The organism is Rhodobacteraceae bacterium M385 (genome assembly GCA_025141835.1).
Taxonomy (GTDB): Bacteria; Pseudomonadota; Alphaproteobacteria; order Rhodobacterales; family Rhodobacteraceae; genus Gymnodinialimonas.
The window spans coordinates 2046870-2102819 of sequence record CP081102.1 but is presented as its reverse complement, the minus strand read 5'-3'; the positions used below and the strand labels follow the sequence as shown (position 1 = coordinate 2102819).

The following is a 55950-nucleotide window of genomic DNA, read 5'->3' as shown; positions in this document are numbered from 1 at the left end:
CCAGTTTGAGTGATTGAGGAGAGGGCAGCGAAGGACAGGTGTGAGCGCATAGTGTTGGATGCTGCGCATTGCAGGAAGGCTGGCAAAGGGGCGGGGAGGGGTTGTTCGCTGCGCCCTCTAGCAGCGGCAGCTTTGCGCAGGCAGAGGTGCTTATAAAGCTTTGCCTGTTTCCCGGCTGCGAACCTTCATTCAACATGCGACGAAAGCCTATTTCCACGCCACAGCGGACGGTAACTTCGGCAGATTAATTATTTGAAGATCATAAATCACAGATGAGGATTTCTCGGCGTTACGCCCGATGAAATCAGCTCATTTAGAACTGAATGCTTCCACACTCTAGCCAATTGAAAACCTTCGCTTTCACTTGCCTCCCGTCCCGCATAAACGCCAATGAATTTCGTCCAGTAACCTAAGATACTTGAGGATCCTCCGATACTAAGTTGTGCGCCTTCTTGACCCCAAAGGCCCGGCACTCGTGCAAACACCGGTGATCCAGACATCCCTTTACGAGTAAGAGAATCGGCCAAAAACAAAGGTTTATTGTCGTAGTCTAGCTCAGGCTCTGTCGCAATCGAGGCTCGCTTCCATATCGGCGTGCCTGAAGGTCCCGACAACCCTTCAGGATAACCGACGATAAAGCAGTCATCGCCACACATTGGGTGGAAATCCGACAACTGTTGCTTTTGATTAACGGTGTAAATTTTCTTTCGAAAATCATAGTCTTCTATCGGAATGGCAACGATATCGACCTGACTACCCAGATGGTGTTCAAGCCAAACAGGCACATCAGAACTGTCGAATAGGGCGATCTCTTTGCCAGCAAAAATGACGCGCCGCCCCTCCTCTACTACTTGATCAGCCATCTCATTGAACCAAACGTGCATATGAGTAGGCGTAAAACTCCCAACTGGGTTTCCTGTAGTCGGGTCCAAACCAGTCACATTGTGCCGATTTGTGATCAAATATAATTTTCCCCCAAATGACCAATGGAAACCTGTCGCACTTGCAGCGCCACACCGTGCGCCATCTGGAAACTTACGAAACAATTGAATGTAACAAACAGCTCTGCTTTCAAATGAGACACTAATAAGCTTCAATCGTTCTTCGTGCATCATTTGAACCTAATAATTTAATACTCTATTGAGAGTCAAAGTTGGTCGCCCCTAAGTGGAAAGGTCAAGAGTTTGGTTCAACGCATTTTGGAGCGGCCACGACCGCTCCTGTCCGCACTTGTGGCGCTCCTACCAACAAAGCACGAAGGTCCGCTCCGGCCCGTAAGCGCGCAAATCGGTTGATTATTTAGCGACTATTTCGTCTGGGGCAGACTCGCACCCCATCGCCCCCAGTCAATCCTTGCCGCGATACGGCTCCACGTATTGCAGGGCCATGTCCCACGGGAAGAAGATCCAGGTGTCTTGGCTCACGCCCGTAATAAACGTGTCCACCATCGGCTCGCCTTCCGGCTTGGCGTAGACCGTTGCGAAATGCGCCTTGGGGTAGAGCGAGCGGACCAGTTCCAGCGTTTTGCCGCTGTCCACCAGATCATCGACGATCAAGATGCCTTCGCCGTCGCCCATGATCTCGGCGTCGGGGGATTTCAGCACCTTCGCCTCGCGGCGCTGGTCGGCTTTGCCGCCGCCGGAATGGTAAGACACGACAGAGATCGTATCGACCGTGCGGATGTCCAACTCTCGCGCCACGATCATCGCGGGTGCCATGCCGCCGCGTGTGATCGCCACCACCGCGCGCCATGCGCCGTCATCGGGGCCTTTGCCATCCAAGCGCCACGCCAACGCTCGGCTGTCGCGGTGGATTTGGTCCCAAGAGATGTGGAAGCCTTTTTCGTGGGGCAGCTGCGTTGTCATCTTACTCGCCCTTCTTCTCGATGCTCATGTCGGGCGCCTCTGGGTTCTTCATTCCGATGACGTGGTAGCCCGCATCAACGTGGTGAACCTCTCCGGTGACGGCACTGCCCATGTCGGACAGCAAATACAGCGCGGACTTGCCGACCTCATCCTGGGTCACGGTACGGCGCAGGGGCGAATTATTCTCGTTCCACTTCAGGATGTAGCGGAAATCACCGATGCCCGACGCGGCGAGGGTCTTGATCGTGCCGGCGGAAATCGCGTTGACGCGGATGCCGTCGCGGCCCAGATCCTCGGCCAGATACATGACCGACGCCTCAAGCGCGGCTTTAGCCACGCCCATGACGTTGTAGTGGGGCATCACACGTTCGGCACCGTAATAGGTGAGCGTCAGCAACGAGCCGCCGTTGTTCATCATCTTCTCGGCCCGTTGGCACACGGCGGTGAATGAATAGACAGAGATGTTCATCGTCATCTCGAAGTTCGAAGGGGAGGTTTCGACGTAGCGCCCGCGCAGCTCATTTTTGTCCGAGAAACCAATGGCGTGGACGACGAAGTCCAGGTTGTCCCATTCCTTGCCCAATGTCTCGAACAGGCTGTCCAAGGACGCCTCGTCGCCAACATCGCAGGGGATGACCAGCGACGATCCCAGCTGTTCGGCCAATGGCCCCACGCGCTTGAGCAATGCATCGCCCTGATACGAGAAGGCCAGTTCAGCCCCTTCCGCAGCGAGCGCCTTGGCGATCCCCCATGCGATGGATTTATCGTTGGCCAGGCCCATAATCAGACCGCGCTTACCGTCCATCATACCCATCGTGTGTCCCATTCTCTTAATCGTTTGTTGACACTCTCGTAGGCCATCACATGCAGGGCTTCAAGAACTAGGCTGCGGGTCGGTGCCTCTTGTCGGGGCGGCTGTTGCCCGCTAGCTCAGTAAACAACGAGGATCAGGAGGCATCAGATGAGTGAGCGAAACGGCATTTTTGCGGGCGATGATCCCTTTGCGCTGGCGCAGACTTGGCTGGAAGAGGCCGAAGCGACCGAGCCCAATGACCCAAATGCCATCGCGCTATCCACCGTCGATGCGTCGGGCATGCCGAACGCGCGGATGGTCTTGTTGAAAGAGATCGAGGCACCGGGGGCAGGGCAGGGTGGTTTTGTCTTCTATACCAACTACGGCTCGGCCAAGGGGCAAGAGATAGACGCGACACAAAAAGCCGCCTTTGTGATGCATTGGAAAAGCCTGCGTCGTCAAATTCGCGTGAGGGGGACGACCGAGAAAGTCGCCGGACCGCAGGCCGATGCCTACTATAAGTCGCGTTCCCTCAAAAGCCGTCTGGGGGCCTGGGCGTCGGATCAGTCGAAACCTTTGGACAGTCGCGCGTCACTGATGGCCGATGTAGCACGGGTCACGGCTGCGAAGGGACCCAACCCTGATCGGCCGCCATTCTGGGGCGGGTTTAGGATCGTGCCGACGGAAATCGAGTTTTGGGCCGACGGCGCGTTCCGCCTTCACGACCGGTTTCAGTGGCGTCGAAACGGGCCGGAATCGCCTTGGTCGGTTCAGCGCCTGAACCCTTAGGTGACGCCAACGTCACCTGACTTGGGTGTTGCCGATATACAATTTCACGCTACGCGAAATTGCAACCCATTGATAAATAGCAGTTCTTTAGCCTTGTGTACGCGTGCAACGGTGCCACCATGGGCTATGGCATGTGATGTAGGAGATATGGGTTTGGGACGCGCAGAAAATGGTGCTGCCGGCGCTATGGTCGCGGGTCAGGTAAAATGGTTCGACACGACCAAGGGCTTTGGGTTTGTGCTCGCCGAAGATGGCGGGCCTGACATCTTGTTGCACGCAAATGTGCTGCGCAGCTTTGGACGCGGGTCGATCGCGGAAGGGGCCCGCGTGATGTTGCGCGCGCAGACTACTGGGCGGGGGCTTCAGGCAACCGAAGTGATCGCTATTGAAGCCTCAGATCACGATGCCCCGGACGAGCCGCGCCCGTTTCCCGACCTTCCCGATGTCACGGACGTGCCCCTTGTCGCGGCGCGTGTGAAGTGGTTTGACAAGGTTAAGGGCTTTGGCTTCGCCAATGTCTTTGGCGATGCCACGGATGTTTTTGTGCATGTCGAAGTTTTGCGCAATTCCGGTTTCGCGGAGTTGCAACCCGGTGAGGCGATTGCCGTTAAGGTTGTCGATGGCCCACGGGGCAAGATGGCCGCCGAAGTGCGGACCTGGGATACGATGTAGGCACATTCCTCTGGGTTCGGGGCTCTGTGCCGCGACAAAGAGAAGTGAGACCTTATCTATGCGACGTAATCTTCTTGGATGCCTGATCCTGGCGGCGATGCCTTTGGTCGCCGCGCCAGCCTTTGCAAATTGCAACGAGAACCAGGTCGAGCTGCGTGGCGACTGGGGAAGCGCCCGATTCCGTGTGGCCATTGCCGATGAAGTGCACGAACGCGCCCAAGGATTGATGCATGTGCCCGAGCTACCGCGCCTTGGCGGGATGCTCTTTATATATGACCATCCGCAGCGGGTCAGCTTCTGGATGGAGAACACGCTGATTCCCCTCGACATGATCTTCGCCGATGAAACAGGGCAGGTGGTGAACGTCCACACCGATGCCATACCCATGGACCGAACGCCGATTCCCGGCGGCAGCGACGACATTCTATATGTGCTCGAGGTGAACGCGGGCACGGCGGAAACTTTTGGGATCGGGCCAGGAACCCAGTTGCGCCACGCCTCTGTGGCGCAAGAAATCGCTGTTTGGCCCTGTTCGGAATAAAGAAGTGCAACTGGGGGCTTGCACACCCCTCCCGTCTCTGGATATGACCCCCGCACGGTCGGGGCGTGGCGCAGTCTGGTAGCGCACCTGTTTTGGGTACAGGGGGTCGTGAGTTCGAATCTCGCCGCCCCGACCACTTTTTCAGCACAATCTAAATATTGGGGCCGATTTGGCCGTTCCCACGCAATATCGGGTTGTCTGTGACTTTTCTGTCATGAACCCACTATATGTAGTGCGCGGGGGACCCGTGCTGAATTGGGCGGGCGTTGCATGGAAACGGTGGCGTGAATCACGCGGCTTTATATGTACCACGTCTGCTATCCCGCCCGATTTAAAGGAAAACCCTTACATTGTTGAAAGATGATGCCTCTGTGCAGGAATCACCTAGCAAAAAGAGCCCCCGCTGATCGGTCTCGATTGCAAGGTATATTTCCCTGTGGATTATCCAAAAAAGTGATTGACCCGATTGGTCCAGATACGCCACTTAGTGTTTGTCGGATCAAGCGCTACCACATATAGCGCAGCGCCGGCAGGGGCAGGGGGCAACCTCAGCAGTAACGATACGAGTGCATTCTTGGATAGCCGACCGCGAGCAATCTGCGGCCGACACGAAAGATGTGCGCGACGCATTTGTTAACGCGCTCCTAAGATTAGAACGGTCAGAGGGCAGAAGACCCTGGCAGACCGCTTGGATGGGACATGGGCCGCAGGCTCTGGTGAGAATTTAAAGAGGCAGATTCATGAAGATTGAACGGCGATTTACCCGCGACGGCGCGGATGTGTATGCGGATCAGACTTTCACGACGACAACGTCGGAGATTCGTAACCCCGACGGGACGATCGTGTTCAAGCTCGACAACGTCGAAGTGCCGACCGGCTGGAGCCAGGTTGCCTCGGACGTGATCGCCCAGAAATACTTCCGCAAAGCAGGCGTGCCCGCGGCAACGAAACCAGTGAAAGAAAAGGGCGTCCCCGCATTCCTTCAGCGCCACGTGGCCGACGAAAAGGCACTGGAGGCTATGCCGGAAGACCAGCGTTATGGCGGCGAAACGTCCGCCAAGCAGGTCTTCCGGCGCCTTGCGGGCGCTTGGGCCTACTGGGGCTGGAAGGGCGGCTACTTCACCTCTGAAGCGGACGCGCAGGCCTATTTCGACGAAATGCAGCTGATGCTGGCGCGCCAGATGGCAGCGCCCAACAGCCCGCAGTGGTTCAACACGGGCCTGCATTGGGCCTATGGCATCGACGGCCCCGCGCAGGGCCACCATTATGTGGACTACAAGACCGGCAAGCTGACGAAATCCACCTCTTCCTATGAGCATCCACAGCCCCACGCCTGCTTCATTCAAGGCGTACAGGACGATTTGGTGAACGACGGCGGGATCATGGACCTTTGGGTGCGTGAAGCGCGTCTGTTCAAATACGGCTCTGGCACCGGCACCAACTTCTCTCACCTGCGCGGTGAGGGCGAGAAACTGTCGGGCGGCGGTAAATCGAGCGGTTTGATGGGCTTCCTGAAGATCGGTGACCGCGCGGCCGGCGCGATCAAGTCCGGCGGCACCACGCGCCGCGCGGCCAAAATGGTTATCGTCGATGCCGACCACCCCGATGTGGAAGAATTCATCGAATGGAAAGTGCTGGAGGAGCAGAAAGTTGCTTCCATCGTGGCCGGTTCCAAGATGCACGAAAAGATGCTTAACGGTATCTTCGGCGCAATCAAGACATGGGACGGCTCCCTGGATGATGCGGTTGACCCGGCCAAGAACGACGCTCTGAAAGGCGCGATCCGCGAAGCCAAAAAGGTCATGATCCCCGAGACTTATGTCAAGCGCGTACTGGATTACGCCAAGCAGGGCCACACCAGCATTGAGTTCCCGACATACGACACCGATTGGGACAGCGAGGCGTATAACTCGGTCTCTGGCCAGAACTCCAACAACTCCATCCGCGTCACCGATGCCTTCCTCAAGGCCGTTGAAAACGACGACGACTGGAGCTTGATGAACCGCCGCGACGGCGAGGTTGCCAAGACGATCAAAGCCCGCGACCTGTGGGAAAAAGTCGGCCACGCCGCTTGGGCCTGTGCCGATCCCGGCATCCAGTACCACGACACGGTCAACGCATGGCACACATGCCCCGAGGACGGCGAAATTCGCGGCTCCAACCCGTGCTCTGAATACATGTTCCTTGACGACACCGCTTGTAACCTGGCGTCGATGAACCTGCTGACCTTCTACAATGGCGGTACTTTTGACGCGGAAAGCTACATCCACGCCTGCCGTCTTTGGACGCTGACGCTGGAAATCTCGGTGATGATGGCGCAGTTCCCCTCCAAGGAAATCGCCCAACGCTCCTACGACTTCCGCACCCTTGGCCTTGGCTTCGCCAACATCGGCGGCTTGCTGATGAACATGGGGCATTCCTATGACAGCGCCGAAGGCCGCGCCTTGTGCGGCTCGCTCACCGCGATCATGACCGGTGTGGCTTATGCGACCTCCGCCGAGATCGCTTCCGAGCTTGGGCCCTTCGCAGGCTACAAGAAGAACCGCGAGCACATGCTGCGGGTGATCCGCAACCACCGCAACGCGGCCTACGGCAAGACCGACGGCTATGAGGCGGTGAACGTGAACCCCGTTGCCCTCGACCACGCCAACTGCCCCGACCAAACGCTGGTCAGCCTTGCCAAGCAAGCATGGGACGAAGCGTTGACCCTGGGCGAGCAGCACGGCTACCGCAACGCGCAAGCAACCGTTGTGGCGCCCACGGGCACCATCGGCCTTGTGATGGACTGCGACACCACCGGCATCGAGCCGGACTTCGCCCTGGTGAAGTTCAAGAAGCTGGCCGGTGGCGGTTACTTCAAGATCATCAACCAGTCTGTGCCTGCCGCGCTGGAGACACTGGGCTATTCCTCCAGCCAGATCGAAGAGATCATCGCCTATGCGGTTGGACACGGCACCATCGGTCAGGCGCCCGGCATCAACCACACCAGCCTGATCGGGCATGGTTTCGGCCCCGCTGAAATCACCAAGATCGAAGAGGCCTTGCCACAAGCCTTCGATATCCGCTTCGTGTTTAACCAGTGGACTCTCGGCGCAGACTTCTGCACCGAAACCCTTGGTATCCCTGCGGAAAAACTGAACGATCCCACGTTCGACCTGCTGCGTCACCTCGGCTTCTCCAAAGCTGATATTGAAGCCGCAAACGATCACGTCTGTGGGACCATGACCTTGGAAGGCGCACCGTTCCTGAAGGACGAGCACCTTAGCGTGTTCGACTGCGCGAACCCCTGCGGGAAAAAAGGCAAACGCTACCTCAGCGTGGATAGCCACATCCACATGATGGCCGCGTCCCAGTCCTTTATCTCGGGTGCGATTTCCAAGACGATCAACATGGCCAACCACGCCTCTATCGAGGATTGCCAGAAAGCCTACGAGCTGTCTTGGTCCTTGGGGGTGAAAGCCAACGCTCTGTATCGTGACGGCTCCAAACTGTCGCAACCTCTGGCCGCTGCCTTGGTCGAGGACGACGACGATGCCGCGGAAATCCTGGAAACGGGCACACCGCAGCAGAAAGCCAACGTGCTGGCGGAGAAGGTCGTCGAGAAGATTATCGTTAAAGAAATCTCCCGCGCTCGGGAAAAGATGCCTCAGCGCCGCAAGGGCTACACTCAGAAAGCCATCGTGGGCGGCCACAAGGTCTACCTGCGCACCGGTGAATATGAAGACGGCAATCTGGGCGAGATCTTCATCGACATGCACAAGGAAGGCGCTGGCTTCCGCGCGATGATGAACAACTTCGCCATCGCCGTGTCCGTGGGCCTGCAATACGGCGTGCCACTGGAAGAGTTTGTGGACGCCTTCACCTTCACCAAGTTCGAGCCATCGGGCATGGTCCAGGGCAACGAGACGATTAAGAACGCGACCTCGATCCTCGACTACATCTTCCGCGAGTTGGCCGTGTCCTATCTGGACCGCACCGATTTGGCCCATGTGGCTCCAAAAGGCGACACGTTTGACGATGTGGGCCGTGGGCAGGAAGAGGGCGTGCGCAACTTCGAGGAAGTGCCGGGCTCCCGTGCTACCTCCGCCGTTGATGTGCTCAAGCAAGTGGCCTCCACCGGTTACCTGCGCAACCGCGCCCCACAAGAGCTGCACGTTCTGCAAGGCGGCATGGCCGCTGACCCGGTCGCCACGCTGGAAACGCTGGTGCCTGAAACCAAGGGCGGCGGCACCATGGCGGCGGCAACCTCCACCACGGCCGTCTCCACCGGCTCTGTCGCCGTTGACGCCCGCACAAAGGCGAAGATGCAGGGCTATGAGGGCGAGGCCTGCGGCGAATGCGGTAACTACACGCTGGTGCGCAACGGCACCTGCATGAAGTGCAACACCTGCGGCGGGACGTCCGGGTGTAGCTGAACAGAGGATACCGGGGCCAAATTCCTTGCAAGGAATTTGTAAAACTCTTGAAAGAGTTTTGGTCCCGCCAACCATTCGGGTGCCAAGGTCCTCACCAGACTTGGTACCTGAGTTCCGGGGCGGGTGCGCTCGCCCCAGACGCCGATCAGGCCGCAGGCAGAACACGACGGGCAGTCAAATATCAGAGCCTGATCAGCGAACCTAGGGAGGGCCAAGTGCCCTCCCTTTTTTCTGCCTGACACACGGCTTCGCGGGTTAATTTTTCCCTAATTTCAATGCGTTCCCCAACGACGTTTACCTGACGCCCAAACACCATCCCCGCTTGCCCAACCCCGCAAGGCAGGCGATAGTCTTCGCCATGCGTTCACTATTTCTTAGCTGTTTGATCTCTATCCTTCTGACGCTGCCGGCACGGGCAGAGAATATACTTGTGTTTGCCGCCGCCAGCTTGGCAGGGCCGCTCGACCGTGTTGCCGCGGCATGGGAAGAAGAGACAGGCCATTCTGTCACCCTCGCCTACGCGGGGTCCTCTGCATTGGCGCGGCAGGTGCAAGCGGGCGCTCCGGCGGATGTGGTGTTTCTGGCCAATGCCGACTGGATGGATGTGCTGGAAGAAAGCGGCGTCCTGCAAGATGACAGCCGCCGCGATATCCTTGGCAACACGATGGCCTTGGTGATCAATACCGAGGCTTATGAAGCCCTGAACCTCAACACGATCCCGGAACCCTATGAGGGTCGCTTCGCCATGGCCCTGACAGATTCCGTGCCTGCGGGCATCTATGGCCGTGCGGTATTGGAGGCGATGGGCCTCTGGGAGGAGCTGCAAGATCAGGTGGTGGAGGCCGATAACGTCCGCGCCGCAACGCTTCTGGTGGCCACCGGCGCGGTGGGGCGGGGCATCGTTTACCAAACGGAAGCACTCGCAGACCCGCGCGTTTCGATCCTTACCCTTGCGCCAGATCGGTGGCACCCGCCAATCCGCTACCCAGCCGCGTTAACCTTGAATGCCGCGCCGCAAGCGATTGAATTTGTTGAGTTCCTGCAAGGGGAAACCGCGCGGGTTATCTTCAGTCAGGCTGGCTTTAGGGCCGCGCCGCAATGAATGGGTTTCTCGGCCCCGCCGAATGGGAGGCCTTGACTCTATCCCTCCGCGTGGCCCTGACCGCGACGCTGGCATCGCTGCCATTTGGCATCGCGGTGGCCTACGTCTTGGCCCGCAAACGCTTCCCCGGTCACAGCCTTCTTAACGGTTTCGTCCACTTGCCGCTGATCCTGCCGCCCGTCGTCACAGGCTACCTTTTGTTGGTTATCTTCGGTCCCCAAGCCCCCTTGGGCGCGGCGTTAGAGGCGCTTGGCCTCGGCGTTGCCTTCCGCTGGACAGGCGCGGCATTGGCCGCGGCGATCATGGCGTTTCCGCTGATGGTGCGGGCCATTCGCCTATCTCTGGAGGCCGTGGACCCCAAGTTGGAAGAGGCCGCCAGCACTCTGGGCGCGTCAAGGTTAAGGGTGTTTACCACGATCACGCTGCCCCTGATGGCGCCGGGCATATTGACCGGAACCGTGCTGGCGTTTGCCAAGGCGATGGGCGAATTCGGCGCGACCATTACGTTCGTTTCCAACATCCCCGGCCACACGCGCACCGTGCCCTCGGCCATCTACGCCTTCCTGCAAATGCCCGGCGGCGAGGGCGCGGCGTGGCGCTTGGTCATCGTGTCTGTCGTTGTTGCCATGGGGGCGCTTCTGGTGTCCGAGATGCTCGCGCGGCGGGTCAGGATCCGGATCGGGGGCGCCGATGCTTGAAGTTCGGGTAAAGCACGATTTTCCGGGCTTCGCGTTGGACGTTGCGTTTTCGGCTCCCTTGGGGGTGACGGCTCTGTTTGGGCGATCGGGCGCGGGAAAAACGAGTGTTGTCAGGGCTGTGGCTGGGGTTCTTAAAGCAGACGCGGCGCAGGTCTCGGTAGGCGGCATGGCGCTGGATGGTCTGCCAGTTCCCCAACGACGCATCGGCTATGTATTCCAAGAACCACGCCTATTTCCCCACATGTCGGTCCGCGCGAACCTGTCCTACGGGATGCGCGGCGCAGAGATGGGCCCGGTGGTGGAGATGCTGGGGATCGGCGACTTGCTCGGCCGCCGCCCCGGTGCCTTGTCAGGTGGCGAGGCCCAAAGGGTGGCCATTGGGCGCGCACTGTTGAGCGCCCCACGGTTGCTACTGCTCGATGAACCCTTGGCCGCGCTGGATGAGTCCCGGAAAGCGGAAATCCTGCCTTATCTGGAGCGCTTGCGCGATGAAGTTGGGATACCGATCCTTTACGTGTCCCATTCCGTGCCGGAGATCGCGCGATTGGCCACAACGGTCGTGGCGCTGGAGGGGGGCCGTGTGGTGCGGGCGGGGCCTGCGGCGGAGGTTTTGGCAGACCCCGATGTGGTGCCAGTGTTCGGGGTGCGAGAGGCGGGGGCTTTGCTGAACGCTACCATCGCGGCCCATCACGACGACGGGTTAACGGCATTAACCTGGTCCGGCGGTGAGTTGTTGTTGCCCCATGTGTCGCAACCAATCGGTGCGCAGGTCCGGGTTCGGGTGGAGGCGCAAGATATCATGCTGGCCAGCACGCGACCCGAGGGGATATCGGCCCTGAATATCGTCCCTGTGAGCGTTATTTCCCTACGCGAAGGGGCCGGGCCGGGGGTGATCGTGCAGCTTTGTTCCGGTGATGACGTCTTGCTGGCGAGGGTGACCGGGCGCTCGGCCAAGGCGATGGACTTATCCGAGGGGTGGCAGGGCTTTGCGGTGCTGAAATCCGTTGCCGTCGCGGCTGGAAACATTAGCCGCGCAGGCTAGGGCACGGCGGCCTTCAAGCCCCCCACCGCACGCGGCGGGGAGCCGCTCAGGCCAGCCGTCGCCGCATGGAGCGGCGGGCGCATGGGGCCAGTGGCCCGTGTCGCTTATTCAGGTCGCCTATTCCGCCGCGATCTTAATCACCGGGTCCATCCGCGCCAGGATATCTTCCGCCAGATGACACTTGATCTGGTGCCCATCAGCCAAGGTCCGCATCGGAGGCACGTCGCGATCACATAGGCCACCGGGCACTTCGGATTTCCAGTTGCACCGGGTCTGGAACGGACAGCCCGAGGGCGGGTTCATGGCCGAGGGAATGTCGCCTTCCAACACGATATGCTTCTTCTCAACGGAGGTGTCGGCGATGGGAACAGCGGACAACAGTGCCTCGGTATAGGGGTGGTAGGGTGGGCTAAACACTTGTTGTGTATCGCCAATTTCCACCACATGTCCCAGATACATCACCATCACGCGGTCCGACAGGTAGCGTACAATCGACAGGTCATGAGAGATGAACAGAAGCGTTGTCTTTTCGCGGCGCTGGATCTCCATCAACAGGTCGGTGACTGCGGCTTGCACCGACACATCCAGCGCCGAGACAGGCTCATCCGCGACCACGATCTTGGCATCGCCCGCAAAAGCGCGCGCGATGCCGACGCGTTGTTTCTGGCCGCCTGAAAGCTGGCGCGGCATCCGGTCCGCAAAGGCGCGGGGTAGCTTCACCAGGTCGAGCAGTTCCAGCATTCGGTTGCGCCGATCCGCGTCGCTGTTGCCGATTTTGAAGACCTCCAGCGCGCGAATAATTTGGCGGCCAACGGTCATTGAGGGGTTGAGGGTGTCGAAGGGGTTTTGGAACACCATCTGGACGTTCGAGACAGTTTTTGTGTCCCGATCCTCGATCGCGGTGTTCTGAATTTCCTGACTGCCCATGACGATGGAGCCGTCGGTCGCGGTCTCTAGGCCCATGAGCACTTTGGCGAGGGTGGACTTGCCGCAGCCCGACTCCCCCACGATGGCCAAAGTCTCGGACTCGCGGGCCTCAAAGCTCAATGTTTCATTGGCTTTAACCACCTTTTTGTCGCCACCGCCGAAGAGCGCGTTGGCGGCGACTTCGTAGTATTTCTTCAGGTTTTCGACCTTCAGGACCACATCGCCGATGGGCGCTTTCTCGGTGGTTGCGGCCAGCTCGATCGGGGCGTTCCAGTCGATTTCCTTGAACTTCACACAGCGCGAGGCGTGGCGGTCATTGCCGGGGACGCGTTCCATCGGCACCGGCGCGGCGTCGCAGCGGCCGCTTTCAAAATAATCGCAGCGGGGCCCGAAATTACACCCCGGAGGCCGCTCATGGGGCAGGGGGAAGTTGCCCGGGATCGCCACAAGCGGGCGGGCGTTCTTGTCGGCACCCGGCAGCGGGATGGAGCGGAACAGCGCCTGCGTATAGGGGTGCTGCATCTCGTCAAACACATCTTCGATAGAGCCGGTTTCCACCGCCTCACCCGAGTACATCACGCAGAGGCGGTCACAGGTTTCCAGCACCAGCCCAAGGTTGTGAGAGATGAACAGCATGGAGGTGCCGTACTTCTCGCCCAGACCCTTCACAAGGTCCACGATGCCTGCCTCCACCGTCACATCAAGGGCCGTGGTTGGTTCATCCAGGATCAGCAAAGAAGGCTTTGACATCAAGGCCATAGCAATCACGATGCGCTGCTGTTGGCCGCCCGACAATTGGTGAGGATAGCTTTTCAGCATCCGCTCCGGGTCCGGCAGGCGCACGTCTGTGACGACGTCCAGCGCCATCTTATACGCCTCTTTCTCGGACACGCCTTCGTGGATCATCGGCACTTCCATCAGCTGTTTGCCGATCTTCATGGCCGGGTTCAGGGACGCCATGGGTTCCTGATAAATCATCGCAATCTCGGACCCGCGCAGGTCACGCAGTTCCTCTTGCGACATCGCATTCAGATCGCGTCCTTTGAACTTGATCGTGCCGCCGACGATCCGCCCGTTCACGCCCAGATCCTGCATCACGCCAAGGGCCACGGTGGATTTGCCGCAGCCCGACTCGCCCACCAGCCCCATCGCCTCGCCCGGCATCACGGTGCAAGAGAAATCCATCACGGCGGGGATTTCGCGCAGGCGGGTGAAGAAGGAGATCGAAAGGTTTTCGATTTCGAGGATCGGGCCATCGTAGGGCGCGCGGTCGGACGTTCGGGAAGATGTTGCCATGTTAGTATTCCTTAACTGACCGGCCCGCCAGGGGCTGTGACATTCGTACACCGGGGCGTACACAGGCTGTGCATACAGGTGACATACCCATCAATCCTTCAAACTCTCTTCGCGCAGGCCGTCGGCCAGCAGGTTGAGGCCAAGCACCAGCGTCATGAGCGCCAGCGCGGGGGGCAGGGCCGGGTGGGGGTAGATCGTCAGAAGGCGGCGGCCTTCGTTGATGGTCGATCCCCAGTCGGGCGATTCAGGGGAAACGCCAAGTCCGAAGAAACCCAAGGTGCCGAGCAAGATCGTGGTGTAGCCGATGCGCAGGCAGAAATCGACGATCAGCGGCCCGCGCGCGTTGGGCAGGATTTCCCACAGCATGATGTACCACGGGCCTTCGCCGCGGGTTTGGGCGGCGGCCACGTAGTCGCGGGTTTTCACGTCCAAGGTGATGCCGCGCACGATGCGGAAGACAGTGGGGGAGTTCACGAAGACCACCGACACAAACACGATCAACAGGTTGCCCGTGATGTCGAAGAGGTCCAGCGCCTCGGGCCAGAAACGGATTGGCGCATCGGGGTCAGAGGCGTTGGAGATCAACGAGAAATACGCCCAGAAGCCCACCGCAGCGGCAAGGCCCACGTAGATGTTCCGGCGCATCGGGTCCGTGTGATAGCGAGAGTTGAACAGCACGATCAGGAACATGATCGGGAACAGGAACAGCACCATCGACATATATTGCGGCACGCCCGCGGCGACGATTTCCGGCGTGACCAGCAGGAAGAACAGCAGAATGACCGGGAAGGCCAGCGCGAGGTTGGCGATGAAGGTCAGCACCGTGTCCAGTTTGCCGCCGAAATAGCCCGCAGGCAGGCCAAGGGTGATGCCCACCATAAAGGCAAAGAGCGTGGCCACAGGCGTAATGGACAGAACGTCTGCCGCCCCGAAGAACACGCGGGAGAACACGTCACGGCCCAGATTGTCGCCGCCCAAAAGGTAATAGGGGTAGGCGCCTTCGTTGATCTCGCCTTGGGGCAATGGGGTGCCGGGAAGCTCGTTTCGCATGGACGACACAAGGTCGATCGCGCCGTGGGTTGGCACCAAGGGAAAGAGGCCCGAAAAGATTGCCGCGAAGACCCAGAACATCACAAGGAAGAACCCGGCCATGCCGATGGGGCTATCGAACAGTTTGCCATAAAGCCCCAGCTTGCGCTTGAAGGTGATCGAGAGGACGAAGGTCACGATCAGCGCGATCCAGACCGGAAGAAGCCGTAGGGCCATGGCCCCAAGGATGCCCTTTTGTTCGATCGTGGGCAGAACGATGCCGCCAATGATGAAGCCGAAACAGCACAGCACAAACAGCAGCACGCCGTATTTCATCGTGGACAGTGCGTAGTCGATGGGCGTGTAGCGCACGGACATGGTGCCGTCGCCGTTGAACTCCAGCTCTCCGGCGCGGGTGCCAGCAAGGGTCAGGAGGATGTTGACCACGAAACCTACGGTGAAGATCACCAAAGCGGCGACGAGCAGCGGGTTGAGGAAAGCTCCGAGGGAGCCGGACCAGGTGAGAGGTTCCATTGCTCTGGCTCCTTAAGAGATGCGAATGCGAGGGTTGAGGAAGACGTAGCCGATGTCCGAGATCAGCTGCGTCAGCAGGACCACGAAGACGGCAACGATGGAGCAGGCCAGAAGCAGTTCGATATCGTTGTTGGACGCCGCTTGAACCATGGTCCAGCCAAAGCCGTTGTAATTGAACAGCGTCTCGACGATCACCACGCCGGTCAGGAGCCACGGGAATTGCAGCATGATGACGGTGAAGGGCGCGATCAGGGCGTTGCGCAGGGCGTGTTTCATCACGATGTTGCGGAAGCTGACGCCCTTGAGGCGGGCCGTGCGGATGTATTGCGCGGTCATCACCTCGGCCATGGAAGCGCGGGTCATTCGCGCGATGTAGCCCATGCCGTAGAGGGCAATGGTGGTGACGGGCAGGGCGAAATTCCAGAAGGTGATGTCTTCCATCGCGGAGCGGGCCGAGCCGAGGAACAGGGTGCGGCGGTCGCCAAGCCAGCCGTCCCCGCCGAGCCAGCCCCATTCCGTCAGCGTGCCAGACACGCCCGCGGTGGTGGAGGCAAAGAGCACGATGAAGATCACGCCCGACACATATTCCGGCGTCGCGGTGGAGCCGATGGAGAAGGTCGATAGCGTCCGATCCAGCCGGGAGCCTTCGCGCATCCCCGCCAGAACCCCGACCAAAAGGGCGGCGGGCACCATCAGGCCAAAGGCCCATCCCATCAGTTTCAGGGTCAGCAGAAGGCGGCCGGGAAGGACATTGCCGACCTCTTCGTCAGAAACGGTGGAGAAGCCCAGATCCCCTTGCAGCAACCCACAGCGGGTGGGCGCATCGGCGGGATCGATGCCGAAATCAATGCAGCGTCCGGTGATTTCACCGGTCTCGGGGTCTTCCAGCGTCCAGCCGGGCATCACACCCAACCATTCGCCGTAGCGTATCAACATGGGGCCGCCGTAGCCGTTGTTGTCGAGCCAGCGCACGACCTCTTCGTCGGTCATGCGCGCGTTGCCTTGGGTTTTCGCCAGTTTCTCCAGGTTGGGAAACAGGTTGGTCAGGAAAAACACAACAAGCGTCAGGCAGAGTGCGGTCAGGATCATCACGCCGGTCCGGCGCAGGATGAAAGCCCCCATGAAAGTATCCCCTGTGTCTGGGTATACGCAGCAATTGCGCAAACCTGGATGGCGCGTTCCCAACCTCGGCCCCTAAGGGCGGATCGGGTTTGGCCGCGACGCGCAGGTTTGTTCAAATCACCCACGTCGCCAAGAAAGAAGAAACCGGCGCCCGCCTATGGGGCGGGCGCCGGTGATGCGAAGCGCTTAGGCTTCGAAACCAACGTAGTGGGGGTTGATTTCGAACTTGGCATGCATGGAGGCGTTCACCACACCGGGGCGGGCGTGGTTATAGAGAGAGCGCCAATAGGGCTGAAGCGTCACACCCTCTTCCTGCATGATGGTTTCCAGACGAACCATGACCTCGCGACGTGCATCGGCGTCCTGAATGCCGTTGGCTTCCGTCAGAAGCGTGTCAAACTCTTCGTTGGAGAAGCCCGACTCGTTCCATGGCACACCGGTCCGGTACGCGAGATTAAGGATCATCACGCCCAATTCACGGTGGTTCCAGTTGGTCGACGAGAACGGATAGGTCGTCCAATCGTTCCAGAAGGTGGAACCGGGAATGATTGTCCGCGTGACATTGAATCCGGCGTCGCGCAGCTGAGCGGCAACGGCGTCGGTCGTATTCTTGCGGTAATCATCGTCGATGGAGACCAGTTCGAACTCGGTATCGGCGTGGCCGGATTCTTCCAGCAACGCGCGTGCGCCTTCGGGATCAAACACCTGAGGCGGAAGCTCCGCATACTCAGGGTGGATCGGGCAGACGTGGTGATTTTCGGCCACAACACCCTGACCGTTCACACCCAGATCGAGGCAGACCTGGTTGTTCACCGCCATCTGGATGGCGTTACGCACGCGCACATCGTCGTAGGGCGCGTTGTTCTGGTTGGGACGGATTACAACGGTGGCCGCAGTGGTCACTTCGCCTTTGTTCCAACCGATGGCATCGAACAAGTCGATGAATTCGCCGACCGTCTCGTAGGTCATGTCGAATTCGTCAGCTTCCGCACCTGCAAACCAAGCGGCCGGGTCTTGGCCGAGGTCAACGAACTGGATTTCGTCCAGATAGGTGTCACGCCAGTAGGTGTGGCCTTCTTTGCGCGACAGCGTGGCAGAGACGCCCACTTCGTAGTTGGTGATCTCGTAGGCGCCGGTGCCCACGCCGTGGTCGGCCGGGTTGGTGCCGATCAGGTCACGGTGCTGGATCGCCGAGGGGTAATCAGCGACGCCGGGCACGAAAGTAATGTCGGGCGCGGGGTAGGTGACGCGCACGGTGTATTCGTCCACGACCTCGATCGCGCCTTCACGGGCAACGCCGGTGTCGGGGTCCACAAGACCGCCCATACGGGTGGCCATGGAGTTACCTTCAACGGTGCTGTCACAGAAGCCGATCAGGTTGGCGGCAACATCTTCGGCGGTGAAGGCATCGCCGTTGTTCCACATCACGCCTTGGCGCACGTTCAACGTGTACACGGTGGCGTCTTCATTGGCTTCCCAGCTTTCCAGCAGAACGCCCTCGAACGAGCCATCGTTATTGTACTGGATCAGATACTCAACAAAGCCACGGGTAACGTTGCCCATTTGCGACCAATCATAGGTACGCGGGTCTTTGAGGGCGCGGACTTCTTGCTGAATGCGCAATGTGCCGCCTTGGGCGGGCACGGCGCGGTGGCCGTCGGCGCGGGCCGGTGTGGCGCCGATCAGCGAATAGGCTGCTGTGGCAGTCAGACCCAAAGCGGTGGAGCGCACGAGGAATTCGCGACGGTCCAGTTTGCCGGCCTTATGCTCGGCGGCATACATCTCGGCGACGGGGTGGGTCGAAAGACCTGCCTCTGCGCGCGTGTGAGTGAAATCTTTCATGTGTCGTCGTCTCCCTGTGACGTCGTTATGTTGTTTTCGTGTCGCCCGTTAGACCGACCCCTTCGGGCGTACTACGCGCCCAAAGGGGTTCAGCTCAAAGCCAACTAACTTCATTAGCATCCGGATCAAGGGCCTGCGTCAATCGTTAGTTACGCCATCAAATGGTCTATTTGCGACATCCAACTTGATCAGAACCGACATCGACGTCGGATGCAACCAATAAGAAGTATACAGGTATGTCGTAATTTCAGGGACCGGTACCCTGGGCACCGGAGCCGGGAATCAGGCGCGCAGGGGTGGCTTGCGGAACTCGGACGGAGTACGGCCCACAGATTGGCTGAAGGCACGGGTGAAATAGGCCGGCGAGGAGAACCCCAACTGCTGCGCGACTTCACGGGCCGGAAGGTCGGTTTCCTGCAACAGCCGCCGGGCCTCGTACATGGTGCGTTCCGTCAGAAGCGCGAGCGCCGGACGGCCCGAAGCTTCCCGGCAGACTCGGCTGAGGTGGGTGGGGGTCACTTGCAGAAGCTTGGCGTAATCTGAGACGCCGATGCCGCTGCGAAAGTTCTCTTCCAGTTTGGCGGCGAACATCTCGACCAGACGATGGGCGTTTTCACGGGCGATGGGGCCTTCTTGCCGCGCCAGCTCTCGGGCCATCCATGTGGACACCAAGAGAGAATAGGCGGTGAGAGCCTGATCCAGGGCGGGTGCCTGGGCGGCCAATTCACCTTCGATCTTCTCAATATGAGAGGTGATCGTGGCCTGGCTTTCGATGTTGGAGACCCGCAGGTGGAAGGGGTCTTTGGGGAGGGCCAAATTCTCATCGGTGGGAATGCAAAGCTCCAACCCTTGGGTTTGAGAGGCAAGCTCCAGCGCCATCGGAACGTGGGCGGGCACGAAGACCGCCGTATTGGGGCCGTAGCCCCGTGTCACGCAATTAACCGTGACGCGACCCTGACCGCGGGTGATCCAATAGAGGCGATTGCGCGGAGAGGCGTGCAAAAGCTCCACCCGCCAAGCGCCTTGCATACGCAGTTTGCCCAAAGAGGCAACGGCGTGAACAATGGGTTTTTTCGACATCTCAAACATTGGTCTAAGCTAGCGTTGGGGCGAGGTGGTGCAAAGGGGAGATGTTGGCGTTTTGCGTCAGATGCGGCGATTGATTCTTTTGTTAAGAATTAGGGGGCGCTGCCCCCACTGCACGGCAGGGCCGCGCAGCTCCCCCGGGATATTTCAAGAACGAGGAATTTCTTAGGGGAGCGAGACTTGAGTCCAGTGCTTTGTGTTGGAGCGCAGCCAAGAGCGTTGGCGTTTGGCGTATTGGCGCGTGGCAATGATCGCAGCCTCGCGCGCCGCGTCGAGGGAGAGGGTGCCTTGCAGGTACGCGATGAGTTCGGGCGCGCCGATGGCTTTGGCGGCACCGCCCGCTTGGGGCCAGCGGGCCAGGTTTTGTTGGGCCTCATCGAGGGCGCCTTGGGCGATCATCTGGTCGAAGCGTCGGGCAATGCGGGTGTTGAGCCAGTCACGATCGGGCATCAGGGCAAGCGCGGTGGTGGCCGGGAGCGGAAGGAGGGGCGGCGCGGTATCGTCTTGCCATTGGGAGAGGGGGCGACCGGTGGCGCGGAGCACCTCCCACCCGCGCTGGACGCGCATACGGTTGTGGCAATCGATGCGGGCGGTGAGCGCCGGGTCGCCCGCGTGCAGCTCGGCGAGAAGTTGCTCAGAGGGGAGAGCGTCGGCCTTGGCACGGACGTCGGCGGGGACGGGGGGGATATCGGCGAGGCCCTGGGTGAGGGCGCGAAAGTACAGGCCCGTGCCACCGACGATCACGGGGTTTTGGGGCAGGAAGGGCGTAACATCCTTGAGCCATTGGCCCACGTCGTAATGCGCGGTGAAGGGGACATGGCCGAAGAGGTGGTGGGGGGCGGCGGATGTTTCCTCGGGCGAGGGGCGGGCGGTGAGCACGCGCCAACCGTCATAGACCTGCAACGCATCGGCGTTCACGATGACCCGCGACTGCGCCTGAGCGATGGAAATCGCCAGCGCGGTCTTGCCCGACGCCGTTGGCCCGGCGATCAGGACCGGTTTGTCGGAGGGGAGGGACGCGATATCAATCAAAGCATGGCCACTTGTGCATCAGGGGGCGGAAATCGGCCACTTTCGGGCGTTGAACCGCCGCGCCATTTAGATCATTGTGCGCGGCAATATCAAACAAGGATCAGCTCCATGCCAAATGATGTCACCTCTGACGCAAATTCCGGGGACGACGTGCGCTACAAGCGCGTCATGTTGAAAATCTCAGGCGAGGCGCTGATGGGCGATCAGGGGTTCGGGTTGCACCCGCCCACGGTGGAGCGGATCGCCAAGGAAATCCAATCGGTTCATGAGCTCGGCGTGGAAATCTGCCTGGTGATCGGCGGCGGCAACATCTTTCGGGGTCTGCAAGGCAGCGCCCAAGGGATGGAGCGGACGACGGCCGATTACATGGGCATGTTGGCCACAGTGATGAACGCGCTGGCGATGCAGGGCGCGTTGGAAAGCCTGAACGTCTATACCCGCGTCATTTCGGCCATTACGATGAACGAGGTGGCAGAGCCCTACATTCGCCGCCGCGCCATTCGTCACCTAGAGAAGAAGCGCGTTTGCATCTTTGCGGCGGGCACCGGGAACCCCTATTTCACCACCGATACGGCGGCGACACTGCGAGCCTCGGAGATGGATTGCGAGGCGATCTTCAAGGGCACCAAGGTGGACGGCGTTTACGATAAAGACCCCGCCAAGCACGCCGATGCCAAGCGCTACGAATCCGTGACCTATGACGAGGTTCTGGCGCAGCATCTGGGCGTCATGGACGCCAGCGCCATCGCATTGGCCCGCGAAAACGACCTGCCGATCATGGTCTTTTCCCTTGATGAACCGGGCGGGTTCCGCACGATTTTGTCGGGGCAGGGCACGTTCACGCGCGTCCACGACTAGGCAGGGCTGTGGCGGGTCTTTGGGCCTGCCACGCCCGCAAATTGGCAATGTGGCGCTGTGCCAGCCGCTTCTGGCGTTTGGGCGCGGGCACCGGGCGCGCGTGGGTTCGGGTGAGTTGTTCAAGATCGTCCAGGCTGTCCACTGCAAAGATCGACAGGATTTCTGCGACCGCCGCCGCGCCAATGGATTTCACCGCCTCTGGCCCCAGAAACAGCGATTCTGCCCATATGCCGTTGGCGCAGACGACTTCATGCCTATCAAATAGCATGTGCCAATACCGCGTCGGCGTGTCGCCGGGGGCTTGGGCCACGCCGGGATGATCCAGCAGGCGCAGGGCGGGTACAAGAACCTCGGTCACGCCGAACATGCGCTGCACGATGGGCGATTGCACCAAGATGCGGTGTTGTGGAGAGACCGCCAGGGGCTGGTTTGGCAATCCATTGCCCAACGCGCCCGTCGAAATCTTGATCGGGGCATGGAGGCCGGGGTGGGGCAGCCGTTGCCCGCCAATCCATCGCAGGGTCTGGGGGCCGTGATCGGCGGTAAGCACCTGATCGCCGGGGCGCAGCGTTTCCACCCGCACCGGGCCGTTTGGCGTATCGATCAAGGTGCCAGAACAAAAGCACACCACTGAATTCTCGACCGAGTAGCGCTCGGCGGCCCCGACGTAATTTGTAGAGGCCGGCGAGACAAGCTGGATGCTTGTGATCTTGATATTGTCGAGGCTGCCCCCTTCCGGATCGACAACAAACGTGTCGCCGTTTTGCATTTGCTTTACGATAAGAGAGGTCGAAAACTGGGTGCCATCCCGTGCCGTGACGACTGCGTTATATAGGATGGAGGCGTCCACGGGCTGCGTATAGCTGCCATCGCTGGTGGTGTAGCTTATTGTATCGCCGCTTCCATGTTCGTCATCATGGATAATACCGTCCCCTTCAGGGTCGTTCTGGGTGACTTCGACAATCTCCAGATCCCCGTGACCATAGGTGCCTTGGATGGCCTGAGCATTATCAGTGTCATAATCGGCTTCGTTATTGTCGATGATCGTCAATTTGCCGATGTATAGATGGTTTACCGTCGTTGTCGCCATGGTCAGCCTCCTTACGCCGAAGACCTGTCTCCTAGGGACAAAGGGTAAATAAGCCGTTCAGAGCCGCGAGAAAGTACCACCCAAAGATGGAGTGTTGTCGAACCTCCCCGTGGCAGGTTACAAGCATCGACAGTAAAGAAACAAAAGCAGGCCGATACGATATGTCCGACGATTTCATGCTCGACACTGATGATCTGGAGCGGCGGATGGAGGGGGCGATTGCATCGCTTCGCACCGAATTCGCCTCGCTTCGCACCGGGCGCGCCAGTGCTTCCATGCTGGAGCCCGTGATGGTGGACGCCTACGGCGCGATGACGCCGATCAACCAAGTGGGCACAGTGAACGTCCCCGAGCCGCGCATGGTGACGGTGAATGTTTGGGACAAGGGCCTTGTAAACAAGGTCGAGAAAGCCATTCGTGAAAGTGGCCTTGGCATCAACCCACAGTTGAACGGCACGATCATCATGCTGCCGATCCCCGAGTTGAACGAGGAACGGCGCCGGGAATTGACCAAGGTTGCCGGCACCTACGCCGAAAACGCCCGGGTCGCGGTGCGCAACGTGCGCCGGGATGGCATGGATCAGGTGAAGAAAGCCAAAGCCGACGGTCTTGGCGAAGACGACCAGAAATTCTGGGAAGGCGCGGTGCAAGAGCTGACCGATACGTTCATCAAGCGCGTGGACGATCAGTTGGAGATCAAACAAGAAGAGATCATGCAAGTTTAAGGTTTATATGATCTGGATGAGGGAAAGGGCGCCGTTTTGGCCCCAGCCCTCGCCGGATTGGATGTAGAATTCATAGACCTGCACCCGTTTTCTGGTCGCCCCCCGAAAGGACGCCCCGCCATGCCAAGCCCGTCTGACAAGACAAAGGCCCCCAAGCACGTTGCGATCATTATGGATGGCAACGGGCGATGGGCGCAGATGCGGCACCGGCCTCGGTTGGTGGGGCATCATGCGGGGGCCAAAAGGGTGCAGGAGATCGTGCGGGCGGCCCCTGATCTTGGGGTGAAATACCTGACGATCTTTGCCTTCTCGACCGAGAACTGGAAGCGAACCCAGACGGAAGTGGCGGGGCTGATGAAGCTGTTCAAGCGCTACATCCGGCGCGAGGCACAAAACCTTCTCGACGAAGGGGTGCGCGTGCGTTTCATCGGTGACCGGGTCAAGTTGGAGCCTGCCTTGGTCGATCTGATGGACGGGCTGGAGCTGTTGACCGCCGATAACGACCACGTTCACCTGACAATCGCGCTGAACTATGGTGGCCGCGATGAGGTGGCGCGGGCCGCTAAACGCATGGCCTACGATGTTTCCATGGGCAAACTGCATCCGCGCGATGTTTGCGATGAGACGTTTCCGAAATACCTCGACACTCACGTCTTGCCAGACCCTGATCTGGTGATCCGTACCTCGGGAGAGGCGCGGATTTCCAACTTCTTGCTGTGGCAGTCGGCCTATGCGGAGTATGAATTTATCGACACGCTGTGGCCGGATTTCACGGCAGACGTCTTTGCGACCGTTGTGGGCCGCTTCGGCGCCCGTGACCGCCGCTTTGGCGCGGTAAAGGCCTGACGACAGTCATGGCGGAGGCACCCAAATCGGCTTCGGGCCCCAAGTTCGCGGATCTATTGCCCCGCATCGCCTCGGCCGCTGTTTTGTTGACGGTTGCGGGCCTTGGTCTGTGGCTTGGCGGCTTGGTCCTGGCCCTGTTGCTGTCGATTTTCGGGGCCGTGATGGTGTGGGAGTACTTCCGCCTCATCATCCGCCTTACACGGCCCTTCGCCATGGTCTGCACGGTGCTCAGCTCGGCACTGCTGGCGTTGTCGCTGCTTCTTGAACATGCGTTGGTGACCGAGGCTGATGGCTTTTTGGCGGTGTCGCCGATGGCCGCAACAGTCATGATCGGGGCGATGATCATCACCGCGATCCCGGTGCGCAAATCGCGGCTCGAGACATTGTTCGGCGCGATGATCCCGCTGGCGACGTTCCTGTTTTTCTACCTGCACCAATCCATCCCCTTCGCCATGTGGCTGGTGGTGGCCGTGGTCATCACCACCGATGTGTCGGGCTATTTCTTTGGTAAGCTGATCGGCGGGCCGAAGTTCTGGCCCTCTCTCAGCCCGAATAAAACATGGTCGGGCACGGTATCTGGCTGGATCATGGCGGGGCTGATTGCGCTGGCGGTGAGCTGGCAGGCCGATGATCCGCTGTCCACGATCGCGATTGCGGTGGCTTTCGCCGTGCTTGTGGCGTTCGCCGCGCAGATGGCCGATATCGCGGAATCGGCGTTGAAACGCAGGGCAGGGGTCAAGGACAGCTCTAACCTGTTGCCGGGCCATGGCGGCGCATTGGATCGCTTTGACGGCATGTTGGGGGCCTTCACCGTTGCCGGGCTGGCCTTTGTGCTGCTTGGCTTTGCGATTGGGGCGCCCGTCGCTCCATGAAGCGGGTGAGTATCTTCGGGGCGACAGGCTCCATCGGGCAAAACACCCTTGATCTGATCGCCCGTGATCTGGGCGCCTATGATGTCGTGGCCCTGACCGGGGCGCGCAACATCGCCCAACTCGCCGCAGATGCGAGGAGGGTTTCGGCGAGCATCGCCGTAACAGCCGAGGAGGATCTGCTGCCCGACCTGCGCGCAGCGCTGGAGGGATCGGGCATCGAGGCCGCCGCTGGCCCCAAAGCCCTGCTGGAGGCCGCCGACCGCCCCGCCGATTGGATCATGTCCGCCATCGTTGGCGCAGCCGGTCTTGCGCCGGGGTTTCGTGCCCTGCGCCATGGCACCACGCTGGCGCTCGCCAACAAAGAAAGCCTCGTGACCGCGGGCCCGCTTCTGCTGGCCGAGGCTGCCAAACATGGGGCCACGATCCTGCCCGTCGATTCCGAGCATTCCGCCGTTTTCCAAGCCCTTGTGGGCGAGGACATGGCCGCCGTGGAACGCATCATCATCACCGCGTCCGGCGGCGGTTTGCGTGATTGGCCCGAAAGCGCCTTGGCTAATGCCACCCCCGCAGATGCGGGCGCGCATCCCAATTGGGACATGGGGCAGCGGATCACGATCGACAGCGCCTCCATGTTCAACAAGGCGATGGAGCTTATTGAAACGAAAGAGTTTTTCGGCGTCGAACCTTCGCAGATCGAGACCGTGATTCACCCGCAATCCTTGATCCATGCCCTTGTTGGCTTCAACGACGGGGCGCTGATGGCGCACCTTGGTCCGCCCGATATGCGCCACGCCATCGGCTATGCGCTCAACTATCCCGATCGCGCCCATTTGCCGGTTTCCCGGCTGGATCTTGCCCAGATATCCGCGTTGGAATTCCACGCCCCGTCGCCCACCCGATACCCCGCGCTGGCCCTTGCCGCGCAGGTGATGGAGACCGGTGGCACCAGCGGCTGCATCTTCAACGCCGCCAAGGAAATCGCCTTGGATGGATTCCTTGCTGGCCAGATCGGTTTCATGGATATGGCAGGCATCGTGGCGGACACCCTTGACGCGATGTCGTCACAAGGCAGCCTTTCAATTGCCCCAGAAAACCTTGAGGACGTCCTCAAGACTGACCAAATAGCCAGAGACATGGCTAAACGCATAATCACGTCCCGGTTCGAGCAAAAAGAGAACGCTTAATGGAATTCCTCCCCGCCTTCGGCAACTTCGGTTTCACCCTTCTGGCCTTTGTTGCGGCCCTGTCGATCATCGTGGCGATCCACGAATACGGTCACTACATCGTGGGGCGCTGGTCGGGCATCCATGCCGAGGTGTTCTCGATCGGGTTCGGCCCTGTGCTGTGGTCGGGCGTGGACCAGCACGGCACGCGCTGGCAGTTGGCGGCGCTGCCCTTTGGCGGCTACGTGAAGTTTCTGGGCGATGCCAATGCGGCGTCAGCCGGGGCCGATGGGGAGGCATTGGGCGAGATGGACGCGGCAGAGCGTCGCCGCACCATGCCCGGCGCGCCGCTTTGGGCGCGGGCGGCCACCGTGGCGGCGGGGCCGATCTTCAACTTTATCCTGTCGATTCTGATCTTTGCGGGCGTGCTTTTGGTCAATGGTCGCGCCGCCGATGAGGCGATTGTCGGCGGTTTGATCCCGGTGCCAGAGCAGATTGCTGTGCTGGAGCAGGGCGATTTGATTACCGCGATTGAAGGGGAGCCTGTTGCCTCTTTAACCGATGTCTATGAGCTGAGCCGCTCTCTCGATCCGCAGCAGACGGTGACCTACGATATCGTTCGCGATGACGCCCCGATGCAGGTAGAGGCCGCGTTCCCGCTTCTGCCCATCGTCGGATCTGTGGCGCCGCAATCGGCGGCCATCGCGGCGGGGATTGCCGAGGGCGATGTCATCATGTCCGTGGACGGGGCGCCAATTTATGGATTCTCGCAACTGCGCGAAGCGGTGGATGCCTCTGAAGGGGCGGAGCTGGACCTGAGCGTTTGGCGCGAAGGCGAGATGCTGGAGTTGACCCTTGCGCCACGCTCCACCGATCTGCCTACCTCCGAGGGCACGTTCGAGACCCGCTGGCTGATCGGCATTACCGGCGGCCTGATTTTTGAGCCTGAAACAGTGTCCGTCGGCCCGTGGGATGCGCTTACCTCTGGCGCGCGTCAGACGTGGTTTGTGGTAAATTCGTCTTTGTCGGGCCTGAAGCACATCATCACCGGCGCGATTTCGACCTGTAACTTGCAAGGCCCCTTGGGGATTGCGGAAACTTCTGGGGCGGCGGCGTCCCAAGGTCTGGACAACTTCATTTGGTTCATTGCCGTTTTGTCCACTGCCGTGGGCTTGCTGAACCTGTTCCCGATCCCGGTGCTGGATGGCGGCCACCTTGTTTTCCACGCCTATGAGGCGGTGGCGGGCAAGCCGCCTTCGGAAAAGGTGCTGAAGGTCTTCATGATGGTGGGCCTTGCGCTGTTGCTGTCGCTGATGGCGTTTGCGCTGACCAACGACATCTTCTGCCCCTAAGGCGCTGATTGCCCTGTGTTTCCTGCCTGTTGCGCCTTTGGCGGGGCAGGGAGGATGGGGTTTCGTAACCTTCAAAACTCCCTGCGAGGAACAAGGTATAGCCACATTTGGCCCGGATATTGAGGGCAACGAAATCAAACGGAATTGGTTGCCATGCGTTACCTCACAGACAGCACCCGCGGAATGACTCAGCTTTTGTCGCTGAACACGGACCGTTTCCTTGCGCCGCTTCTGATTGTGGCCGCGCTGACCCTTGCAGGCTGGCTCCTCCGGATCACTGGCCCGTTCTAAAACGGTCAAAACCAAAAAGTTAACGGCGTTAAGGCGGCGGCATTTTATTGCCGACCGCCTTTTTTGATGGGCATTTCCCGTGTCGAGAGGGCCACAGATTGTGACAAACCTTTGAAATGACACAACCCATACCCCATCAGGGGTTTGACTACCTGACGGGCGCAGGATACCCACGTCCTGTCTGCTATTTTGACCAAAGGGTGGGATACCATGGTCCTTCGTGCTTTTGCGCACTTCACGTCACACGTGGGGCGGCTGCTTGCCCCTGTATTTTTCGTGCTTTCGCTTGTCGCTGTCGCCGCTCCGGCTGACGCGCAATCGTTCCGATTCAACAGCTTCGACGTGCAGGGGAATATCCGCACCAACGATGCTTCCGTGCTTCAGGTCGCGGGCATCGAGCCCGGTTCGACCGTTTCTGCGGGGCAGGTGAACGACGCGCTGCAACGCTTGCAGAACTCGGGCCTGTTTGAAGAGGTCGAGGTTTCGCCCCGTGGCAACACGCTGGTGATCTCGGTCGTGGAATACCCGACGATCAACCGCATCGCTGTGGAGGGGAACCGCCGCCTGGATGATGATGAGCTTTTGGCTATCCTCGAATCCACCCCGCGCCGCGTGTTCTCTCCGATCACCGCAGAGCGTGACGCCGCCGCCATCACAGAAGCCTACCGTGTGACGGGCCGCCTGACGGCCACCGCCACCCCGCAGATTATCCGCCGCGACGATAACCGCGTTGATCTGGTGTTTGAGGTCTCTGAGGGGTCCGTTGTGGAAACCCAGCGCATCGCCTTTGTCGGCAACCGTGACTACTCGGACCGTCGCCTGCGCCAAATTCTGGAGTCGACCCAAGCGGGCCTGTTCCACGCGCTGATCCGTTCGGACACATTCATTCAAGATCGCATCGCGCTGGACCGTCAGTTGCTGACCGACTTCTACCAAGATCGCGGCTACATCGACTTTGCCATTCAATCGGTTACGCCAGAGCTTAGCCGGGACCGGGGCGCGTACTTCGTAACTTTCAACATCCGCGAAGGCCAAAGCTACCGCATCGGCAACCTTTCGGTTGTGTCGCAAATGCCCGGTGCCAATGCCGCGGACTTCCAAGACGTCATCAACGTGCGCCAAGGGGTGCGGTACAGCCCGCGCGTCATCGACAACGTGATTACGCGGATGGAGAATCTTGCGTCGGATCAGGGCTTGCGGTTCGTCCGCGTGGAACCACGCCTTGTGCGCGACGACGCAAACCTGATCGTGAACGTGGAATTCGTGATTTCGCGCGGCGAACGTGTGTTCGTGGAGCGCATCGACATTGAGGGCAACCAGACCACCCTGGACCGGGTGATCCGCCGTCAGTTTGACGTGGTAGAAGGCGACCCGATGGACGCCCGCCAGGTTCGCGCCGCGGCCGAGCGTATTCGCGCCACGGGCTTCTTCGCTGACGTGCAAGTGGCCGGTCGCCAAGGCACCTCGTCCGAGCAGGTTATCGTGGATGTGGACGTGGAAGAGCAGCCCACCGGCTCGCTCGGGTTCTCGGCCAGCTACTCGACAGATTCGGGCGCGGGCCTTGCGGTGAACTTCTCGGAAACGAACTTCCTCGGCCGGGGCCAGGCCCTTGCCTTGGGCTTCAACACCACCGATGGATCGCAGTCGTTCAACTTCTCCTTCACGGAGCCTGCGTTCATGCGCCGCGACCTAGCCCTTGGGTTATCAGCCTATTACGGGATCACGGAAGACGACGATTCCAGTGCGGAATTCACTCGCTATGGCGTTGGCACAAGCCTGGCCTTCCCCCTGAGCGAGAACAGCCGTTTGGCCTTGTTCTACAACTACGACCACGATGAAACGTCGGGTTACGACGGCGACGACTCGGACATTCTGGTTCGGGAGGCCGATGAGGCCGACACTTCGCGCGTGGGCTTCACCTATAGCTTCGACAACCGCGACACGGGCCTGAACCCCAACGCGGGCGTCTTCCTGTCCTTCACTGGCGAATATGCTGGTTTGGGTGGCGATACCGAGTTCCTGCGCTCGCAAGTGCGTGCTCAGGCGGAAACGCGGGTCGCTCGGGAAGAAGTCACCCTGCGCGCCACGTTTGAAGGCGGCGCGATCAACGCGCTGGACGGCGGCACGCGTTTGGCCAACCGTTTCACGCTGAACTCTCGTCAGATGCGCGGCTTTGAAAGCGGTGGCATTGGGCCTCGGGACACCAACCCTGCTGCCGTTAACCAAAACGCCCTTGGCGGTAACTACTTCGCCGTTGCTCGGTTTGAGGCGGCATTCCCCCTCGGCTTGCCAGAGGAATACGGGATTTCCGGCGGCGCGTTCTTTGACGTCGGCTCCGTCTGGGGCTTGGATGATACCTTGGGTTCGGGGCCTGCGACGGTAGACGACAGCTTCGCGCTGCGCTCGGTGGTTGGTGTGTCGGTCTTCTGGGACACGGCCCTTGGCCCACTACGGTTCAACTTCTCGCACCCCTTGCAGTACGAGGATTATGATCGCACCCGGTCCTTTGACTTCACGGTCGAGGCGCGTTTCTAACCCCCATGCCTAGGTTATCCTCATTGCTTTGCGCCGCCGCCCTTGGGTTGGCGGCGCTTGCTGTCTCGGCCCCGGTAGGGTCGGCGCAGACCCTTGCGCCGCCAGCCGCCTCGATCCTTGTGCTCAATCAAGACCGGCTCCTGACCCAGACGGAATTTGGGCAGCGCATCCAGCAAGAGCTGGATGCCGCATCCCGGGCGCTGGCCGCCGAAAACCGCCAAATCGAAAGCCAGCTTACCGAAGAAGAACTGGACCTGACTGAGCGGCGCCCCTTGATGTCGCCCGAAGATTTTCGCGTACTGGCCGATGAATTTGATACCCGCGTCGTAGAAATCCGGGCTGCCCAAGATGCCAAGGGCCGAGATATTCAGGCCCAGTCCGAGGCCGCGCAACAACGTTTCTTTGAGGAAACATTCCCCGTGCTTCTGGAAATCGTACAGGCCCGTGGTGCCGCGGTTCTGCTAGACAGCCGGACGGTTCTGCTATCGGCGGGATCGGTTGATATCACTGACGCCGCCATCGTCGCGATTGATGAGGCCCTGGGGAACGGGGACGACGAGCCGCTGATCTTCCTGCCGGGCGTCACCTCAGACGAGCAATAGCCGCTTCTTGCCGTAGGCGAGCGGAGTTGCTAGGCGTCATTCAACACAACTTTCGGGAGACCCGCCATGACGGCCGACGTTCAAACCACCGCCGACATCGACCTGATCCAACGGATCTTGCCGCATCGCTATCCGTTTCTTCTGGTGGACCGGGTGCGTGATATCGTGCCGTTTCAATCCGCTGTGGGCGTCAAGAATGTCACGGTGAACGAGCCGCATTTCCAAGGTCACTTCCCCGGCGTGCCGATTATGCCCGGCGTCACCATCATCGAAGCGATGGCCCAAACAGCCGCTGTGATGGTGGGCGTGTCGGCCGATTTGGCTGACAAGAACTTCCTCGTCTATTTCATGGGGATCGACGCGTGCAAATTCCGCCGCAAGGTCGTGCCCGGCGACGTGTTGGAGCTGCACGTTGAAGCCACCCGTGGCAAACCCGGCGCGAAGGTCTGGAAATTCGCGGGCCGCGCCACGGTTGATGGCGAACTGGCCTGTGAATGCGCCTTCACCGCGATGATGGATATCCCTTCGGAGGCGAGCTAAATGGCCATCGATGCCAGCGCCAATATTCACCCCAGCGCGGTGATCGAGGACGGCGCGACCGTCGGGGCGGGCTGTCAGATCGGCCCGTTCTGCGTGGTCGGCCCCGAGGTGACCCTGGGGGCGGGTGTGGTGATGAAATCCCACGCGATCGTCACGGGCTGGACAGAAGTCGGCGATGACTGTGAGATCTTTCCGTTCTGCAACATTGGCGAGATCCCTCAGGACAAGAAGTTTGGCGGCGAACGCACGCGCCTGATCGTGGGCAAACGCAACCGTATCCGCGAAGGTGTGACGATGAACACCGGCACCGAAGGCGGCGGAGGGATTACCCGTGTGGGCGATGACGGCTTGTTCCTTGCCAACGCCCATGTGGCCCATGATTGCATCGTCGGCGACCGGGTCATCATGGTGAACTCTGCCGCGCTGGCGGGGCATTGTGTGGTCGGAAATGACGTGATTATCGGCGGGTTGTCCGGGGTGCATCAGTTCGTGCGCATTGGCCACGGCGCGATTATTGGCGCGGTTACGATGGTCACCAATGATGTCATCCCCTACGGTCTTGTGCAGGGCCCGCGCGGGAAGTTGGATGGTTTGAACCTTGTGGGGTTGAAGCGGTCGGGCGTCGCGAAGGCGGATATCACCGCTTTGCGTGCCGCGTTACAGGCGCTCAAGCAGGGTGAGGGAACCAGTTTCCAGGAACGCGCCCGCCGCCTTGGGGAAAGTGAAGAAATCGACAGCGCCTATGTGCGCGAGATCGTTGATTTTGTGATGGGCGACAGCGACCGCTCATTCCTGACGCCGGAGTAATCCGATGCGCGCGATCTTAGCAGGAAAAGGTGCCTTGCCGAGCCTACTCCTCGAAGCAGGCTCCGCCGAAGTGGTGGGCTTCAAGGGGATGCCGGTTTCCGTCGTACCCACTGTGGATGCGCGGTTCGAGCAGTTGGGGCTTTTGTTCGATGAATTGCGAAAACGCGATGTGACAGAGGTCTGCCTTGCCGGTGCCATGTCCCGTCCACCGCTGGACCCCGTCGCGTTTGACCCGCTGACCGCGTCAAAAATGCCGCTTATTATGCAGGCCATGGGGCAGGGCGATGATGCTCTTTTGCGCGCCGTGATCGATGTGATCGAAGGGGCGGGTTTCAAGGTTGTCGGAGCCAAGGATATCCGGCCTGACCTTGTCGCTCCGGTGGGCGTTTTAGCGGGCGAAGACTTGTCTGACAAAGACACCGCTCGGGGCCGCGCCGTGCTCGATGCTTTGGGTCCGCACGATGTGGGTCAGGGCGTTGTCGTGGCGCGCGGGCAGGTGATTGGGGTGGAAACCCTGCAAGGCACCGATGTGATGTTGGATTTCGTCGGGCGCACCATGCCCGGATCGCGCGGGGTTTTGGTGAAACGTCCCAAACTGGGCCAAGATTTGCGGGTGGATATGCCCGCCATTGGCCCCGACACGATCCACAACGCCGCCGCTGCGGGCCTGTCGGGGATCGAGATTGCCGCCGAAAACGTGCTGCTTTTAGGCCGAGACGCGATTCTGGAGGCCTGCGCGGAGACAGGCATTAGCCTACGGGCGGGCCCTTGAAGCTGTTCCTCGTCGCCGGAGAGCCCTCGGGCGACCGCCTCGGCGGCGCATTGTTGCAGGGGTTCGCGGATATCGACGTGGCGGTTGAGGCCGTGGGGGTCGGCGGCCCGATGATGGCGGCTCAAGGCATGGCGTCGCTGTTTCCCTATGAAGAACTCGCCGTGATGGGCATCGCCGAGATTTTGCCGAAGTACCGCCACCTCAAGCGCCGCATTGCTGAGACAGCCCGCGCTGTGGCTGCCTCTGGGGCGGAGGCTTTGGTCACCATCGACAGCCCCGATTTCGGCCTGCGCGTCGCCAAACTGGCCCGCGACGCTAACCCTGCGCTGAAGACCATACACTACGTGGCCCCGTCGGTATGGGCGTGGCGACCAAAGCGGGCGACCAAAATGGCCCGAGTGATCGACCATGTTCTGGCGCTTCTGCCGTTTGAGCCGCCCTATATGGAGGCGGCGGGGATGACCTGCGATTTCGTCGGCCACCCGGTGGTGTCGGAGCCCTTGGCGACTGCGGCGGAAGTGTCTGCGTTTCGCAGTAGCCATAGGATGACGGAAGGTCCTGTGGTCTTGGTGCTTCCCGGTTCACGGGGGTCGGAAGTATCGCGTTTGCTGCCGGTTTTCGGCCAAGCCCTTAACGGCGTTAACGCTTCGCTGGTTTTGCCCACGTTGCCCCATACCCGCGCGACGGTAGAGCGGATGACCCAGGATTGGGCGCAGCAACCGATTGTGGTGGATGCCTCGGACGCCGTCCAAAAGCGTGCCGCCTTTGCCTGCGCCGATGGGGCGCTTGCGGCGTCTGGCACCGTGTCGCTGGAACTCGCCGCCAATGGCACGCCCATGGTGATTGCCTATGACATGAACTGGCTGACACGGGCGATCATGAAACGCGCGATCCGGATTGATACGGTGACCTTGGTTAATCTGGTGTCGGAAACCCGTGTCGTGCCGGAATTCCTGGCCGAGAACTGCAAACCCGATGCCATTCGCGCGGGGCTTGAGGCGATTTTGCACGGTGACAGCGGGCAAGAGGGTGCCATGGCGTTGACGATGGACCGGCTGGGGCTGGGGCAGGAAGCGCCCGGTATCCGGGCCGCCCGATCTGTGCTTAAGGCGGTCAAATCTTAACGGCCTTAACCTTTCCTAACGGCTTTAACCCGTAAACTGCGCCGCCTTTGCACCCGCCAAATCCACCAGCGTCTGCGGTGCAATTGCAAAGATATGGCGCGGCGTGCCAGCGGCGGCATAGACCACGTCGAAATCCAGCAAACGTGGGTCGTACCACGCGCGGATCGGCGACAGATGCCCCACGGGCGACACGCCGCCAATGGCAAAACCGGTCTGCTTGCGGATCAACCCCGCGTCGGCCTTTCCCAAAGGCACACCCGCCACCGCGCTGGCCTTCTCCGCGTCCACAAGGTTGCCCCCTGCGGTCACGAACAAAACGGCCTCGCCATTGGCTTCATCACGGAAAATAATCGACTTGGCGATCTGGTCCAATGCGCAGCCCGCCGCCTGTGCCGCATCGGCGGCGGTGCGCGTGCCGTCCGACATCTCTAGCACCTCCACCGTGACGCCTGCTTCTTCCAACGCACGGCGCACGCGCTTTAACGACTTTGACACTGTCCCAATCCCCTGCCATTCCATTCGTGACCTAGCTAGTTCCATTCGGACCGAACCGGAAGACCGCTCATGCCCTTCGCCGCCCGCCTGACCCGCACGCCCCTTGCCTATGCGCCCGATCGTGGGGCCGAGGCGTTAACCCAGATGCACGATCTGTCGCCGGAGTTGTCCGAGCTGATTTCCGGCACCGCCGGCTCCTCTCCCTATCTGGCGGAGTTGATCCGCAAGGAGGGCCATTGGCTATCCCACGCCCTGTCCGAAGAACCGGAGGAGGTGATCGCCGGCCTGATCGAGGAGACAGCGACATTAACCGTTTCCACGATCGACGCGGGCCTGCGGCAGTTGAAACGACGCGCGGCATTGGTGGTGGGGTTGGCGGACTTGGGTGGCGTCTGGGGGCTGGCCACTGTCACGCAGGCCTGGACAGGTTTCGCCGATGCCTGTGTGGCGGCGGCTTTGTCGGTGCATGTGGCGGCGCAAGCGCGGCGCGGCAAGATCCCCGGCCAGACCGAGGCCGACGCTGTGAACGATGGGGCCGGAATGGTGGCTTTGGCGATGGGCAAGATGGGAGCGGGAGAGTTGAACTACTCCTCCGACATCGACCTGATTTGCTTGTTTGATGACTCTCGCTTCGATGGTCCGGCCGAGGAAATGGAGGCGCGCGCAGGCTTCATCAAAGCCACCCGCGCCATGGCCGCGACGCTGAATGATCCCACCAAGGACGGCTACGTGTTTCGCACCGACTTGCGTTTGCGCCCCGATGCATCGGTCACGCCAGTGTGCATCTCTATGACAGCGGCAGAGCGGTATTATGAGGGCGAGGGCCGGACGTGGGAACGTTCCGCCTATATCAAGGCGCGTCCGGCGGCGGGGGACACGAAGGCGGGGGCGAATTTCTTAACGGCGTTAACGCCTTTCGTCTGGCGCAAGCATCTGGACTTTGCCGCCGTGGCCGAAACGATGGATATGCGCCAGCGCATTCGCGACCATAAGGGCCTGCATGGGAAAGAGCTGGAAGGGCGAAACCTGAAGCTCGGCCACGGCGGTATCCGTGAGATCGAGTTCTTCGCCCAGACCCGCCAGCTTGTCGCCGGGGGCCGGGACCCAAGCCTGCGCCAGCCGCGCACAGTGAAGGCGCTGGCCGCCCTTGCAAGGGCCGATTGGATCACGCGCGAAGACGCCAGCACGTTGGCCGATCACTACGCCGCCCTGCGCGAGGCCGAACACCGCTTGCAGATGATCGACGACGCGCAAACCCATTCCCTGCCCAAAACGCCGGAAGGTTTCGACCGCCTCGCAAGGTTAAGCGGCGAGGACAACACGGCGCGGTATCGCGCAATGTTGGAGGAGCGGTTGGATGCGGTCGCCACCCTGACCCAGGACCTCTACGCCTCCAAATCCAGCACAAGTGTCGCGCCGGTTCTGTCGGAGGCGGCCCAAGATATCGTGGCCCGCTGGCCCGGCTATCCGGCCCTGAAGTCAGAACGCGGGCAGGCCATTTTTGAACGCCTCAAGCCCGATCTTCTGAACCGTTTCACCCAATCCGCCCGCCCTGACGAGGCGCTGTCAAACTTTGATGGATTTCTACGAGGCTTGCCTGCGGGAGTGCAGATATTCTCGCTCTTTGATGCCAACCCGAGCCTCGTGGATTTGCTGGTTGATATCTGCGCCACGGCCCCCGGCCTTGCGGCCTATCTGTCGCGGCACAGCCGGGTTCTGGATGCGGTTCTTGATGGGCAGTTCTTTGCGGATTGGCCCGGTGCACAGGGTCTGGCCGATGACCTTGGTGCAACTCTGGCCCCTCTGGATTACGAGGCGCAGTTGGACACCGCGCGGCGTTGGCAGAAAGAGTGGCACTTCCGTGTCGGCGTTCACATGCTGCGCGGGCTGATCGACGCCAAGGACGCGGCACGGCAATATTCCGATGTGGCCCAAGCGGTCGTAGCGGCCCTGTGGCCCTGCGTCTGCGCCGATGTGGCCCGGCGCCACGGAGAGGCACCGGGGCGGGGCGGTGTGGTTTTGGCCATGGGATCGCTCGGGGTGCGCGAAATGACCGCCACTTCGGATCTGGACCTGATCGTGATTTTCGACGCCCAAGGGGTGGAAATGACCGACGGACGCCGCCCCCTCGATCCGCGCGGCTGGTTTGCCAAGGCGACCAAAACGATGATTACGGCGCTTAGCGCGCGCACCGCAGAGGGGAAGCTCTACGACGTAGATATGCGTTTGCGGCCATCGGGCGGGCAGGGGCCGGTGGCCACGGCGCTGTCGTCGTTCGAGCGCTATCAACGAGAGGAGGCTTGGGTTTGGGAACACATGGCCCTGACCCGCGCCCGTGTTGTGGCGGGCGACACCAGCTTGGCGCGTGACGTAGACGCGATCCGGCGCACGATGATCGAGGGCCGCAAAGATGACGCCAGCGTTTTGCCCGAAGCCGCCGTCATGCGCGCGCGCCTGCAAGAGGCGGGGCGGGCGGGCAGCACATGGTCAGTGCGTGACGGGGCGGGCGGGTTGCAGGACATTGCGCTGATAGCCCAAGCGCTGGCCTTGTCAGCGGGTCGCGCCGTGGAGGGCAGTCTGGCGCAGATCGAGGCGGCCGCTCAGGCCGGGTTGATCGGGGCAGAGGACGCGGCGCAATTGGCCCAAGCCTACGGGCTGTTTCAGACCGTTTCCCAAGGCGGGCGCTTGCTGACCGATGCCTCCCTGGAGGTCGCCAATACCGGCGAAGGGGGCCGCGCCTTCCTGCTGCGCATGGCCGGGGTGACGGCGACGGAGGATTTGGTGACGCAGTTGGACCAATCCCGCCAGACCGCCACCGCTATAATCAACAAAATTCTAACTCCAACCGAGTAACCGCACCATGAATGACCAAGACCCCAATGACCCCAAGGGCCTGATCCGCGAGGCCTTCAAGATAGAGGGCATCTCGGCGCCTGAATGCCGGTCGATTTTTGTGGATTGGGCGCTGAGCGTTCAGGCCAATGACCACGCGCCCATGATCGAGGCGTTGCTAGAGCGATATGCGGCGGAACCAGCGGATCATCCGATGAAGGTGGTTCTGGCAGAAGGCTTGGCGGATAAGCCGCCGACGGGGCGTCGCGGCGGGCGTGCAGCGCGGTTCAAGGACGCTTAGGGGCGTTGGATGTAGCGGGTCTGATAGGTGATTTCGATCGGCTCTGCGATGCGCGTCGCACCAGATTCCAGCTCGGCCAACGTTGGATACCAATCCAGCGGTGTGGGGGTGCCTTCGGGGTTTGGGTTCTCGACCATTTGGCTCAAAGCGCCGCGTAGGCCCGCAAGATCACGCCCCCTGTCGAACAGGCCGTTTAGATCAAGGGTTGCGATGTTGGCGCAGGCTTCGGGGACGCAATCAATCCAAATCTCATAGGGTTCACCCCAGACACCGGGCAGAATACCGGTGGTGCCATTGTGGGCAATCGCCATGCCAGATATCGGCGCAGCCTCTCCGTCGCCGCCGCGATAGCTGAGGTTTGGGTTTGTGCTGGGGCGACGACGGAAGGCCAATTGCGCGTGGCCCAAATGCGCGATGATCCGAGCTTCGATCTCGTCTTCAACCTCATGGCGGTACGGGGGGACACCCTCCAGATACCACATCAGAGGCGGCGTGAGGATGTAGCGCTGTGTATAAGGCACCATCGAACGCGGACCGGAGATCATCGCACGGGTAGGGTCGGCAGCCACTTCGGCCCGCAGCTCCAGCACGGCGTCACGGGGGAGGTCCTGTTCGATCATCTCCACGGCGGTCGAGAATTCACGCAAGGGGCCAAGGTCCATCCGGCGCGGATTGCAGAAAGCGTAATCATCGGCGATATGCCCGTCGCGTATGGTCCAAAGCACCTTTGTGCGTTGGCTGCTGCAATAGACCGGGACGTGATCGCCGCCGGCAAACAAATCAATCATCCGGCCAGTATGAAATCCGATCTGGGTATCGGCGGGCAGGGCGGTGATATCTAACTCAAACCACCCTTCACCACCGTCTTCAAAGATCACAACGTCGGGCGTGCCGTCCTCTAAGCGCAGAAGTGGCGCGACGGGCACTTGGGGCAGCGCCGCCAAGGCACGAGCATCGCGCAAAGAGCGGAGCGATTGTTGCGGGCCTCCCATCATCAGCGAAACACCGGCCACCAAAATAAGGCCGATGATGCCGCCGAAGAGCACCCGCCTGTTCATGTTTTGACGCGGGCCGCGTGGCTGCCACGTTCGCGGTAAGGGGTCGTGTCATAATGGGCGCGGTAGCATTTGGAGAAATGCGACGGAGAGGCAAAGCCGCACGCCAGCGCCACGTTGATTACACTCATATCCGTCTGCATCAGAAGGTTACGGGCTTTGCCAAGGCGCAACTCCATATAATACCGCTTCGGAGAGCGGTTGAGATACCGGCGAAACAGCCTCTCGAGCTGGCGCGTGGACATGCCCACATCCATCGCCAATTGCGCGGGGCTGATCGGGTCTTCGATGTTTTGTTCCATCATCCGAATGACTTGGCCCAGTTTCGGGTGCCGCACGCCGATGCGCGTCGGGATCGACAGGCGTTGGGTGTCCTGGTCCGTTCGGATCGAGGTGTAGATCAGTTGATCGGCGACCAGATTGGCCAGATCTTCGCCATGATCCTCGGCGATCAGTTTCAGCATCAGATCAATCGAGGCCGTTCCCCCCGCCGTGGTGATCCGATTGCCATCAACCACGAAGACGGATTTCGTAAGGGTCACATCCTCGAACTCTTCAGCGAAACTGTCTTGGTTCTCCCAATGGGTGGTGGCGCGTTTGCCGTCCAGAAGCCCCGCCTTGGCCAAGGTGTAGCCCGCCGTGCACAACCCGCCGATCACCGGACCTTTGCGGGCCTCGCGCCGTATCCAGCTGAGCAGGCGTTTGGTTGTCGCCCCGGCCACATCAATACCACCACACAACAACACCACATCGTCGCGGCTCAGTTCATCAAGGTCACTATCGAGGCGGAACCAAATCCCGGCTGAACATTGCGCGTATTCGCCACCTTCGCCCGCAAGGGTCCATTCATACAACTCTTGGCCCGACATGCGGTTGGCGATGCGCAGCGCTTCCACGGCTGAGGCGAAACACAGCATGGTAAACTGATCCAGCAACACGAAGATAAACCGTTTCGGGCCTTCGTTTGGGCGCAGGCGGGCACCTTTGTCCGACATTTCTCAACCTTCCGATGTGGCCGAATAGGCGTGGCATACCTATCGTAAGAATTAGCGAAAGCACTTATATTGCGCTTGCGCAATCCCACGGCGGCAATTTCGATGTCGTAGATTAGGAAATTCCGGGATTGGAAGCGGGGCGGGCCTTGTGTAGAGAGGTCTTCGATCCCTGCGACATTGGAGAAAGTTATGACCGCAGCAAGCAGCTGGACGAAATCTGATTGGCGCGCAAAACCGCGCGTTCAAATGCCTGACTATCTGGACGCCGACGCGCTTGGCGCGGTCGAGGCGCAGCTTCGTCAGTATCCGCCGCTTGTGTTTGCAGGCGAGGCGCGTCGCCTGCGCGACGAATTGGCCGCCGTGTCCCGTGGGGAAGGCTTCCTTCTGCAAGGGGGCGATTGCGCAGAAAGCTTTGCGGAATTCTCGGCCGACAACATCCGTGACACGTTCAAAGTAATGTTGCAGATGGCAATGGTGCTGACCTACGGCGCGAAGGTGCCTGTGGTAAAGATCGGCCGCATGGCAGGCCAGTTCGCCAAGCCACGTTCGGCGCCCACGGAAACCCAAAATGGTGTGGAGCTGCCCTCGTACCGCGGTGACATCATCAACGATCTGGATTTCACCGAAGCCGCGCGTATCCCCAACCCGGCCAAGATGCTGCAAGCCTACACCCAGGCCGCAGCCTCGCTGAACCTGGTGCGTGCTTTTTCGACCGGTGGTTTTGCTGATATTCACCACGTTCATTCCTGGACGCTTGGATTCACCGACAGCGACGATGCAGGCAAATACCGCGATATGGCCAACCGCATTCAGGATGCGCTGGATTTCATGACCGCAGCGGGCCTGACCTCGGAAACCAACCACGAGCTTTCGACGGTTGATTTCTACACCTCGCACGAGGCGCTTTTGCTGGAGTATGAAGAGGCGCTCTGCCGTTTGGACAGCACTTCGGGCAAATGGTTGGCTGGCTCTGGCCATATGATCTGGATCGGCGACCGCACCCGTCAGACCGACGGGGCCCATGTGGAATTCTGCAAAGGTGTGCAGAACCCGATCGGCATCAAATGCGGCCCGACGCTCACGCGCTCGGATCTGAAAGAGCTGCTCGACACGCTGAACCCCAACCGTGAAGCGGGGCGCATCGTGCTGATTAACCGCTTCGGTGCAGGCAAAGTGGGCGATCACATGCCCAAGCTGATCCGCGCCGTGGAAGAAGAAGCACACCCCGTTGTCTGGACCTGCGACCCGATGCACGGCAACACGATCAAGGCCGACAGCGGGTACAAGACCCGTCCATTTGAAAGCGTGCTGCGCGAAGTGCAGGAATTCTTCGCGGTTCACGGTGCCGAGGGTACGATCCCCGGCGGTGTCCACTTCGAGATGACGGGCCAAGATGTGACCGAATGCACCGGCGGCGTGCGGGCCGTGACGGACGAGGATCTGTCCTCGCGCTATCACACCGCTTGCGATCCGCGTCTGAACGCCTCGCAATCGCTGGAACTGGCGTTCTTGGTGGCGGAAGAGCTTTCGGCAAACCGCAGCGCGATGCGGGCCACGGCGTAAGTCGCGGCTCTGCGCCACGGCGCAAAAGACAAAGGAAAACGGCGGGTGGCACAGGCCAACCCGCCGTTTTTTATGGTGAGCCTGTGTGGGGCTGTGCGGGGCCTAGGAAAGCCCGCCGGTGATGACCTGAAACACGGGCCGGACCTGCGGCGTGTCTTGGTCCTGCACTTGCGTGGCCGTTTGCGTCGCCAATCGAGGGCGCATCACACGGGTCGAGATCAGCTGGCCCGGCGTCGTATCGCCCATGGGGCCAATGATCGGACCGCTTTCGGGAATATCGAGCGTCCAGCTGTCGGTTACATGAAAGCGCCCGCGCATATCGGACACGAAAGGCGTTACCGCCGCGCGCTCGGAATAGACCGCCAAGGCCCGTGTCAGGGCGCCGCGCGTATCGGTGAGGGGCAAAATGGCCATCTGGGCCTCGGGCACCGGGCCGGAACGCTCAAGCCGGGCGAGGGAGAGGATGCTGACCGCAGGCGTGGTGATCGCAGTTTCGGCGGCGTCCATGGCACGGTTGCGGTCGTCCAGCTCGAACAAGGCGCGAAACGGCATCCCGCGCAGTTCCATCCCGGCCCGTGTGGACATGGTGGCCCCGGCCAAGCGCACCCGTACGGTGCCGGCACGGGGACGTTCCAGAATACAGATGCGCGACAGGTGGCGGGTGATCGCAGCCGGGCTGATCTCGGTTCGGCCGGGGGCCACGCGGTCGCCGCGCAATTCGTCCCAGTAGCGCAGAACACTGGTGATCCGCCCGCCCATATCGGGCTGCGTCTGGGTCATATCGTAGGTATTTCTCATCTCGCACACTCCAACGTTGTTTGGTCTGACGTTGAATGCCAAGGGACCAGAACCTTTCCTGTGACCGTGCAACATACGGCGCGTCTTATCGCCGTGCTGCACTTCCTGTCCCTTTTCGAATACACTGTTTAAAATTGTTCGGGCAGGGGGAGAATTGACAGATGGTTAATGGCACGGGACGAAAACATGGGGGCTAAGGGGCTTGCGTCGATGACGGCATTCGCCAGCGCAGAAGGCGCGATGGAGGGCTTTTCATGGAGCTGGGACATGCGCTCGGTCAACGGGCGGGGCTTGGACCTGCGGCTGCGCTTGCCTGATGGGTTGGCCCCGCTAGAGCAACCATTGCGCGCCGCGCTGCAAAAGGCGCTGACGCGGGGCAATGTGACCCTCGGCCTGCGCCTGAACCGCGTGGCCACGGCGGGCAGTCGCCTGTCCACACAGGCGCTGGATGCTGCCTTGGAGATGATTTCCGAGGTGGAGGCGCGGGCCAACGGCGGCCTGACCCACTCCACCGCCGTGGACGTTCTGGGGATGCGCGGTGTCATGGATGGCGCGGATAACGTAGCGCTCCCTTCGGTCGATCTGCTGATGGCCGAAGCCGCTTCGCTGATCGACGCCTTCGTTGCCATGCGAGCATCGGAAGGTGCTGCGATGACTGCCGTGATGAACGGACAATTGGACCGCATGGCGCAACTGACGCAGGAAGCCGCCAGCGCCGCCGAGAAGCGGACACAGGCGCAAGGCAGCCGGTTCCGGGCGCAAGTCGCGGCCCTGTTGGAGGAAACCGATGCCGTGGATGAGGCACGTCTGGCGCAGGAAGTGGCGATCTTGGCGGTGAAGGGCGACGTGACCGAAGAAATCGACCGCCTCTCCGCCCATATCGAGGCAGCAAAAGCGCTGGTGGCCGAGGGCGGCCCAGTGGGGCGCAAGCTGGATTTCCTGATGCAGGAGTTCAACCGGGAGGCCAACACGCTTTGCGCGAAATCCGCAGACACGGCCCTGACGGCCATTGGCCTTGACCTGAAACTGACCATAGATCAGATGCGCGAGCAGGTACAAAATGTGGAATGACCATGACTGAAACGCACCGACATGACCCGAAACGACGGGGCCTTCTGATCATCCTGTCGTCGCCATCGGGGGCGGGCAAATCCACCCTGGCGCGACGCCTGATGGCATGGGACGAAACCCTTAGCTTTTCGGTCTCGGCCACCACCCGCGACCCGCGCCCTGGCGAGGTGGATGGGCAGGACTATCAGTTCATGGCAGAGGCCGAGTTCAAGGGCCTCGTCGCCGATGGTCAAATGCTCGAACACGCCCATGTCTTCGGCAATTTCTACGGCTCGCCCATGGCGCCAGTGTCCCGCGCGATTGAGGCCGGACGTGATGTTTTGTTCGACATTGATTGGCAGGGCGCACAGCAGATCCGCAACTCTGACCTTGGCAAGCACACCTTGTCGATCTTCATTCTTCCCCCCTCGATCCCCGAGCTGAAAAAGCGCCTTGAAGGGCGCGCGCAAGACAGTGCCGAGGTGATCGAAAAGCGGATGCGCCGCAGTTGGGATGAAATCAGCCGGTGGGACGCCTACGATTACGTTCTGGTCAACGATAACCTGTTGGTGACCGAAGAACGCTTGAAAACGATCATCACCGCAGAGCGTTTGCGGCGCGAGCAGCAGCCCGGCCTGCAAACTCATGTCCGCGCCCTGCAAGCGGAGTTTGAGGAGTTAGATCAATGATCTATGAGCTGGACGCTATCTCGCCCGATATCGCCGAAGACACATGGGTCGCCCCCGATGCCAACGTGATCGGCAATGTGGTGTTGGAGGCAGGCGCAAGCGTGTGGTTCGGTTGCACCCTGCGCGGCGATAACGAGGAAATTCGCGTCGGCGCCGGCTCTAACGTGCAAGAAAACGTGGTGTGCCATACGGACCCTGGAAGCCCGCTGTTGATCGGGCCCGATTGCACCATCGGCCATAAGGCGATGCTGCATGGCTGCGTGATCGGCGCGGGCAGTTTGATCGGCATGGGGGCCACGGTGCTAAATGGCGCCAAGATCGGCGCGGGCTGTTTGATCGGCGCGGGCGCGTTGATCCCCGAGGGAAAAGTGATCCCCGATGGGTCGCTGGTGATGGGAATGCCCGGCAAGGTCGTGCGCGAATTGGACGAGGCCGCGCGGGCGGGTCTATTGGCCTCGGCCGATCATTATCGTCAGAACATGCGGCGGTTCCGGGCGGGTATGCGCGCGCTTTGAAGGGTGAGGGATCAGGCGGTAGACATGCGAAAAGTCTCGGCCTCCGCCACGTAGTTCACGATCAAGCTGAGTGCTTGCGCCGCCCGCAGAAGCACGGGAAATTGTGCATCGGACGGGCGCAGGGGCCGATTGGGGGATGGGCCGCCCGAGCGCAGGATGTCCCACAGGTCTTCATCCACATTCACCCTTGGGCCCGTCGCCTCCAGCTGCCAATGGCCAGTGGGATCGGGACCGATACGAATGGTGCCGCCCATGGGCAAAGCCGCCTCGGCGCAGAGCAACATCAGCAATGCCATCTTGGTTTCCTGACGCGGGCGATCTTCCTGCGCCATCCATACCGCAGCAAAGCGGCTTTGGTGAAAATAGCCTTCCACCACGGTCTGTGCTTCGCGCAGGGACGTGAGTTGTTCAGGCGCGGCGCCGCCAAAGGCCAGCCGAAACAGCCTGATCCGCGCTTCAGCCGCGCGCACGGCGTCGCGGATCAGCTCAACCTCCGGGCCATCGGCCTTTCCGGTCATTTCCAGAAGCTCAACCCCATTGCCGATTGCGCCTAATGGGTTAACTAGGTCATGGCACAGGCGTGAGGCCACCAAGTCGGCCAAATGCGTGGCCGGATTAATCAATTCATCCCGCATCGAAGGCTCTTTCCTGATATGGACAAAGACAATTCCGCCGCAGACATCACCGCCATTCTTGCGCCGGGCATGTTCGTGCGCAATCCCGCCGCGCCCGAATGGGGCCGTGGGCAGGTGCAATCCAACATTTCAGGGCGGGTAACCGTCAACTTTGAGAACGAAGGCAAGTTGGTCTTGGACGGGCACAAGGTAGCGTTGCTCATTGAGTATCCCTCCTGACATGTCACTGAAGGCTAGCGCCAAATGGTTAATGCTCTTTTAACGCCCGTAAACAAATTCGATTTGTTACCGTTGCGCCAAACTTGCAAATGCGCAAGAGGCTGGTAAACCCGCCCCGCGCCCCAGATAGGCGCTGTTTTCAGGGAAATCCCCCCCAAACCATGCAGATTGATGAGCCACATCTGTCGCTGAGGCTGGCTGAGACACCCGCCGATATCCGCGCCGCACAGCGTCTGCGCTACAGTGTCTTCGTCGAGGAACTGGGCGGTTCCGGCCCGATGGTGGACCACGACGCCCGCTTGGAGATGGACCGTTTTGACCCGCATTTCGACCACCTGATCCTGTCAGATCATCGACGCGCGGCGGGGGATGAGGTGGTGGGTGTTTACCGCGTGATGCGCTCGGATGGGGCCGCGCGGGCGGGGCAATTCTACTCCGAAGATGAGTATGACCTTAGCGTTCTGCGCGGCTCGGGCCGGACGTTGTTGGAGCTGGGGCGGTCCTGCGTACACCCCGATTATCGCGGCGGCACAGCGATGCTGCATCTGTGGAACGGTCTTGCCGATTATATCGCGGACCACGGGATCGAGGTGATGTTCGGCGTCGCCAGTTTCCACGGGCTAGACCCCGCGCCCTTGGCCGGGCCGCTGTCTTTGCTGCACCACCGCCACCTTGCGCCCGAAGATATTCGTCCCAAGGCCCGTGCAGAGGGGGGGCAGCCGATGGGCTTGATCGCAAAAGACGATCTTGACCGTCCCGCGGCCATTCGGGCCATGCCTGCGCTGATCAAGGCCTACCTGCGCCTTGGCGGGTTTGTGGGCGAGGGGGCCTATATCGACCGCGCGTTTAACTGCATTGATGTCTGTCTTGTCATGGACGTGGCGCGCATGTCCGCGACGCACCGGGCGATCTATCAAAGGGGCGCGTTGCGTGGTTGAACCGTGGAAAGGCCCCGAGACGCTTCAGCCACGCGCCATCGGCCCGTCAGAGGCTGTGCGCATTATATGCCGGGCGACGCCCTTGCTGGCGATCTTGCTGATCTGCTTCCCCTCGCTGCTGATTTTGCGGCTGCCCGAGCGGTTGCTTGCCGGACAAAGGCGTCCCGTCACGCCCTATCTGACGCAGCTTGTGTGCATTGTGGCTTGCTGGAGCCTGAACCTGAAACGCAGTGTCAAAGGCACGCCCATGCGCACGCCGGGGGCCTTTGTGTGCAACCATGTGAGCTGGCTCGATATCTTCGTTCTCAACGCCAACAAGCGGATGTATTTCGTGGCCAAATCCGAGGTGAGCGGTTGGGGCGGGATTGGCTGGTTGGCTCGGGCGACGGGCACCGTGTTCATCCGCCGCCAACGGGCCGAGGCCGCCGTGCAGACGCGATTGTTTGAGGACCGTTTGATTGCGGGCCATCAGCTTTTGTTTTTCCCCGAGGGCACGTCGACCGATGGAGAGCGGGTGCTGCCGTTCAAAACCACGCTGTTTCAGGCATTCTTTGCCGAGCGTCTAAGGGATCGGGTCAGCATTCAACCCGTGACCCTGTCCTACACCGCCCCCCAAGGCGCGGATCGGCGGCATTACGGGTGGTGGGGCGATATGGATTTTGGACCAAGCCTGCTGCAAATTCTTGCCACGCCGGGGCGGGGCGATGTGCAGGTGCAATACCACGCGCCGCTTCCGGTAGCACATGCCGACAACCGCAAAGCCTTGGCCAAGGCGGCTGAGGATGCAGTGCGCGCGGGCTTTGAAGCGGCCCGTTAAACTGGAACGGACCGGTAACTGCGGCGGTGTTGCAGGCCGGTCAGCGCAGGCTGGCAGTCAGGGCCTGAAGGGCAGCGACGGGGTCGTCGGCGTGCCAGATCTCGGCTCCGACGCAGAAAAAATCCGTCACAGGCGCGAAGGCTTCTACCAGTTCTGCCGTCAGGGCGCCTTCGGCGACAATCGGCACTTCGATCATCTGTGACCACCAAGCGAACAAGTCATGCTCGGCCCGGCTGCCATCGCCCAGGGCGCTTTCCCCAACGGGACCGAAGCTGACGTAATCTGAGCCCGCTTCTCCGGCGTTCATGCCGTCGTGGCGCGAAGTGCCGCAAGACGCGCCAATGATCGCGTCCGCGCCCAAAACCTTGCGGGTGTCGCGCACACTGCGCGACCCGTCGAGCAAATGCACACCGTCAAGGCCAAGGCGTTCGACCAGCTGCACATGGCGATCAATCACAAGGGGAATGTCTCGGGCATGGGCAATTTCGCGAATTTGGTCGGCAGCACGCGAAAGCGCGGCTTCATCCTCGGTGCTCAACGCAAGCCGCAGGCAAGCGATGTCAACGGCGTCCAGCAGGGCGGACAGTTGCGGGGCGAAGACATCGACCTCGAATGCGGTGGGCGTCATCAGGTAGAGTTGCGGGGTCTCTTGGGGATCTTGATCGTCCATGGAAACTCTTTGTGTGGCTTTGGGGCACGGGGCCGCAGAATTGGGTTGGCTCGCTGATACAATCCAACGCACGGCGGAGCAATGGCCCAAGGAGGGGGACGTGCCCTTAGTATGCTTGCACGGGGCCCGTCCCAGCGCTATGGGCAGGCCCATGTCAGATCAGCCCAATACACCGCCCACAGCGCCGCCATTGCGCGCCTCGCAACCCGCCTTCATTCTTGTGCGCCCGCAGATGGGCGAAAACATCGGCGCGGCGGCGCGGGCGATGTGGAACTTTGGCCTCGACCGGATGCGGGTTGTGGCCCCACGCGATGGCTGGCCGAATGAGCGGGCAGTGGCGCTGGCCAGCGGCGCGGGGCGCTTGCTGGATGAAGCTCAGATGTTTGACGACGTGCCCGCGGCGCTGAGTGATTGTACCTACGTCTTTGCCACAACGGCCCGGGACCGGGGGCTGACCAAGCCTATCGTAACGCCCGAGCGGGCGATGGAACAAGCGAGAGAGATCATTGCCCAAGGCGGCAAGGTCGGCGTGATGTTTGGGCCAGAACGGGCCGGCTTGGAAAACGCCGATGTGGCGCCCGCCAATGCGGTGATTTCCGTTGATGTAAACCCGGCGTTTCCGTCCCTGAACCTGGCGCAATGTGTGTTGCTTTGCGGATATGAGTGGCAGCGTCAGGGGACCAATGTCGCGCCCGAGGTCATGGCTCTGGCCAAGACCGAGTTTGCCAGCGGTCTGGAGTTGGAGAAGCTGGGGGCGCATTACGAGGAACGGCTGGAGGAGGCCGGATTTTTCTGGCCGCCTGCGAAAGCCGAGAGCATGAAGCTGACTCTGCGCAACCTATGGGGGCGGTTGAACCTGACCCGGGCCGATGTGCAGACCCTGCACGGCGTGATGCGGCAAATGGTGAGATGGGCCGAGGGGCGGCGCAAGGATCTGTGAGCCATACCTGAGGGCGGTATTTGTGGCTGATGTCGACTGGGGCGCTGCCCCAGACCCCGGGAATATTTGAAGAACGAGGAAGTTGGGGTCGCGCGTAAGGTCGCGGGCGCTTGAAGGGCGTGCGGGGGCGCGATAGGTCAGGTGTTGAGACGAGATAAGGGGCGCGTCATGGCTGGCCAACGCAGTATTTTCGAAGACGTGGACGGGGCGCAGAAGCCCGCAGCGACACCGGGCGGCGTGAGCCGGGACCGCGGACGCGGGCGCGGGCGGGTGCGTTTGTTCATCATGGTGTTGTTTGCCATGGTCGTGGTGCAGATCGCTGTGGGCGGGCTGACGCGGCTGACGGACTCGGGGCTATCCATCACCGAGTGGGCGCCGATCTCGGGCGCTGTGCCGCCGTTGGATGAGGCGGCATGGGAGGCCGAGTTGGAAGCCTACCGCGCCACAACAGAGTATCAGGAACAAAACCGCGGCATGAGCCTTGAGGAATTCAAGGTGATCTATTGGTGGGAATGGGGCCACCGGCAGTGGGCGCGGTTGATCGGCGTGGTTTGGGCCGTTGGATTTGTGGCGCTTTTGGCGAGCAAATCGGTGCCTGTAGGCTGGACGGGCCGGTTGCTGCTATTGGGGGCATTGGGCGGTTTGCAGGGATTTGCGGGCTGGTGGATGGTGTCATCGGGGATGGCGCCCGGGATGTTTGATGTGGCCTCGTACCGGTTGGCGGTGCATCTAGTGCTGGCGTTTGTGATCCTTGCCTTGATGGCGTGGTACATCATGACATTGGCACGGGCGGAGGCCGAGTTAATGACCGCGCGCCGTGACGGAGACCGCAAGTTGGGTGGCATGGCGACGGGGCTATTGCATCTGAGCATGGTTCAAATCCTGATCGGCGCCTTGGTGGCGGGGATTGATGCGGGGCGTAACTTTATCGACTGGCCCTTGATGGCGGGGGCGTTCACGCCGCCGGACATGTGGGCGATTGAGCCTTGGTATCGCAACCTTTTCGAGAATGACGGAACGGTGCAGTTCATCCACCGTATGGTGGGTTACACGCTGCTGGCCTTCGGGATTGGCGCTTGGGTCGCGGCAAGACGCTCGGCCCGGGTGGCCACTAAGCGCGCCTTCGACTGGGTCATGGTGATGATGCTGGGACAGATCGTTCTGGGCATCGTGACGGTCATGCATTCTTCGCCGTGGTATCTGGCGATTGTCCATCAATTCGGGGCGGTCGTGCTGATCACCCTCATCATGCGGGCGCGGTTCTTGTCGCGTTACCCGCTGCCCCAATCCGTGAGAGGAGCCGCCTGATGGCCGCATTGGAAGACCTACTGGCGTTCAACCGCACAACTGAGGCCTTGGGGCAGGTCATGGGCCGTTTGGGATGGGATCAGGAAACCATGATGCCCCCTGCCGCAGCAGAGCAACGCAGCGAAGAGATGGCGGCGTTGGAAAGCGTGCTGCATGCCCGGCGCACGGACCCAAGGGTGGGGGAATGGCTGGCGCAGGCACAGCCGGAAACCGATGTGGACAAGGCCCAGGTGCGAGAGATCGCGCGCAGCCATGCCCGGGCGGTGAAAGTCCCTGCGGATTTGGCGGCGGAACTGGCGCGGCTGACTTCGGTCAGTCAGGGGATCTGGGCCAAAGCGCGAGCGGCGGAAGACGTGGCGGCGTTCCTGCCGACCTTGAAGAAGGTTGTGGCACTGAAGCGCGAAGAAGCGGCGGCGATTGCCGATGGGGGCGATCTTTATGACGCGATGTTGCAAGATTATGAGCCCGGCGCGACGGCATCCGAGATTGGCGCGTTATTTGACCGGATGCGGCCACGTTTGGTGGGTTTGCGCGACCGGTTGGCAAGCGTGGAGATGCCCGACGCCCTGAGCGGCACCTTCCCCGAGGCCGCGCAGATGGCACTGGGCCGAGAGATTGCAGAGCGGTTCAGCTATGATTTTGACCACGGCAGGTTGGATCAGGCGGTGCATCCGTTCAGCTCTGGCTCTGGTGCGGATGTGCGCATCACCACGCGTGTCGATGAGGGCGAGCCGATGGGGTGTTTGTACTCCACCATCCACGAAGTCGGCCACGCGACTTATGAGTTGCATATCGCGGAAGACCTGCGCCTGACGGCATTGGGGCAGGGTGTCTCGATGGGAGTGCATGAAAGTCAGAGCCGGATTTATGAGAACCAGTTGGGCCGCTCGGCACCGTTTTGTCGGTTCTTGCATGGGCGCATGACGGAGCATTTCGGGGCGCTTTCGGCCCCGGCGGAAGAGATGGCACGGGTGATTAACCGCGTTAAGACGGGCTACATTCGGACCGAGGCCGATGAGGTGCACTACAACCTGCACGTCATGTTGCGGTTTGATCTGGAGCGCCAGCTATTTGGCGGCACGTTGGAAGTTGCTGATCTGGAAGAGGCGTGGAACGAAAGGTTCAAAGCGGACTTCGGGATGGTGGTGGACAAGCCGTCGAACGGGGTGTTGCAGGATGTGCACTGGTCGGTGGGGCTGTTTGGCTATTTCCCGACCTACGCATTGGGCAACGTCTATGCCGGGTGCCTGAATGCAGCGCTGCGACGCGATGTGCCGGGGGTGGATGAGGCCCTTGAGGCCGGTGATCCGGGGCCTGCATTGGCATGGCTGCGCGAGAATTTGCAGCGCCATGGCGGGTTGCGAAGCCCCAGAGACACGATCATCCATGCCACGGGGGCCGAGATTTCCGAGGCGCCGTTGTTGGATTATCTGGACGATAAATACGGCGCGCTATTCGGGGTATGATCCCTTCTGGATAGGGCCTTCCTCGGGCGGTTCCCGCCCTCCTCACAGTAGGCGGTTATTCTTTGGGCCAATCGGGGGGGCGCTTTTCCAGGAAGGCTGTGATGCCTTCATTGGTGTCCCGGTTTTGCATGTTGGAGACCATGACCTCGCCGGTCAGGGCGTAGGCCTGCGCAAGCGGGAGGTCTGCTTGGTCGTAGAAGGCTTGCTTGCCCACCTTCACAGCAGAGGACAGTTTGGCGGCGATAGTTTCGGCCAGCTCTGCAGTGGTTGCATCGAGCTGGTCGGCGGGTGCGATGCGGTTGATCAGGCCAAGATCGCGGGCACGGGAGGCGGAGAGGAATTCGCCGGTGGTGAGCATCTCAAACACCTGTTTGCGGGGCATGACGCGGCTGAGCGCGACCATGGGCGTGGAGCAAAAGAGGCCGATGTTGACGCCGTTCACGCCGAAACGGGCATCCTCTGTGGCGACGGCCAGATCGCAAGATGCAACCAATTGGCACCCGGCAGCGGCAGCAAGCCCGTGGACCTGCGCAATGATCGGTTGCGGCATTTGGGGCAGCGTTTGCATCAGGCGAGAGCAACGGTCAAAAAGGTCTTTCCACGCGGCGGTGCCCTCGTCCGCGTGATCACGGGCGGCCTGCATTTGTTTAAGGTCGTGACCTGCACAGAAAACGCGGCCTGCGCCTTTGAGCACGATCACCTTTTGGGAGGCGCTATCGGCGAGGGCGTCCAGCGCGGATTGAAGGGATGCGAGCATCTCGTCTGATAGAGCATTGAGATTGCCGGGAGAATTAAGGGTCAGGTGCGTGATTGCACCGCGATCCTCGCGGATCACGAGCGGGTCAGACATGGGTTCAGACATGGAGAGCAGGTGTCCCTTGCGCAGGTGGATGGTTTTGGGAAGGGTAGCGTTCAACGCGAGAGGGGGGAAGAGCGATGGCCGTGATGATGCAGGCAGAAGAGATTGCGACGTATCTGGACGAGGTGTTCCCGCAGGTCCGAGGGGATTTCGTGATCGAGGAAGTGGCGGACCGCGCGGTGCGCATACGGATGCCCGTGGCAGAGCGACATTTGCGCCCCGGTGGCACGGTGTCGGGCCCGGCGATGTTCGCGCTGGCGGATGTGTCCGTCTATATTGCGGTGTTGGCGATGAAGGGGCGGGAGGCTTTGGCGGTGACCACGGGGGGCTCGTTCGACTTTATGCGCAAGCCTGTCGCGGGGGTTGATCTGATCTGTGAGTGTCGGCTGCTGAAGATTGGGCGCGTCTTGGCGGTGGGGGAGTGTTTGATCTTCTCGGAAGGGTTCGATGAGCCTGTGGCGAGGGCGTCGATGACCTACTCGATGCCGCCTAAGTGAGTCTTTGTGGCGCCCCCGGGGGGCGCTGGAGGGGCGCTGCCCCTTTGCGGCATTTCCAAGAGAAAAGCCGCATACCCCGGAGGTGTATTTTCCAAGATGAAGGAGGGAGGACGCGTTACGGCGGGGGGGCGCCGCGGTGGAGTTCACGTACATCCATGTGGGCCGGGGTGAAGGCGGCCTTCAGGATCGGGATGGCGGCATGGGGATCGGTGGCACCGCACATGAAGATATCAAAAGCGGCGTAGCCGATCTCGGGCCAAGTGTGGCACGAGATATGGGATTCCGCGAGGATCGCCATGGCGGTGACCCCTTGGGGCGAGAAGCGGTGAGAGTGCAGGTGCAGGAGTGTAGCGCCCGTGGCCTTGGTCGCGTCGCGCAGGGTCTGCTCGATGAGGGCCTGGTCATCGAGGTTGGTCGCCTCGTGCAGATCGATGATGAGGTGCGTGCCCGCATAGGTTTCGCCACCCTGATGGGTCAGGTGGGTGTCGGTCTGAGGAGGGGGGGTGTTGCGCGTGTCGTTCATGGGCCGAAGATGGGCGCGCGGGAGCGGTGGCTGCAAGGGGGAAAAGCGGCGCACCGAAGGGAATTGGGCTGGAAATGCAGGGAAAGCGATGAAAAAGTGTGGGGTAAAATAATACCTTATGCGTAAGGTGCTGTTTTTGTGTGGTTTTGCGGTAGTGGAAGCCCTTGACGCGGGCGCATCAATGCTTAGAAGACACCCATGTTGAGGGGGCGCGTGCCCTCTTTCGTTTTTCTTCCGCGCATCAATGCGCAGACCCGTAAGGAAAATACCGATGAAAACCTTCTCTGCCACGCCGGCGGATATCGACAAGAAATGGATCATCATTGACGCCGAAGGCGTCGTGTTGGGCCGTCTCGCGTCTGTTATCGCCATGCGTCTTCGCGGCAAGCACAAAGCCACGTTCACTCCGTCCATGGACATGGGTGACAACGTGATCGTTATCAACGCCGACAAGGTGCAGGTAACAGGCAACAAGCGTGACAAGCCAAACTACTGGCACACCGGCTATCCGGGTGGGATCAAATCCCGCACCACGGGCCAGATCCTTGAGGGCAAGTACCCTGAGCGTGTTTTGATGCAGGCCGTCAAGCGCATGCTGCCCGGCGGCAAGCTGTCGCGTCAGCAAATGACCAACCTGCGCGTTTATGCGGGCGCCGAGCACCCCCATGAAGCCCAAGATCCAATCGTTCTCGACGTTGCGTCGATGAACTCCAAAAACACACGGGGAGCGAAATAATGGCTGAGACCCTGACATCGCTCGAAGAGCTCAAAGGTTCTGTCGAGGGCGTTGACGCAGCAGCTCCTGCTGTTGAGACCATCTCCCGTGAGCCCCAGCGCGACGCGCTTGGCCGCTCTTACGCCACCGGCAAGCGGAAGGACGCGGTCGCCCGTGTCTGGATCAAGCCCGGTTCCGGCAAAATCACCGTGAACGGCAAAGACATGCCCGCCTATTTCGCGCGTCCTGTTTTGCAGATGATGCTGCGCCAGCCGTTCTCGGTTGCCGGTGTTGAAGGTGAATTCGACGTCATGGCGACGGTCAAAGGCGGTGGCCTTTCCGGTCAGGCCGGCGCGGTTCGCCACGGCGTTTCCAAAGCATTGCAACTGTACGAGCCCTCTTTGCGGGGCGCGCTGAAAGCGGCAGGCTTCCTGACCCGCGACAGCCGTGTTGTTGAGCGTAAGAAGTTTGGTAAGGCGAAAGCCCGTAAGAGCTTCCAGTTCTCCAAGCGCTAAACGCTTTTGCTCAAAATCAAATCAAGCGCGGCTTTGGCCGCGCTTTTTTTGTGGGTCAACCGATGGATCGGCCCACTTTTTCTTGACCCATTAAGATCTGTTAACCTAATATTTACTTATTGCGACATGGTCGAACCAAGCGGCTAGTCACGAGAATTATTTGCCCGCGTCGATTTCTTTCATCTGGCGCGTAGATTTGTATTGTTTTGTTGTGTCTGGGCGAGCGCTGAGCCGTCGGGCCGAGGTAGTTAGGAATGGACAGAAGTGTTCGCCGGGCGCGGGGTAAGTTGCGCTTTTTCAACTGTAAGAGATGTGACCACATGTTGCGGTATGGGGCTTCCCATTGCGGCGCCTGTTGGGAGCCGACCCCAGCCTATAACCGAAAACCACTACTTGTGCTGCTTGTGCTTTTGGCGGTCCTTACCCTTATCGTCGCGACTTTTCTGATCTTTTGACCCGATTGCACAGACAAGGGGCAAATTGCCTTAACCTCAGACGCGCCGGAGTAAATTTCTGCTGCCTGAACGCTTCCACTTGTGGTTAACGTGGGAAACGGCAATCGTGGTTTGATTGCTGGATAGGGGACGCGGCGCTACATGGGGTTAGGCTTGTCGAAAGACGCAAAGCAGGGGTTGATTATTGTCAGCCCGGCCTTGATCTACGCGGTACTTTTGCTGGCGGTGCCGCTGCTGACGATCATTTTGTTCAGCTTCTGGACGCAGAATTTTCTGACAATCGACCGCACACTGACGCTCGAGAACTACGCCGAGGCGTTAACCGATCCGCTATACCGGGCGTTGATGCTGCGCAGTTTGCGGATATCGGCCTCGGTCACGGCGGTGACAGTGGTCCTAGCCTTCCCGATTGCCTATTTTATCAGCTTCAAAGTTCGGCCGCAGAAGAAGGCGCTTTGGCTGTTTCTGATTACCATCCCGTTTTGGACCAGCTACCTGATCCGCATCTTTCTGTGGCGGGTGATCCTCGCCTATGACGGGCCGGTGAATGGCACGTTGATGGGTCTTGGGCTGATCGAGGAGCCGCTGTCTTTCATCCTCTACAACGCCAATGCGGTCGTCATTACGCTGGCCCATGCTTTTGCGCCCTTTGCGATCCTGCCGATTTTCGTGAGCCTGGAGAAGATAGACCGCAACCTGCTGGAAGCGGCCCGTGATCTGGGAGAGGCCACGGTGATG

At 60.7% G+C, this 55950-nt stretch carries 55 protein-coding genes and 1 tRNA gene (2 of these 56 running past the window's edge); 38 read left to right on the top strand and 18 right to left on the bottom strand.

The window, feature by feature from the left end:
• Positions 1 to 17, top strand: partial view of a VOC family protein gene (locus K3728_10320; GenBank protein ID UWQ94138.1) — the 3' end only. 538 nt of this gene lie to the left of the window's left edge; the window shows 17 of its 555 coding nt (coding positions 539-555); the start codon falls outside the window, past its left edge; it ends in the stop codon at positions 15 to 17.
• Between the two features lie 249 nt (positions 18 to 266).
• On the opposite strand, the gene K3728_10315 is transcribed toward K3728_10320, so the two are convergent.
• From K3728_10315 to fabI, 3 genes are all read right to left on the bottom strand, one after another.
• A complete protein-coding gene (locus K3728_10315; protein UWQ94137.1) occupies positions 267 to 1115 on the bottom strand; it encodes a serine protease in 849 nt (282 codons plus the stop codon).
• A 231-nt stretch (positions 1116 to 1346) separates the two neighbouring features.
• Positions 1347 to 1865, bottom strand: coding sequence for a xanthine phosphoribosyltransferase (gene gpt, locus K3728_10310; GenBank protein ID UWQ94136.1), 519 nt, complete (start codon positions 1863 to 1865; stop codon positions 1347 to 1349).
• 1 nt (position 1866) lies between these two features.
• Positions 1867 to 2679, bottom strand: coding sequence for an enoyl-ACP reductase FabI (fabI, locus tag K3728_10305; protein ID UWQ97512.1), 813 nt, complete (start codon positions 2677 to 2679; stop codon positions 1867 to 1869).
• A 147-nt stretch (positions 2680 to 2826) separates the two neighbouring features.
• Here fabI and pdxH point away from each other — a divergent pair, with 147 nt between their 5' ends.
• The 8 genes from pdxH (at position 2827) to modC (ending at position 11917) form a co-directional block, all read left to right on the top strand.
• Positions 2827 to 3447, top strand: coding sequence for a pyridoxamine 5'-phosphate oxidase (gene pdxH / locus K3728_10300; GenBank protein UWQ94135.1), 621 nt, complete (start codon positions 2827 to 2829; stop codon positions 3445 to 3447).
• A gap of 126 nt (positions 3448 to 3573) precedes the next feature.
• Positions 3574 to 4119 carry a cold shock domain-containing protein gene (locus K3728_10295; GenBank protein ID UWQ94134.1) on the top strand — a complete coding sequence of 182 codons (546 nt, stop codon included), beginning with the start codon at positions 3574 to 3576 and terminating at the stop codon, positions 4117 to 4119.
• 58 nt (positions 4120 to 4177) lie between these two features.
• The gene (locus K3728_10290) at positions 4178 to 4660 is read left to right on the top strand and encodes a DUF192 domain-containing protein (GenBank protein ID UWQ94133.1); all 483 of its coding nucleotides are present in this window, start codon (positions 4178 to 4180) and stop codon (positions 4658 to 4660) included.
• Between the two features lie 59 nt (positions 4661 to 4719).
• Positions 4720 to 4796 (top strand) — tRNA-Pro (locus K3728_10285).
• 604 nt (positions 4797 to 5400) lie between these two features.
• Positions 5401 to 9075, top strand: coding sequence for a vitamin B12-dependent ribonucleotide reductase (locus K3728_10280; protein ID UWQ94132.1), 3675 nt, complete (start codon positions 5401 to 5403; stop codon positions 9073 to 9075).
• 358 nt (positions 9076 to 9433) lie between these two features.
• Positions 9434 to 10177: a molybdate ABC transporter substrate-binding protein gene (gene modA, locus K3728_10275; protein UWQ94131.1), complete on the top strand. Its 744-nt coding sequence runs from the start codon at positions 9434 to 9436 to the stop codon at positions 10175 to 10177.
• Positions 10174 to 10875: a molybdate ABC transporter permease subunit gene (modB, locus tag K3728_10270; protein ID UWQ94130.1), complete on the top strand. Its 702-nt coding sequence runs from the start codon at positions 10174 to 10176 to the stop codon at positions 10873 to 10875. Before modA ends, modB begins: the two co-directional genes overlap by 4 nt.
• Positions 10868 to 11917, top strand: coding sequence for a molybdenum ABC transporter ATP-binding protein (modC, locus tag K3728_10265; protein ID UWQ94129.1), 1050 nt, complete (start codon positions 10868 to 10870; stop codon positions 11915 to 11917). Before modB ends, modC begins: the two co-directional genes overlap by 8 nt.
• Before the next feature lie 117 nt (positions 11918 to 12034).
• Here modC and K3728_10260 read toward each other — a convergent pair whose 3' ends face one another.
• The 6 genes from K3728_10260 to miaA form a co-directional block, all read right to left on the bottom strand.
• Positions 12035 to 14140 carry an ABC transporter ATP-binding protein gene (locus K3728_10260; GenBank protein ID UWQ94128.1) on the bottom strand — a complete coding sequence of 702 codons (2106 nt, stop codon included), beginning with the start codon at positions 14138 to 14140 and terminating at the stop codon, positions 12035 to 12037.
• Positions 14141 to 14230: 90 nt separating this feature from the next.
• Positions 14231 to 15703, bottom strand: a complete 1473-nt coding sequence (locus K3728_10255; protein UWQ94127.1) for an ABC transporter permease — start codon at positions 15701 to 15703, stop codon at positions 14231 to 14233.
• Positions 15704 to 15715: 12 nt separating this feature from the next.
• Positions 15716 to 16825, bottom strand: a complete 1110-nt coding sequence (locus tag K3728_10250; protein ID UWQ94126.1) for an ABC transporter permease — start codon at positions 16823 to 16825, stop codon at positions 15716 to 15718.
• Between the two features lie 186 nt (positions 16826 to 17011).
• Positions 17012 to 18667, bottom strand: coding sequence for an ABC transporter substrate-binding protein (locus K3728_10245; protein UWQ94125.1), 1656 nt, complete (start codon positions 18665 to 18667; stop codon positions 17012 to 17014).
• Positions 18668 to 18949: 282 nt separating this feature from the next.
• A complete protein-coding gene (locus K3728_10240) occupies positions 18950 to 19756 on the bottom strand; it encodes an AraC family transcriptional regulator (protein ID UWQ94124.1) in 807 nt (268 codons plus the stop codon).
• Positions 19757 to 19918: 162 nt separating this feature from the next.
• A complete protein-coding gene (miaA, locus tag K3728_10235) occupies positions 19919 to 20785 on the bottom strand; it encodes a tRNA (adenosine(37)-N6)-dimethylallyltransferase MiaA (protein ID UWQ94123.1) in 867 nt (288 codons plus the stop codon).
• Between the two features lie 108 nt (positions 20786 to 20893).
• On the opposite strand from miaA, the gene pyrH reads away from it, so the two are divergent.
• Positions 20894 to 21643, top strand: coding sequence for a UMP kinase (pyrH, locus tag K3728_10230; protein UWQ94122.1), 750 nt, complete (start codon positions 20894 to 20896; stop codon positions 21641 to 21643).
• On the opposite strand, the gene K3728_10225 is transcribed toward pyrH, so the two are convergent.
• The gene (locus K3728_10225) at positions 21624 to 22733 is read right to left on the bottom strand and encodes a Hint domain-containing protein (protein ID UWQ94121.1); all 1110 of its coding nucleotides are present in this window, start codon (positions 22731 to 22733) and stop codon (positions 21624 to 21626) included. The two genes, pyrH and K3728_10225, sit on opposite strands and share 20 nt — an antisense overlap.
• A 161-nt stretch (positions 22734 to 22894) precedes the next feature.
• Between K3728_10225 and frr the strand changes: the two genes are divergently transcribed.
• The 12 genes from frr (at position 22895) to lpxB (ending at position 34362) form a co-directional block, all read left to right on the top strand.
• A complete protein-coding gene (gene frr, locus K3728_10220; protein UWQ94120.1) occupies positions 22895 to 23458 on the top strand; it encodes a ribosome recycling factor in 564 nt (187 codons plus the stop codon).
• A gap of 120 nt (positions 23459 to 23578) precedes the next feature.
• On the top strand, positions 23579 to 24304 hold the full coding sequence (gene uppS, locus K3728_10215; protein UWQ94119.1) for a di-trans,poly-cis-decaprenylcistransferase: 726 nt from the start codon (positions 23579 to 23581) through the stop codon (positions 24302 to 24304).
• A gap of 8 nt (positions 24305 to 24312) precedes the next feature.
• Positions 24313 to 25176 carry a phosphatidate cytidylyltransferase gene (locus tag K3728_10210; protein ID UWQ94118.1) on the top strand — a complete coding sequence of 288 codons (864 nt, stop codon included), beginning with the start codon at positions 24313 to 24315 and terminating at the stop codon, positions 25174 to 25176.
• On the top strand, positions 25173 to 26360 hold the full coding sequence (dxr, locus tag K3728_10205; GenBank protein UWQ94117.1) for a 1-deoxy-D-xylulose-5-phosphate reductoisomerase: 1188 nt from the start codon (positions 25173 to 25175) through the stop codon (positions 26358 to 26360). Before K3728_10210 ends, dxr begins: the two co-directional genes overlap by 4 nt.
• Positions 26360 to 27691 carry an RIP metalloprotease RseP gene (gene rseP, locus K3728_10200; protein ID UWQ94116.1) on the top strand — a complete coding sequence of 444 codons (1332 nt, stop codon included), beginning with the start codon at positions 26360 to 26362 and terminating at the stop codon, positions 27689 to 27691. The genes dxr and rseP overlap by 1 nt, the downstream gene beginning before the upstream one ends.
• Positions 27692 to 27844: 153 nt before the next feature.
• A complete protein-coding gene (locus K3728_10195; protein UWQ94115.1) occupies positions 27845 to 27982 on the top strand; it encodes a hypothetical protein in 138 nt (45 codons plus the stop codon).
• A gap of 210 nt (positions 27983 to 28192) precedes the next feature.
• Positions 28193 to 30517: an outer membrane protein assembly factor BamA gene (bamA, locus tag K3728_10190; protein UWQ94114.1), complete on the top strand. Its 2325-nt coding sequence runs from the start codon at positions 28193 to 28195 to the stop codon at positions 30515 to 30517.
• A 5-nt stretch (positions 30518 to 30522) separates the two neighbouring features.
• Positions 30523 to 31119 (top strand): OmpH family outer membrane protein, encoded by a 597-nt coding sequence (locus K3728_10185; protein UWQ94113.1) that lies wholly within the window; start codon positions 30523 to 30525, stop codon positions 31117 to 31119.
• Between the two features lie 66 nt (positions 31120 to 31185).
• Positions 31186 to 31659 carry a 3-hydroxyacyl-ACP dehydratase FabZ gene (gene fabZ / locus K3728_10180; GenBank protein UWQ94112.1) on the top strand — a complete coding sequence of 158 codons (474 nt, stop codon included), beginning with the start codon at positions 31186 to 31188 and terminating at the stop codon, positions 31657 to 31659.
• Positions 31660 to 32466: an acyl-ACP--UDP-N-acetylglucosamine O-acyltransferase gene (gene lpxA, locus K3728_10175; protein UWQ94111.1), complete on the top strand. Its 807-nt coding sequence runs from the start codon at positions 31660 to 31662 to the stop codon at positions 32464 to 32466.
• Between the two features lie 4 nt (positions 32467 to 32470).
• Positions 32471 to 33238, top strand: a complete 768-nt coding sequence (gene lpxI / locus K3728_10170; GenBank protein UWQ94110.1) for a UDP-2,3-diacylglucosamine diphosphatase LpxI — start codon at positions 32471 to 32473, stop codon at positions 33236 to 33238.
• A complete protein-coding gene (gene lpxB / locus K3728_10165) occupies positions 33235 to 34362 on the top strand; it encodes a lipid-A-disaccharide synthase (GenBank protein UWQ94109.1) in 1128 nt (375 codons plus the stop codon). The genes lpxI and lpxB overlap by 4 nt, the downstream gene beginning before the upstream one ends.
• 24 nt (positions 34363 to 34386) lie before the next feature.
• On the opposite strand, the gene K3728_10160 is transcribed toward lpxB, so the two are convergent.
• Entirely contained in the window at positions 34387 to 34857 is a 471-nt protein-coding gene (locus K3728_10160; protein UWQ94108.1) for a YbaK/EbsC family protein, read from the bottom strand.
• A 69-nt stretch (positions 34858 to 34926) separates the two neighbouring features.
• On the opposite strand from K3728_10160, the gene K3728_10155 reads away from it, so the two are divergent.
• The gene (locus tag K3728_10155; GenBank protein ID UWQ94107.1) at positions 34927 to 37710 is read left to right on the top strand and encodes a glutamine-synthetase adenylyltransferase; all 2784 of its coding nucleotides are present in this window, start codon (positions 34927 to 34929) and stop codon (positions 37708 to 37710) included.
• 7 nt (positions 37711 to 37717) lie between these two features.
• Positions 37718 to 37990: a hypothetical protein gene (locus tag K3728_10150; GenBank protein ID UWQ94106.1), complete on the top strand. Its 273-nt coding sequence runs from the start codon at positions 37718 to 37720 to the stop codon at positions 37988 to 37990.
• On the opposite strand, the gene K3728_10145 is transcribed toward K3728_10150, so the two are convergent.
• Positions 37987 to 39048 (bottom strand): hypothetical protein, encoded by a 1062-nt coding sequence (locus K3728_10145; GenBank protein UWQ94105.1) that lies wholly within the window; start codon positions 39046 to 39048, stop codon positions 37987 to 37989. The genes K3728_10150 and K3728_10145 overlap by 4 nt on opposite strands.
• Positions 39045 to 40040, bottom strand: coding sequence for a GlxA family transcriptional regulator (locus K3728_10140; GenBank protein ID UWQ94104.1), 996 nt, complete (start codon positions 40038 to 40040; stop codon positions 39045 to 39047). Before K3728_10140 ends, K3728_10145 begins: the two co-directional genes overlap by 4 nt.
• A gap of 189 nt (positions 40041 to 40229) precedes the next feature.
• Between K3728_10140 and K3728_10135 the strand changes: the two genes are divergently transcribed.
• Positions 40230 to 41603 (top strand): 3-deoxy-7-phosphoheptulonate synthase class II, encoded by a 1374-nt coding sequence (locus tag K3728_10135; GenBank protein UWQ94103.1) that lies wholly within the window; start codon positions 40230 to 40232, stop codon positions 41601 to 41603.
• A 102-nt stretch (positions 41604 to 41705) separates the two neighbouring features.
• Here the strand turns inward: K3728_10135 and K3728_10130 are convergent, their stop codons facing one another.
• Complete coding sequence (locus K3728_10130) at positions 41706 to 42401, bottom strand: PAS domain-containing protein (GenBank protein UWQ94102.1); 696 nt, start codon at positions 42399 to 42401, stop codon at positions 41706 to 41708.
• A gap of 186 nt (positions 42402 to 42587) precedes the next feature.
• On the opposite strand from K3728_10130, the gene K3728_10125 reads away from it, so the two are divergent.
• Genes K3728_10125 through K3728_10115 form a run of 3 tightly spaced genes read left to right on the top strand, consistent with a single transcriptional unit; the run spans position 42588 to position 44655 of the window.
• Complete coding sequence (locus K3728_10125) at positions 42588 to 43472, top strand: YicC family protein (GenBank protein ID UWQ97511.1); 885 nt, start codon at positions 42588 to 42590, stop codon at positions 43470 to 43472.
• The gene (gene gmk, locus K3728_10120) at positions 43469 to 44140 is read left to right on the top strand and encodes a guanylate kinase (GenBank protein ID UWQ94101.1); all 672 of its coding nucleotides are present in this window, start codon (positions 43469 to 43471) and stop codon (positions 44138 to 44140) included. The genes K3728_10125 and gmk overlap by 4 nt, the downstream gene beginning before the upstream one ends.
• Positions 44137 to 44655 (top strand): gamma carbonic anhydrase family protein, encoded by a 519-nt coding sequence (locus tag K3728_10115; GenBank protein ID UWQ94100.1) that lies wholly within the window; start codon positions 44137 to 44139, stop codon positions 44653 to 44655. Before gmk ends, K3728_10115 begins: the two co-directional genes overlap by 4 nt.
• 11 nt (positions 44656 to 44666) lie before the next feature.
• On the opposite strand, the gene K3728_10110 is transcribed toward K3728_10115, so the two are convergent.
• Positions 44667 to 45290 carry a histidine phosphotransferase gene (locus K3728_10110; protein ID UWQ94099.1) on the bottom strand — a complete coding sequence of 208 codons (624 nt, stop codon included), beginning with the start codon at positions 45288 to 45290 and terminating at the stop codon, positions 44667 to 44669.
• An 18-nt stretch (positions 45291 to 45308) separates the two neighbouring features.
• On the opposite strand from K3728_10110, the gene K3728_10105 reads away from it, so the two are divergent.
• From K3728_10105 to K3728_10095, 3 genes are all read left to right on the top strand, one after another.
• A complete protein-coding gene (locus K3728_10105; GenBank protein UWQ94098.1) occupies positions 45309 to 45509 on the top strand; it encodes a DUF3553 domain-containing protein in 201 nt (66 codons plus the stop codon).
• A gap of 161 nt (positions 45510 to 45670) precedes the next feature.
• A complete protein-coding gene (locus K3728_10100; protein UWQ94097.1) occupies positions 45671 to 46447 on the top strand; it encodes a GNAT family N-acetyltransferase in 777 nt (258 codons plus the stop codon).
• Positions 46368 to 47264, top strand: coding sequence for a 1-acyl-sn-glycerol-3-phosphate acyltransferase (locus K3728_10095; protein ID UWQ94096.1), 897 nt, complete (start codon positions 46368 to 46370; stop codon positions 47262 to 47264). Before K3728_10100 ends, K3728_10095 begins: the two co-directional genes overlap by 80 nt.
• 40 nt (positions 47265 to 47304) lie before the next feature.
• On the opposite strand, the gene K3728_10090 is transcribed toward K3728_10095, so the two are convergent.
• Positions 47305 to 47934: a thiamine phosphate synthase gene (locus K3728_10090; protein ID UWQ94095.1), complete on the bottom strand. Its 630-nt coding sequence runs from the start codon at positions 47932 to 47934 to the stop codon at positions 47305 to 47307.
• A 151-nt stretch (positions 47935 to 48085) separates the two neighbouring features.
• Between K3728_10090 and K3728_10085 the strand changes: the two genes are divergently transcribed.
• The 3 genes from K3728_10085 (at position 48086) to K3728_10075 (ending at position 51648) form a co-directional block, all read left to right on the top strand.
• Positions 48086 to 48874 carry an RNA methyltransferase gene (locus K3728_10085; GenBank protein ID UWQ94094.1) on the top strand — a complete coding sequence of 263 codons (789 nt, stop codon included), beginning with the start codon at positions 48086 to 48088 and terminating at the stop codon, positions 48872 to 48874.
• A 168-nt stretch (positions 48875 to 49042) separates the two neighbouring features.
• Positions 49043 to 50182, top strand: a complete 1140-nt coding sequence (locus K3728_10080) for a COX15/CtaA family protein (GenBank protein UWQ94093.1) — start codon at positions 49043 to 49045, stop codon at positions 50180 to 50182.
• Complete coding sequence (locus K3728_10075; protein UWQ94092.1) at positions 50182 to 51648, top strand: carboxypeptidase M32; 1467 nt, start codon at positions 50182 to 50184, stop codon at positions 51646 to 51648. Before K3728_10080 ends, K3728_10075 begins: the two co-directional genes overlap by 1 nt.
• A gap of 55 nt (positions 51649 to 51703) precedes the next feature.
• On the opposite strand, the gene K3728_10070 is transcribed toward K3728_10075, so the two are convergent.
• Positions 51704 to 52498 (bottom strand): enoyl-CoA hydratase, encoded by a 795-nt coding sequence (locus tag K3728_10070; protein UWQ94091.1) that lies wholly within the window; start codon positions 52496 to 52498, stop codon positions 51704 to 51706.
• An 86-nt stretch (positions 52499 to 52584) separates the two neighbouring features.
• On the opposite strand from K3728_10070, the gene K3728_10065 reads away from it, so the two are divergent.
• The gene (locus tag K3728_10065) at positions 52585 to 53004 is read left to right on the top strand and encodes a PaaI family thioesterase (protein ID UWQ94090.1); all 420 of its coding nucleotides are present in this window, start codon (positions 52585 to 52587) and stop codon (positions 53002 to 53004) included.
• Positions 53005 to 53119: 115 nt separating this feature from the next.
• Here the strand turns inward: K3728_10065 and speD are convergent, their stop codons facing one another.
• Entirely contained in the window at positions 53120 to 53527 is a 408-nt protein-coding gene (gene speD / locus K3728_10060; GenBank protein UWQ94089.1) for an adenosylmethionine decarboxylase, read from the bottom strand.
• 271 nt (positions 53528 to 53798) lie between these two features.
• Between speD and rplM the strand changes: the two genes are divergently transcribed.
• The 3 genes from rplM to K3728_10045 all read left to right on the top strand — a co-directional run.
• On the top strand, positions 53799 to 54263 hold the full coding sequence (gene rplM / locus K3728_10055; protein ID UWQ94088.1) for a 50S ribosomal protein L13: 465 nt from the start codon (positions 53799 to 53801) through the stop codon (positions 54261 to 54263).
• Complete coding sequence (gene rpsI / locus K3728_10050; protein ID UWQ94087.1) at positions 54263 to 54757, top strand: 30S ribosomal protein S9; 495 nt, start codon at positions 54263 to 54265, stop codon at positions 54755 to 54757. Before rplM ends, rpsI begins: the two co-directional genes overlap by 1 nt.
• A 596-nt stretch (positions 54758 to 55353) precedes the next feature.
• Positions 55354 to 55950: the 5' portion of an ABC transporter permease gene (locus K3728_10045; protein ID UWQ94086.1), read on the top strand. The gene runs 468 nt beyond the window's last position; 597 of the gene's 1065 nt are visible here — the first part of the coding sequence; its start codon is at positions 55354 to 55356; its stop codon lies beyond the right edge, outside the window.

What these genes read in the sequence shown, in the direction of transcription:
- K3728_10315 (UWQ94137.1), bottom strand. Translation starts at nt 1,115, where the DNA reads ATGATGCACGAAGAACGATTGAAGCTTATTAGTGTCTCATTTGAAAGC.
- gpt (UWQ94136.1), bottom strand. Translation starts at nt 1,865, where the DNA reads ATGACAACGCAGCTGCCCCACGAAAAAGGCTTCCACATCTCTTGGGAC.
- fabI (UWQ97512.1), bottom strand. Translation starts at nt 2,679, where the DNA reads ATGGGTATGATGGACGGTAAGCGCGGTCTGATTATGGGCCTGGCCAAC.
- pdxH (UWQ94135.1), top strand. Translation starts at nt 2,827, where the DNA reads ATGAGTGAGCGAAACGGCATTTTTGCGGGCGATGATCCCTTTGCGCTG.
- K3728_10295 (UWQ94134.1), top strand. Translation starts at nt 3,574, where the DNA reads ATGGCATGTGATGTAGGAGATATGGGTTTGGGACGCGCAGAAAATGGT.
- K3728_10290 (UWQ94133.1), top strand. Translation starts at nt 4,178, where the DNA reads ATGCGACGTAATCTTCTTGGATGCCTGATCCTGGCGGCGATGCCTTTG.
- K3728_10280 (UWQ94132.1), top strand. Translation starts at nt 5,401, where the DNA reads ATGAAGATTGAACGGCGATTTACCCGCGACGGCGCGGATGTGTATGCG.
- modA (UWQ94131.1), top strand. Translation starts at nt 9,434, where the DNA reads ATGCGTTCACTATTTCTTAGCTGTTTGATCTCTATCCTTCTGACGCTG.
- modB (UWQ94130.1), top strand. Translation starts at nt 10,174, where the DNA reads ATGAATGGGTTTCTCGGCCCCGCCGAATGGGAGGCCTTGACTCTATCC.
- modC (UWQ94129.1), top strand. Translation starts at nt 10,868, where the DNA reads ATGCTTGAAGTTCGGGTAAAGCACGATTTTCCGGGCTTCGCGTTGGAC.
- K3728_10260 (UWQ94128.1), bottom strand. Translation starts at nt 14,140, where the DNA reads ATGGCAACATCTTCCCGAACGTCCGACCGCGCGCCCTACGATGGCCCG.
- K3728_10255 (UWQ94127.1), bottom strand. Translation starts at nt 15,703, where the DNA reads ATGGAACCTCTCACCTGGTCCGGCTCCCTCGGAGCTTTCCTCAACCCG.
- K3728_10250 (UWQ94126.1), bottom strand. Translation starts at nt 16,825, where the DNA reads ATGGGGGCTTTCATCCTGCGCCGGACCGGCGTGATGATCCTGACCGCA.
- K3728_10245 (UWQ94125.1), bottom strand. Translation starts at nt 18,667, where the DNA reads ATGAAAGATTTCACTCACACGCGCGCAGAGGCAGGTCTTTCGACCCAC.
- K3728_10240 (UWQ94124.1), bottom strand. Translation starts at nt 19,756, where the DNA reads ATGTTTGAGATGTCGAAAAAACCCATTGTTCACGCCGTTGCCTCTTTG.
- pyrH (UWQ94122.1), top strand. Translation starts at nt 20,894, where the DNA reads ATGCCAAATGATGTCACCTCTGACGCAAATTCCGGGGACGACGTGCGC.
- K3728_10225 (UWQ94121.1), bottom strand. Translation starts at nt 22,733, where the DNA reads ATGGCGACAACGACGGTAAACCATCTATACATCGGCAAATTGACGATC.
- frr (UWQ94120.1), top strand. Translation starts at nt 22,895, where the DNA reads ATGTCCGACGATTTCATGCTCGACACTGATGATCTGGAGCGGCGGATG.
- uppS (UWQ94119.1), top strand. Translation starts at nt 23,579, where the DNA reads ATGCCAAGCCCGTCTGACAAGACAAAGGCCCCCAAGCACGTTGCGATC.
- K3728_10210 (UWQ94118.1), top strand. Translation starts at nt 24,313, where the DNA reads ATGGCGGAGGCACCCAAATCGGCTTCGGGCCCCAAGTTCGCGGATCTA.
- dxr (UWQ94117.1), top strand. Translation starts at nt 25,173, where the DNA reads ATGAAGCGGGTGAGTATCTTCGGGGCGACAGGCTCCATCGGGCAAAAC.
- rseP (UWQ94116.1), top strand. Translation starts at nt 26,360, where the DNA reads ATGGAATTCCTCCCCGCCTTCGGCAACTTCGGTTTCACCCTTCTGGCC.
- K3728_10195 (UWQ94115.1), top strand. Translation starts at nt 27,845, where the DNA reads ATGCGTTACCTCACAGACAGCACCCGCGGAATGACTCAGCTTTTGTCG.
- bamA (UWQ94114.1), top strand. Translation starts at nt 28,193, where the DNA reads ATGGTCCTTCGTGCTTTTGCGCACTTCACGTCACACGTGGGGCGGCTG.
- K3728_10185 (UWQ94113.1), top strand. Translation starts at nt 30,523, where the DNA reads ATGCCTAGGTTATCCTCATTGCTTTGCGCCGCCGCCCTTGGGTTGGCG.
- fabZ (UWQ94112.1), top strand. Translation starts at nt 31,186, where the DNA reads ATGACGGCCGACGTTCAAACCACCGCCGACATCGACCTGATCCAACGG.
- lpxA (UWQ94111.1), top strand. Translation starts at nt 31,660, where the DNA reads ATGGCCATCGATGCCAGCGCCAATATTCACCCCAGCGCGGTGATCGAG.
- lpxI (UWQ94110.1), top strand. Translation starts at nt 32,471, where the DNA reads ATGCGCGCGATCTTAGCAGGAAAAGGTGCCTTGCCGAGCCTACTCCTC.
- K3728_10155 (UWQ94107.1), top strand. Translation starts at nt 34,927, where the DNA reads ATGCCCTTCGCCGCCCGCCTGACCCGCACGCCCCTTGCCTATGCGCCC.
- K3728_10150 (UWQ94106.1), top strand. Translation starts at nt 37,718, where the DNA reads ATGAATGACCAAGACCCCAATGACCCCAAGGGCCTGATCCGCGAGGCC.
- K3728_10145 (UWQ94105.1), bottom strand. Translation starts at nt 39,048, where the DNA reads ATGAACAGGCGGGTGCTCTTCGGCGGCATCATCGGCCTTATTTTGGTG.
- K3728_10140 (UWQ94104.1), bottom strand. Translation starts at nt 40,040, where the DNA reads ATGTCGGACAAAGGTGCCCGCCTGCGCCCAAACGAAGGCCCGAAACGG.
- K3728_10135 (UWQ94103.1), top strand. Translation starts at nt 40,230, where the DNA reads ATGACCGCAGCAAGCAGCTGGACGAAATCTGATTGGCGCGCAAAACCG.
- K3728_10130 (UWQ94102.1), bottom strand. Translation starts at nt 42,401, where the DNA reads ATGAGAAATACCTACGATATGACCCAGACGCAGCCCGATATGGGCGGG.
- K3728_10125 (UWQ97511.1), top strand. Translation starts at nt 42,588, where the DNA reads ATGGGGGCTAAGGGGCTTGCGTCGATGACGGCATTCGCCAGCGCAGAA.
- gmk (UWQ94101.1), top strand. Translation starts at nt 43,469, where the DNA reads ATGACCATGACTGAAACGCACCGACATGACCCGAAACGACGGGGCCTT.
- K3728_10115 (UWQ94100.1), top strand. Translation starts at nt 44,137, where the DNA reads ATGATCTATGAGCTGGACGCTATCTCGCCCGATATCGCCGAAGACACA.
- K3728_10110 (UWQ94099.1), bottom strand. Translation starts at nt 45,290, where the DNA reads ATGCGGGATGAATTGATTAATCCGGCCACGCATTTGGCCGACTTGGTG.
- K3728_10105 (UWQ94098.1), top strand. Translation starts at nt 45,309, where the DNA reads ATGGACAAAGACAATTCCGCCGCAGACATCACCGCCATTCTTGCGCCG.
- K3728_10100 (UWQ94097.1), top strand. Translation starts at nt 45,671, where the DNA reads ATGCAGATTGATGAGCCACATCTGTCGCTGAGGCTGGCTGAGACACCC.
- K3728_10095 (UWQ94096.1), top strand. Translation starts at nt 46,368, where the DNA reads ATGTCTGTCTTGTCATGGACGTGGCGCGCATGTCCGCGACGCACCGGG.
- K3728_10090 (UWQ94095.1), bottom strand. Translation starts at nt 47,934, where the DNA reads ATGGACGATCAAGATCCCCAAGAGACCCCGCAACTCTACCTGATGACG.
- K3728_10085 (UWQ94094.1), top strand. Translation starts at nt 48,086, where the DNA reads ATGTCAGATCAGCCCAATACACCGCCCACAGCGCCGCCATTGCGCGCC.
- K3728_10080 (UWQ94093.1), top strand. Translation starts at nt 49,043, where the DNA reads ATGGCTGGCCAACGCAGTATTTTCGAAGACGTGGACGGGGCGCAGAAG.
- K3728_10075 (UWQ94092.1), top strand. Translation starts at nt 50,182, where the DNA reads ATGGCCGCATTGGAAGACCTACTGGCGTTCAACCGCACAACTGAGGCC.
- K3728_10070 (UWQ94091.1), bottom strand. Translation starts at nt 52,498, where the DNA reads ATGTCTGACCCGCTCGTGATCCGCGAGGATCGCGGTGCAATCACGCAC.
- K3728_10065 (UWQ94090.1), top strand. Translation starts at nt 52,585, where the DNA reads ATGGCCGTGATGATGCAGGCAGAAGAGATTGCGACGTATCTGGACGAG.
- speD (UWQ94089.1), bottom strand. Translation starts at nt 53,527, where the DNA reads ATGAACGACACGCGCAACACCCCCCCTCCTCAGACCGACACCCACCTG.
- rplM (UWQ94088.1), top strand. Translation starts at nt 53,799, where the DNA reads ATGAAAACCTTCTCTGCCACGCCGGCGGATATCGACAAGAAATGGATC.
- rpsI (UWQ94087.1), top strand. Translation starts at nt 54,263, where the DNA reads ATGGCTGAGACCCTGACATCGCTCGAAGAGCTCAAAGGTTCTGTCGAG.